Raw genomic sequence first — 57,671 nt, 5'->3', positions numbered from 1 at the left:
AGTTATCGAAAGGTGGCATTTTCTGTGAGCTCAGGGATATCTGGCCGGTATGAATTCAGTGAAGTGAAAGCTTTAAAAAACTAATATTTTTAATTTTCATTGGAAAACCCTCTGCCCGATTAGTTACAGAAGAAGTATTGGCCGTTGTTTTCTAGGTTTTTTCTGTTTCTATTTTGTCGTGGGTGCACCGTGTTTTTTTGCCGGTAAGCGATAGGTGGAGTTAGTTAGGGTTTCATATTGAGTTTCGGGAGGGCTTAAGTGTGAAATTCATAGTTCTTCCATATTTTGTTTTTATATTTTTATAAGCGGTATATTCGGATTTACACCTGACTGCCCTTGCTGGAATAAAATACCACTAAATGTCGCTTTTATTGACGTTATGTTGCATTAATTACCCGAAATTATGGTCTTATTTTTTGTTTTAGGTTGTCATTTTTCTATTTTGTAAGAAATTATTTTGTCATTATTTATGTTTTTATTTTTGTGTTTGTATGGAACTTTTAATGGGATGGTATTTATTAAAAATTAGACTTATCTTTCGGTGACACGCTGAAAGTTGTTTGTTTAAATTATAAAAATAATAGGAACCGTGCCAATTAGTGGTGGTCCATAACTCTGTCGCTAGCGTTGCAGGATTTACATCCTCTAAAAGTAAAAATTTGTGTTTAGCTGGGGAAGGAAGTTGAGCGCAAAGTAATAAATGGGCAGAGATATGATTCTACGTAAGAAAAAATTAGCATCCGTATTTAAACAACCGATAGTCAATCGCACATTAATGGCAGTGGTATTAGCCGGTGCCAGTTCTAATGCTTTCAGTCATGGTTATGTTGAGGCCGCTGACGGTGGTGTAGCTTCTGCGCGTGGTACCCTGTGTAAATACGCATTAGATACCGGTGAAATGAATTTGAATTGCGGCGCAGTTCAGTGGGAGCCACAGAGTATTGAAGGTCCTGAAGGCTTTCCCGATAGCGGCCCTGCCGATGGGCAAATTGCCAGTGGAGGAAGCAGTGCCTGGTCTGAGCTTAATGAACAGACATCTGATCGCTGGGTAAAAAATTATATTAGCTCCGGTTGGCAAACCTTCAAATGGTACTTCACCGCCAACCATGTAACTCGTGATTGGAAATACTATATTACTAAAGAAGATTGGAATCCGAATTCAGTCTTGACTCGCGATCAATTTGATCTCGACCCATTCTGTGAGATAGATGGCAATTATGAACAGCCAGATGTAAATACAACTCACGAGTGTCAGGTGCCAGATCGCGAGGGCTATCATGTAATTCTGGCTGTTTGGGATGTGGGTGATACGGTTAACGCTTTCTACAATGTTATCGATGTAGAATTCGATGGCGATAATGTCACTAATACCGAATGGAGCGCTGCAGGTACCATCAATCCGACGCAGGACTTGAACGTTGGCGATAAAGTATATACCCGCGTATTTGATGGCTCAGGTGAAAACTCGTCTTACAGCACTGTTTTGGAAATTGCCTCCGAAGAGCAGGGCATCGCTGAAAACTGGTCACACGATTTGGCTGAGTTGATTAATGCAGAGCAGACCGATATCCGCGCCGGTGATTTCGATGGTGATAACAGCTTTGAGCCTCTGTACGGTATCAACCGCATTTATCTAAAAGATGGCAGTGGCCTGGAAAATGTCGAGATCGGTTACGAGTTGAGCGAAGAAGAGCCCAACTATGAAGTAACGGTAAGTGGCCTTGAAAGTGAATACACAATTACAGGCGGTGCTATTTCTCTAGACTTGGCTCTCAGTGCTACGGGAGATGTCAGCGTTGAGGTTACAGTGGTAAATCATGGCGGTGATACTCTAGCAAGCTATAGCAATAACATTGATGATGGTGATACTGCCAGTACTAGCTTGACTCTCTCAGAGACTGTAGCAGGGCACCATATGGTTGTAGTGGTGGTAAAAGACCGCGATGGCAACATGGTTGATCAAAACACTCTGAACTTCTACCTGGTTGAAGAAACCTCTGGTGATGATGACTCCTCGAATGGGGATGACGATACTTCCAATGGTGATGATGACTCCTCGAGCGGCGACGACGATAGCTCCAACGGCGATGACGACAACTCTAATGGAGACGATGATACTTCGAACGGAGATGATGATAGCTCCAATGACGATGACCAATCCTCAAGTGATCAGGATTATGATTATGTCTTCCCTAGAGGCCATAGAAACTATGCTGCGGGCACCAAAGTCCTGGGCCGTGACGGTAATGTCTACGAGTGTAAGGACTCTGCTTACTCCCACTACTGTAAGGAAGTAAAAAGAGGTGCAATACAGTTCGAGCCAGGTGTTGGTGGGAACTGGGAGATACTCTGGGAAAGACTGTAATTTATTCCCGATAAGATAAAAAAAGGCCCCTTTTGGGGCCTTTTTTTATCTTGAACTGAAAATATCGATTAACTATATAGGAATAGAACTATGCATTTTTATGACTCATAGTTATATTGCGGGGTTTTTGGGGCGCTATGTATCAAATCATTTGATGAGTATCAGGCAGTGATTTTTTAGCTGCTAGTAGCTTTCTGCCTACTCGTTGGTTTATTGCCATAAATGGCAACTTTGATACTTTAAATGTTAACTTTCATTAAAGGTATACAGGCCTTCGACAACTTCTACATTGGGAGGGCGCCTATATTTGTTGAAGTAATCGTATCCTTCTTTTAGGTTCAGCCAAAAAGAATGCCATTGATTATCTTTGTATTGAGATAAGATCTCATCCTCAAGTGGAAATGGGAAGGAGTGAACCCTGACAATTCTTTGTCCTGATTCTATTGCTGAAGCAGTAAGTGCATATATTTCATTGATAAATGGATTTGTCATTGCAAAGCAGCCAATAGATACACAGTCTCCATGTATCATAAGAGCACTACCTGATCTGCCATGGTGCCGATCATATTGATTGGGATACCCTAGATTAAATGAAAGATGATATTGGCTCCAAGGGTTTAACCGGCTAGCACTTACAAAGTAAAAACCTTCCGGGCTTTGTAGATCACCTTCTCTCAATTTTGGCCCCAGATCTCCTGAGAAAGTGCAAATATCGTAGCTTTTAAACTTAGAATATAAATTATTATCTGACTCTATCCAGACCTCTAAGATACCGGGGTTTTTAAATATGCGAATAAAAATAGGGGCGCCATACTTAAGCCCTTTTTCAGAAAGCTCCTGTTTAAGCTCCTCTTCAACACTAGATATAGATGTTTTTGCTCTAACACTTGTGGGGATGACTTCCGCTTGTAAACAAGAGCTTACTACACAGAGTAAGAATATAAATGTAGAGGCTACTTTAGGATTTCTCATGCTGATATTTTTTTGGGTTGGCCTTCTCTTAAAGCAGTCGAGGATATTTAGGCATATAGGATGTTGGCGGTTTTCTCTTGTTAACAATTGTTATGGGTATTAATTTATATTAATAATTAAATTTTGAAAAGCTGGTTGCGTTTGTTTTCTGGATGTTAATTTAGTGGTGATAAAAGCCAGTAGCCAGATGGGACTATGGCTTCAATTTCTGAGAGGTGTTTTTCTCGTTGGGATTTAGTAGGTCATTTGTCGGAAGCCATGAATGTAGATAGAGTGGCCAAGAAGGATTCGGCCACTATAGTAGGTCTAGGCTTGGTAATAACTTAAAAACATCGCAGCGGTGCGCTCGGCCAGTGCCTCTTGCTCGGCGGAGCTCGGTGGGCCAGAGAGTTGAAGTAACTGAGGCCAGTAGCAACCGCCCTTAATCAGGTTGTGAATCTGCCCACTGGCGACCTCTATGTCGAGAGACTTTAGTCGCCCATCAGCTACGGCAGATTTGATCCAGCGCTGCACCCCGGTTTCATGGGCCTTATATTTTTCCATTTCCTTCTGTAGTGCTTCCGGCTGGTGGAAGAAGTAGTCGAAGGCCATGCGGTTAAGCTCAATATACTGCGGGTTGCAGATTGTTTTTATTTCCTGCTCTAACAGTGTGCGGAGTTGTGATTGCATATCACTATCCGGGTTGTAGTCACAACCGGAGGGCTGGGTGGCCTGCTGCCAGAGTTCACCGATCAAATACATCACCAGGGCTTCTTTACTGGAGAAGTGGTTGTACACGGTGCGTTTTGATACCTGTGCTCGGGCTGCCAGCTCGTCCATACTTGTGCCCTGCACTCCCTGCTCCTGAAAAGCCTGCTTGGCGGCATCAATAATAGCTTGGCGTTTCAGCTCACTTCTGGTTGGTTTCTTTTCAGTCATGGGTATCTCTGTGAAATCTGGGCCGGGGGATTCCATTGCCGGCGAGTTACTTCTTACGCAAATTTTACACTATATAGTTTACTTTTATATAGCTAGTTTGTACACTGCACTGTATAGTTTACATGGTAAGTGAAATGAAGAAGCGCTGGTGGATTCTGGCAGGAGTGATTGTTATGTCGGTAGGTCTCTTTGGTAGCTGTACAAATCAACCCGAGAAGTTCCGCAACAGTGATACTGACTACAAAGTCAGTAGTGCTGGTATAGTTGAAATGATCGGCGCCTACATTAAGGCGGATCGTGCAGCCCCCGCACCGGTGAAGCCTATTCCATTGCGACAGATTCCCGCTGCAGAGCTGGCAGCCCCAGTTGCTGAGGGTGCCGTATATCGCCTTGGGCACTCCACAGTACTGATTCGAATGGATGATCAGTATGTTTTGACAGATCCGGTATTTAGCAAGCGGGCATCCCCGGTTCAGTGGATGGGCCCAAAGCGCTTTCATCCATTGCCCATAGAGATTCGTGACCTCCCCTCGATTAAGGCAGTAGTAATCAGCCATGATCATTACGATCACCTGGACAAAAATAGTATTCGTGCACTCAGGGATAAAGTAGAGCAATTTGTCGTTCCTACCGGAGTGGGAAGTCGCTTGCGTAACTGGGGTATTCCAGCAGAAAAAATTGAGGAACTAGCTTGGTGGGAATCCTTTGCCCTGGGGAGTTTGCACTTTACCGCGACGCCGGCTCAGCATTTTTCCGGGCGTGGACTTACGGATAAAGACTCAACACTGTGGGCCAGCTGGGTAATTGAAGGGCGCGAGGGTCGTATATTCTTTAGCGGTGACAGTGGCTATTTTAGTGGCTTTCGTGAAATTGGTGAGCGATTTGGTCCGTTCGACCTGACACTGATGGAAACGGGTGCTTACAACAAGCTTTGGAGTTCAGTTCATATGATGCCCGAAGAGAGTGTACAGGCACATCTCGATCTCGGAGGGCGAGCAATGCTGCCTATCCACAATAGTACTTTTGATCTTGCTCTGCATGACTGGTTTGAACCATTCGAGCGTGTAGAAATTGCTGCGGAAAATCGGGCTGTAAAGCTGTTAATACCGGTGATAGGTGCACCGGTAAAGTTGAGAGATCCATTGCCAACCAAACCCTGGTGGCGGGAACTTATAGTTGAAAAAACTAAATAGGTTATCGCTTAAGTCGTGGCTAGGTAAATATAAGTTATACATCTTTTGTTCGTTTAAATTTTTCCAATATCTAAATATTTAAGTGGCTGTACTATGAAGTCAAAAACTGTATTAATCACAGGTGCCTCTTCAGGGATTGGGGAGGCGTTTGCTTATGAGTGTGCGAATAAGGGAGCTCATTTGGTTCTCGTTGCTAGATCTCAAGCGGGCTTGGCAGAAGTCAGCAAGAAAATTAAAGAGAAATATCAGGTCCAAGTGTCCTTAATTACTATGGATTTAAGCGTAGAGGGGGCTGCACAGGAATTATTTCAGAAAACGAAAGATAAAGGACTTGATGTAGATGTTCTTATAAATAATGCTGGATTTGGGAAATGGGGCAATTTTGAGGATTTTGACCTTCGAACCTATAAAAGGATGCTGCAACTCAATATTAGTACATTGACAGAGCTTTGTTACCTATACCTTGATGGTATGAAAAGTAAAAGATCTGGAGGAATTATAAATGTCGCCTCAGGTGCAGCCTTAATGCCAGTGCCCTATGCAGGCGTATATTCTGCATCCAAAAGTTATGTCTTGAATTTTTCAGAGGCTTTATATAACGAATTGGAAGGTACAGGTATCACAGTAACTTGTTTGTGTCCTAGTGGAACTAAGACGAACTTTGCGGCAGTGGCAAATAATGATGTAAGTGTTGATGAAAAACAGTACGAAACTGCGGAGCATGTAGCCAAAGTAGGGTTACATGGATTTCTTGCCAACAGAAGCTATGTGCTTTCAGGGAAGCAAAAGGTATTACTTAGTATCTTGCCTCGAATCTTAAGTCGCGCTAAGTTATTAAAATTATCTGGGAATGTATTTAAAAAGATAGTGGATAATAAAAAAACAGAGATAGTTAAAGGCCATTAAGTGATTTCCTGGAAGTACTTTGAGGGTAGCCTAGATTATTTATACCAGGGCTGCCTTTTGAGAGATTTATATTAGAATAGATTTTTATAGGTTTTGGGAATTATCTTGATTTCCTTATTTTTTTTAAAATAAGTAGGCTGCCAACCCCAGTTGTCACACTATTAAACCCAGATTCTCTTTCTTTTAGATCAGTCTTCGTTGGAAGTAGTGGTTGATGTCCATCTCTCAGGCTCAATTATATGCAGAAAACGGGTAAAAGTATTTTTTGGCCTTTTCAGGCCTTTCGAAGATAGTGTTCGCGATGCCATTCCACGATGATTGCTGCCATGGGTCAATAAATGCACAAAAATTTCATGGATTGACAGTTGCCCAGAATCCCCGTCCGTAAACTGAAAGTTAATTATTCTCTCAAGATCAGATAAAGTTGCTGTTTGAGAGAAGTTGATGAGCCAGGAATCATTGTTATTCATTCTCTCCCTTAGTTCAGTAATGGTAGGTGTCTCAATTGTGTTATCTGAAGAAAACAGCTCCTGTGTTTCGGTAATGCGGCTGATAAACAGGCTGTCGACTACCGCAGTAGGATTGAGTATACGGATAAAGAAGCTCGCATCTTCCTTGGGTAGAAGATGAAGTTGCTTTTCTCCAGCTGATAATAGCTCTAAGTTGGCCCATTTTTTTATTGAAAAGCATTGGTGAAATCCATATATATTTGTCTCCTTTTATTTTTAGTAAATACAATTTTTAATCGTATGCTAATTGAGCTTGAGTTCAGCTATTTGCCGATTTATCGCCGCCGTTTTACTTTTATCCTGATTGCGAGAAATTTCTAGAGCTTTCTTCAAAACATCAGAAGCCTCTGAAATTTCATCATTCTGTTGTAACGCCTGGGCCAAACTTTGGTGGGCGTCAATAGAATTTGGCCGATATTCCACCCATCGCCTTGCGACATTGATGGCTTCATGGATACGACCATCCTTTAGTAACAAATTGGTGATATGGCTTAATTTGTTAACATTTCTCCAACGTGTAGCCCTGGGTAAAATAGGAAAGCCATATTTCTGTGAGAGTGATTGATAGAAATGATCGATATTTTGCAAGGCGTCACCAGGTTGGGATATCAATTCTCGATAATTTGCGGACCATTCTTCGTGGGGAAAATTAAGCTCAATAGCCGTTAGCGCGGCTTTTATAAAGGCACCGTAGTGGTTTTCATTGTTAAGAATTTCTATTTTTAATTTGAGATTCTCTTTTACGTAAGGCGATAGTTTGGTATTAATTTGACTTAAGATTTTATCATAGCGCTTATCTTTACGCATATCACTGTCGGCCATGGCGAAATAAAAAGCACTGATCTTGTTTGATGAGGTCTGCATACTTGTAGTTATTTCATCAATAAAAGTACTCTCTGAAGTGGGCCCCATACCAAATATATCGGCCGCAGATAAAAAGAAGTAAGACTGAAACAATCCAGGTTTGTTAGTTAGGGCGTAGAGAGGAAAGATACTGCTAGTTGAAACACCAATAATCATTCGATTGTTGAGTGCGCGGTAATTACTTTCTAAATATGGGAATAGTTCTTCAGTTAGAAATTTACTATAGGCCTCAGGGTCTCCCTGGGCGCTAAATTTCTCCTCTGCGGTATGTGTCCACATTCCATGTAGGTAGGTTTCCGGTTCATCACCACCATCATTAAGGCTGATTACAATACTTTCCGGCATACGTTCTACGCTACTTAGATGCTTTACTACCCCGGTTAAGGCGTGGAAAAATTCTTTGCCGTGAGTGCCATTAATAAAGATAACCGGGTATCTATGCTGCTTTGATGCTTGATGGAACGTTTGCGGTAAATATATGTTGATTGATATTTCACGACTCAAGATTCTGGATGAGAAAAGAATTTCATTGCCATAACTCAGGTGTTTGGTCGTGCTAACAGAAGAGTGGCTCTGTGGGCTTTCAGGTTCTGCTGATAGTCCCACACACAGTAAAGAAACTGCGATTAACAGTATTCGGGGAAAAATCATATCACCGGCATCCTTACTGAATTTAAATTTTTTTAAAAAGGCGATTAAGATCTATTAGATGCTATGACAGATTGAGGGGATGGTAAAGTTGGTTACAGCTGATGCGAAGTGTTACAACTTGTATAGATATAAAAAGTTGGATTTTTTCAAAACCAAGCTCTAAACCCCAGTACCCATACGGTTGAGTCCACATCCTCACCTTCTTCACGGGCGAAATCAGCGGCATTGCCCACTTCACGTTCATAGTGGACGCCAATATAGGGTGAGAATTTCCTGGTGACTTCATACATGAGCCGAAAGCCGACTTCCGCTTCCGATAAGCCAGAGCCGCTACCTCGGGCCTCATCGTTCTGTCCAAAAAAGTTCAGCTCGATACGTGGGACCAGATTCCAGTCCTGTGCCAACTTTATTTCATACTCGCCTTCCAGGCGAAATGCAGTACTGCCATGGTCTCCATAGAAAAATACTGCATCCATTTCGAATTTGTAGGGAGACTCTCCAGTAATACCCACAGCAGCCCAATTCCGGCTGGTAGTCTCCAGATTAAAATCGTGGCGAATTCCAATTAGGAAATTCCAGTTTGCTGAAATTGCCCGATTATAGAGCGCCCAGAGTTCATTCTTTTCAATTTCCCCACTGCTACGCTCATAGTCGACTTCGGCAACAAACTTATTTTGCTCTCCGCCATAACTGAAGTCTCCCTCGATTTCCCCGCCGTTATCACCTCGCAGTTCCACATAGTCGAGGCTGACTTCAGCCATGGGTTCTTCTTCGTTATCCTCGCCAGAGGACTGGTAGCTGTGGTGTTGATGCTGGGGTTCTGCCTGCCCATAGCTGGCCTGGGCAGCAAGTATCCATAGTGTTGCTGCTATCCCTGCAACATTTTTAAACAATGCGCACCTCCCGATACATACCGGGCCTCTGGTAAAGCATTTGACTGTGTAGAGCCCAGCGGCCATTGGTGTCGGCGCTGATTAAGTAACTGATGCTTGATCCGGGTTGCGCGATTACCGTGTGCTTGCGAGGTAAATACTCTCCGTCACCGGTTTCCAGCTCACTCCAAAAACCGTGTAAGTGCATGGGCTGTGGAAGCGTGGTGTCATTGACCAGGGTAATACGCAGGCGCTCCTGGTGCCGAAATAATAATGGGCTGGCATCGCGAAATTTTTCACCATTTATTGACCAGAGATAGCGCTCATAATTGCCGGTCAGGTGTAACTGTAATTCCCGCTGTGGCTCCCGTTCATCCTGGGTGGGTTCACTGCTGCGCAAGTCGCTGTAAGTTAGTACACGGCGGTTATAGCGATGTTTATGGTTTCTGAGTCCTACACCGGGGTCAGAGATGCCGTTTGCTGGCGTCAGCGCGCGGTGATCCACCCTGAATCCGGATTCACTTGGCTGGTGAATAATAGGGCTATTACTACCGAGCCCCGCTGCAGCGAGGTTTCCGTAAAACCATCCCCCCTCAGTTGCATCGGGCAAATCGGAATGTTTTTCGGTGTGAGCAGTCTGGGTTGTTTTAAAGTGTGTGTCTGTCTCTTCGGTTTTTCTCGCCAGTCCCAGATCTTGCAGAGTGAGCACTGGGCGGTGATCCATCGCGGGAACCTCTGCGCTCAGACGTATATCACTTGTCAGTGTGCCTCGCGCATAGCCACTGCGGTCCATGGACTGCGCAAATATACTGTAGGCTTGTTCACTCTCTGGCTCGACAATTACGTCATAGGTTTCGCCGCTGCCAATACGAATTTCATCGACGCTAATGGGCTCGACATTTTGTCCATCGGCCGCCATCACCTTCATTTTCAGGCCGGGGATACGCAGGTCGAAGAAGGTCATCGAAGCTGCGTTAATTAATCGCAGGCGAACCCTCTCACCAGGTTTAAATAATGCAGTCCAATTGGTATCGGGTGTATGCCCGTTAATCAGGTAGGTGTAAGTCTCGCCTGTGACCTGGGAGATATTGCGGTCGGAAAGCTGTTTCCAGTTCCATTGATGCCGGTCCCGCCAGGTTTGTGCGACACCTTTTGTGCGCACCTCACGCCATAAATCTGTAGCCGTGCGCTGTTGCCGGTTGTAGTAGTCCGGGTCTTTTTTTAGATGGGTATAAATAGTTTGGGGAGATTCATCGCTCCAATCGGATAGGACAACAACATAATCCCGCTCGTAAGAAAATGGTTCTGGAGATATCGGATCAATGACTATTGCCCCAATTAGCCCCCGCTGTTGTTGAAACCCGGATTGGCTGTGATACCAATAAGTACCACTTTGGCGCACAGGGAATCGGTAGCGAAATGTTTGCCCAGGTTGAATGCCGCTAAAGCTCAACCCCGGTTCGCCGTCCATATCGCTGGGTACCCTAACACCGTGCCAGTGTAGGGAGGATTTGTCGGGTAATTGGTTATGGACATTCAGGGTGACAGTTTTCCCTTCCCGCCAGCGCAAAATGGGGCCCGGTAGACTGCCATTAATGGTCAGGGCTTGTCGTTCGCGCCCGGTAAGATTTATCTGGCGGTAACCGATGGATAAATCAAAGTGGTTACCGCGCAGGGTTGTTGTCGAAGCTGTTGGCGAGTTTGGGCGCGAACTGTGGGGTAACCCCAGCAGCAGGGCTCCCGCTCCGAGACCTGTGACGAAAGTACGCCTTGATACGGCGTCGGTGCGGAAGCTCTCTGCCATCGATGTCCCTTTTAAAACTGCTCCTGTGCCGTATTGATTTCGGCGTAAATTTCGCTGCTGCCATCTTTGTTAAGCAGCATTACCTGATAGGGCGTAAAACGGTCGCCCACTTCCATACCGGGGCTGCCCAGGGGCATACCTGGCACTGCGAGACCAATGGCATTTTGCGGTGGATTCTGCAAGAAACGCTGTATCAGCTTTGCCGGTACATGCCCTTCAAAAACATAGCCCTGTTCTGACACTGTGGTGTGGCAGGATTGATAGCGCGGAGAGATATGGTGCTGCTTTTTCACGCCGTTAAGGTCTTTGACATCCTTTGCTACGACGTCAAAGCCACTTTGTTGGGCATGCTCAACCCAAATTTTGCAGCAGCCGCAGGTGGCGGATTTGTAAGTGGTCAGGCTCACAGATTCCTTTTGGGGGTCTGGAGATTCGGCACAGGCACTTAATGCCAGGGTTGTGAGTAGCGCAGCAATAGCGATCAAAATTGAACGGTTCATATGAACTCCGATGATGAGATTTAGAGCGCACACAGGCGTGCGAGTATTTATAAAAAATATTTGGAGTAAAGCTGGGGAGTGTACGTATGCCTAGGCATACGGGGCCCGTTAAGTGCGGAATATGGGTGGGCGCAGTGCCATTTCCGGATCTGGAGAGGAATTAAATTCCCGGTAGGCAGTTACAAGTAGATTGCGGTTGTATACAAGGATTTTATATTGAGTGTTTACCGCAGAACTGGTGCCTGGCCCTGCACAGCAGCTGCATTCAGCAGTGCAACTGGAAGGATGGCTGTCGCTGCAGTTCTCAAGGGTTGCCTCGTCGCAGTGGGTTTTTTCTTCTGCAGCGATGGATGCCGCTGGGGATTCGTGTGTTTCCGCACAGGATGACGCAACTGCCTGGCCGCCGAAGGCCAGTAGTAGTATGAGCAAAAATAGGCGGAAGATCCCGGAGTGCATGGCGGTATTCAGAAAACAAGCCAGCCCGCAGTGTATGGGCTGGCCTCTGCCGGTGCAACTTTCCCGCTTGCGGGATGGCGGGTTAAGAGCGGCCCAGGGGGAGGCGGAAGTCCTGGTGTCGCAACAGGTCCGGCCCACATTCGAGGCGCTCGAGCCAGCCCAGGAAGCGCTCTTTGACATCGCCTGAGGCAAAGTAACCGCCGTGCTGGGGCACAATCATTGCGGGGTTGAGTTCCCGAATCATCTTGGCCCAGAGACGACAGGTCCAGTTCCCGCCCATATAGCGGCGGTGGAACCCTTCCATCGACGGCAGATGCTCGTCGAAATCTTTGACTTCGCCCTCCTCACCACCGAGTGAGGCACCGATATCGCCGGAAAATAATATGCGGCTTACCGGATCATAAAAACTGAAGTTGCCACAGGAGTGCATAAAGTGCGCTGGCAGCGCCCAAATCTCGCTGTCGCTGAAGGGGATAATTTCTCCCTTATCGTCCAGAGGCATGATGCGTTCCTGCCAGCGTTCAGCACCGGCACGCGAGGCGACAAAGCCGGAAACCAGGTGTGGCAAAAACCGCGACCACAGCTTCGACACCGCCACCTTACAGCGCGAATGCAGCATCCAGCGTGGCAGCGAGGCGATAATATCCGGGTCCTGGTGAGAGGCCAGGATCAGATCCAGTTCACTCAGGTTCAAATGGCGGCTGAGCTCAATGGTGAGGTGTGTGTAGGTCAGATCGCCGCCGGGATCGATAAGCGCCCCTTTGGTGCCGCGGCGAATAACAAATTGATTGGCCTGTACCCCATCGCTGCCATTCTGCTCTTTAACCAAATCGCCGAACCGCGCAACCAGGTGGTGACCTTTTTCAAATAGGATGTCCACGCCGCGACTCCTCTTATTGGACTTGGCCGAGGTATTGAGTGAGCCTCTCCTTATTCATAGCAATACCGGCATTCATGCCTTCGGCATGCTTCTTGGCTTCTTCCAAGTTGGTTGCCTTACCTACCTGAATTACCCCAACCATACCCAGCGGCAGATGCGGGTCGCACTGGTATACGTAGACACCTTCCTGGTTCAAAGTGACAGTCACCTTTTCTCCCATACTGCCATTCCAGGTAGCGCCCTCGGCAGGGGACAAAACTGAGTGAGTGTTGTGGGCCGCATCAGTGGGCAGGAAGGTGACAGAATCGCCCGGTGCTACTGCGAGAAATGCCGGTTCAAAAGTCATCATGCCGTCCTTGCCCTGGTTCAGCATCTTAACTTCGTGATCCGCAGCCAGGGCGGAGGTCGAGGCCATGGCGAGCGCCAGAATCGCGCCGCGAAGAGTAATAGACGACATACTTACTTCCTGTTCGATGGTTAGTCAGTGTTGTTCAGCGCCTCCCCATTAGTGGGTAGAGGCAGCGGCGGATGTTATCTCGGAGGGGGCTGGGTGAATTGATCTAGATCAATCGCGTAGATAGACCAATTAGAAGGAGAAGATGCCAATAGAAGGGATCCGTGTAGGAGAGTCATTTTAGACCGCTGAGCACCACCCGCCTCGGCCGGATAAGGGGTAAACTGTGCGCCGATCAATTCTGTGACTTTTCGGGAGAGTGCTTTGGCCACAAAACGTAAAACTGCCTACGTGTGTAATGAATGCGGCGCTGACTACACCAAATGGGCAGGGCAGTGTAGTGCTTGTGGCACTTGGAATAGCCTATCGGAAGTACGCCTGGGACCGGATCACAAGGACAGCCGCGCCGCGAATTTTACCGATGCACAAAGTGGCTACGCCGGCTCCGCTGGTGCTGGCAAAGTGCAAAAACTATCGGAAATCGATCTCAGTGAATTGCCGCGTATTCCCACTACGGCCTCGGAACTGGATCGAGTGCTGGGCGGCGGGCTGGTGCCGGGCTCCGTTGTATTGATCGGCGGCCATCCCGGTGCCGGGAAATCTACTGTTTTACTCCAGACCCTGTGCCATCTCGCGACTTCAATGCCGGCGCTTTATATCACCGGTGAGGAATCTCTCCAGCAGGTTGCTATGCGCGCTAAGCGCTTGGGGCTGCCCACGGATTCTCTGCAATTGCTCAGTGAAACCGATGTGGAGCGTATTTGCATGGCGGCCAAGGAAGTGAATCCACGGGTTATGGTAGTGGACTCGATCCAGGTGATGCATATGAGCGATGTGCAATCGGCACCGGGCTCTGTGGCACAGGTGCGCGAGAGTGCGGCCTACCTGACCCGCTTTGCCAAACAGACCGGCACGGCGCTGATCCTGGTGGGGCATGTCACCAAAGATGGCAGTCTCGCGGGCCCCAAGGTGCTGGAACATATTATCGACTGCTCCATTCTCCTCGAAGGCACCCACGACTCCCGCTTCCGCACACTGCGGGCCCATAAAAATCGCTTTGGAGCCGTCAATGAACTCGGCGTGTTTGCGATGACAGAGCTGGGCCTGAAAGAGGTATCCAATCCCTCAGCCATTTTCCTGCAAAGGGCTGCGGAGATTGCAGCCGGTTCTGTGGTGACCTCGGTGTGGGAGGGCACCCGGCCGCTGTTAGTGGAGTTGCAGGCCCTGGTGGACGATAGCAGTCTCGGCAACCCCCGCCGGGTAGCGGTGGGCCTCGACCAGAACCGCTTGAATATGCTGCTCGCTGTGTTGCATCGCCACGGTGGTGTCTTGGTGGGGGACCAGGATGTCTTTATCAATGTGGTCGGCGGGGTAAAGGTGATGGAAACCAGCGCCGACCTGACACTGTTATTGGCGGTGGTGTCCAGTTTCCGCAACCGTGTCCTGCCCCGGGATCTGGTGGTATTCGGGGAAGTGGGGCTGTCAGGCGAGATTCGCCCGGTGCCCTCGGGCCAGGAGCGTTTGCGCGAGGCGGCCAAACACGGTTTTCGCAAAGCCATTGTGCCTGCAGCTAACCGCCTGAAGAACGATATCGAGGGAATGGAAATGCACTCGGTCAAGACCCTGGCAGAAGCGCTGGCGGTAATTGATATGAGCTGACACTCCAGCCGGGAACGGCTGTTTTGGCAGAGGAATACCTGGCGGTATTCCTCTGGGGAAGTGAGCTTTCAGAGTCTCCTTCGCTAGGGGCGCCTAGTTGCTCCCTTGCGCTGGTTGTTACCGGGGCCCCGACGAAAATCTTCTGACGGAGTACCCTTGTAACAGCGCGGAATAATGGGCCAGTCTTCTGTCAGAAAATAGGCATAGGTGCCCTTGGGGAATTCTGGTGTGCGAACCATTCTGCCGTTGCACTCATCCAATGTGCCGGAGCCAGCCACATAGTGGTAATCATCCACAAAGGTACCATCGTAGTAGCCACCGGGTTCTTTACCGCCCTTGGGGCGTTTCCCGGGTTTCACCTGATAACTTGAAGTCATTGCCGCAATCCCGGATTTCGGTTCCCAACCATCGGCATAGGCGTACAGGGCATAAATGGGGAATCCATCGGCAGCCCAGCCAATCAGTGGCGAATGCCTTTCCTTAGATACTCCCAGGCGCTGTAATAAACCGGTGGGAATGCCGTGATAGTGATAGGCACCATTGGGCTGAACATGGGCGTAGTTATCGTCTACACCCAGCTGAATCGCACCGGATAAGGCTTCGTAGCGCCAGCGTCCGCGATTGCCCAGGTACCATTCTGCAGCGCTGGGGTCGAAAGGCACTCCGTTCAGTCCGATACCAAAATTCTGCAACGGAACCGGTGTAGATTGAGCGGCAATTTGGGGGATAGCCGGAACTCGGAAACGGTAGCGCTGCACCTCGATTTCATGGGGATTGCCGCGATTGGGGAAGGTACCAGTCTTGTGCTCGGAAATACCGTTGGCCTCAATAACGCGCCAGGGTCCCTGGATACTGATACTTACTTCACTAAAGGTAATGGGCGCTTCGGTAGCAGGGACAGTGTGCTGCAGACCATCGGATTGCACCACTGTGTGTTTGCGAGCGGTGTGGCGTCCACCAGTGGCGCCCCCTCCTGTAGAGCGCGCAGTCAGTTTGCGCTCGGGAACACAAGCTAGGCCATGTGATTGGGGGTGGTTGCGGCAGCGACCACTGACTCGGCCATTGGGCAGTTCCATTGAGCAGCTGGCGCCACTGGACAGGTTTCGACAAGCCTCCAGGGCGCTATCGGGTACGTGAGCCAGCGAGAGAGGCGCAATACTGCAAAGCCCCACAAATAACCACTTCTTCATAATGACATCTCAAGATTTACAGTACCGCTGGCCGGTTGCGATTAATTGGGAGTTACTGTTCTTCATCTTCCATGGGGCGAGGGCCACCTTTGCCCTTGCCGCCGGCAGGTACACAGACCAGCTGCTCAATCTGCGGGGGCATACGGCAGGTGCCCTCCAATGTGCCTCTGGGTGTCTCGACAGTACAGGCGTCTCCCTCTGCCAAGCTGCTGCAGGCATCAATCGCTTCCTGCGGAGGCTGGCGCGGCTGTGCAGATACATTTGTGGCCAGTAAGAGGGCTGCTACTGGGATAAATATTTTTTTCATCGTGTTCTCCTGTCGTAGGCACTTTGAGGGGAGTCCCTGGAGCCTCAACTTTGCTCATTGGGTTTTGACAGAGGTTATTGCTGTCGCCCGAAACTATAGACTCGGGAAATGGCGATTACCGCTCAGCGAAGGGCTGGCTTCTCGAATTGGCCTGGGACTGCCATCGAAAATAGTCGAGGAATGAGTAAGTAATGTGGATAACTTGTAAAGAAGTGTGGGGCTGGAGAGCTCACTTTACGACTAATGATCCAGAGATCTGACAGGCTCTAATTGATCAGTGGTGGAGGTGGGAATTAGGGGATGAGTAAGTAGGAAAGGCTGGGTATTTAATCAGTCGTGGCACAAGCTAAAATCTGGCTTGTGTCACGACTGATTCCGTATTTTTCTGAAGGGGCTTTAACTTTCAGTTTCCAGTGCAGCTTTCGCCGCAGCTTCACTCAACAACCTGCGGCGAACTTTCATTGGAGTGGTACCAAACCAGCGGTCGCAGGCCCGGTTAAATGAGCTCTGCTCCCGATACCCCAGCATATTGGAAATCTGGGCCATAGGTGGCAACTTTCTACTGAGGTAATGTTCTGCGCGTTCGCGGCGAATACGGTCGAGAATATCCTCAAACACCAATTCCCGATCTCGCAACCTGCGCTGCAGTGTGCGCTTGTGCATCCCCAGCTGATTGGCGACTTCCTGCAAACTGCAGCGCTTTAGCGGCATCAGGCAATAGATCAGCTGTTCTACTTGGTGAATCAGGTTTGACTCACCTTGTTCCAGTACTTTGTCGATATAAGACTTTAATAGAGGCCTTAAAACCGGGTTGCACTTCTCGGTCGGTTGGGCCAACTGGCCGCTACTTAGAATCAAGGTGTCGCTATTTTGTGAAAACTGTACATTTGTACCAAAAAAGTTTTCATATTGGTCGTGGAGCGGCTGTTTGGACTTTAAATGAACCGCCTCCAGATTGAACTTTTCACCACATAATATTTGTAGTGCGACAACAGAAACCCCAAGGAGAAATTCCCGGAATAGCTCGAGAGGTAATGGAGAGTCCGAAGGTATATAACTTTCTAAATCATTTAAACAATGAAAAGTTATAAACGTTTGGAGCCCTTTTACTTCCAATTCAACTCGCAGGTTATAAGGAGGGGCGGCGAATTGCTTTACGGCAGCATTGAGGAATTCCCCGAGGGTCAACGACTGCAATACTGCTGCTCCAAGAGAACTGAGGGCGGCAGCCCCCTGGCTTTTTGCCAGTCTCAGTCCGAAATCCGCGCAATTGAGTTGTCGTGCGGCCTTTTCAACAAGGTCAGTCACTTTACTCAACGGGAGATACCCCTCGAGTTTTTCAACCTGCTCGGGGTTAATACCGGCGCTATTAAGCAGTGTTTCCGGGCAGCCGTTTAGCTGGGATACTTGGTCATAAAAGCCGGTTAACAGCTTAGCTCTTATTTGTTGGGTCAATTTCTTCCAAATCCTTCCAAGAACCCAGCCTGATTTAATTATTAGGCGTGCCGGGTCGCAACTTCTATTTGAGCGGAAATATTCAACTGATAGGCGTGCCCGATAATTTTAGGAATCTACAAATAAATGCAAATTCCAGGATTACACATTCCTGGGCATTGTCTGACGGATTTGCAAAACCGTCATATTGGCGAATGCCTGTTTTATTTCGAATTCCTGATATGTATTGTGCGCTATGGATAACTGTTACTGCACCAACTACCACAAAGTGCACACGACTCATCCTGAGAAAATAATATATGAGATTAAAACAAGGCAGCCGAAACTGGCGCAATCCGCCTATCAGTCTCCGCTAAGTATTATTTCAAGGCCTATATTACTTGTTTTTTTTTGTGGATTCGAAGGGCTTTTGGCTTTTGCTCATAAACAAAATGTCACCTAATGAAAAAAAATACCAATTAAAGTTAATACATTGAAACTTTATTCCCTTATGACAGCAAAAAAATTTTTTTGTTTTATGGTGACTCCATATCTGGGAATAATAATTTTTTCTTAATTTATCCACTTTTTTACCCCTGCCTAAAGCTATCTTGAATGACTGGTGATTTCAGGAACGCTTTAACACTTTTTGGGTAGTTACCAGCGGATATAAATGACCAGTTCAAATGTACGGTCATTTTGGGGAGACAAAAAAGCCCGCATAAGCGGGCTCTAGGATTAATGATTAATCAGTGGATTAGCCACCATAGTAAGTAGCTGCACCGGGGCCGACGGGCAGTCCCAGGGCAAAAACCCAGATGAAGAACAGGGCTGTCCATCCGATAAAGAAGAAGATGGAATAGGGAATCATAGTGGCGATCAATGTACCCATGCCCAAGTCTTTCTTATAGCGCGCAGCAAAAGTAATGATCAGGCCAAAGTAGCTCATCATCGGCGTGATAACGTTGGTCACAGAGTCACCGATACGGTAGGCCGCTTGGATTACTTCCGGGGCGTAGCCCAGCAGCATCAGCATGGGTACAAAGATGGGAGCTGTCACCGCCCACTGAGCAGAGGCACTGCCCAACATCAAGTTCACAAAGCCACACATCATGATGAAGAACAGGAACAGTAGTGGCCCAGTGAGGCCGATGCTTTGTAGCGCATCAGCACCTAAAACGGCAAAAATGGTGCCCAGGTTGGTGATCTTAAAGAAGGCGACAAACTGTGCAGCAAAGAACACCAGGACAATGTACATCCCCATACTGTTCATGCTCTTGGCCATGGCATCAATGACATCTCGGTCATTCTTCATGGTGCCGACAACCTTACCGTAAACAAATCCCGGGATAGCGAAGAACACCAGGATCAGTGAGACGATACCCTTAAGGAACGGAGAGCCCGCGACCAAGCCTGTCTCGGGATTACGTAAAACACCCCACTCAGGCACCACCGTCAAAGCGAGTACTGCAGATACGCCCAAAACAGCCAAACCTGCGTACTTAAGGCCGCGCTTCTCGTCGTCGGTCAGGGTGCCAACTTTGTCTTGAGTCAGGTCGACAGACGCTTCACTGGGATCATATTTGCCCAGCTTGGGCTCTACGATCTTCATGGTCACCCAGCTACCAACTCCGGTGATCAGGAAGGTACTGACAATCATAAAGAACCAGTTCACCTCCGGGCCTACGGAGTAGGTCGGGTCGATCATATGGGCTGCAGATTCCGTGATTCCCGATAGCAGCGGGTCCACCGTTCCCAGCAGCAAGTTAGCACTGTAGCCGCCAGAGACACCGGCAAACGCGGCGGCCAGGCCAGCGATAGGGTGTCGACCGAGAGAGTGGAAAATCATTGCGGCTAATGGGATCAGTACCACGTAGCCCAATTCAGAGGCGGTATTAGAGATGATGCCGGCAAAAACCACTATGACAGTGACTGTGCGTTTGGAGGCCTGGAGTACCAGACCGCGAACAGCGGCACTTAACAGGCCGGAGTGCTCGGCAATCGCAACCCCCAATAGGGCCACCAAAACTGTCCCCAGCGGAGCAAATCCGGTGAAATTCTTAACCAGACTAGTAACGATCATCCTGAGTCCATCGCCACTCATAAGGTTGAAGACCTCAATGACGCCATCTGGCGCTCGGCCAGCAGCGCCAACCGGGCGGGGGTCGGGGACAGACAGGCCAAAGTAAGAAGCGATACCACTAATGACTATCACGCTAACGGCGAATAGTGCGAACAGTGTGATTGGGTGGGGGAGAAGGTTGCCGAGCCATTCCACTGCATCTAAGAAGCGGATAAAGGCTGTCTTGCGCCCTGGGGAACTGTCCTGCCGATCACTCGGGGAGGTTGTTGTGGTCATTGTTGGTCCTCAGTCGTTACTGCAAGCGACCCTAATTGCCTCTGGGCCGCCTTGTAGCCGAAGGGTTGGCTGAAAAATGTGCTAAAGCCGAGATCATACACAAAACTACTTCAGCTAAGAATGCCCAGAGAGAAATGTTGCTCCTAGGCGGTAGGCCAAAGAGCTATCAGGCGACCCGGATAGGTAAAAGATCTATGATGAAAGATGTGCTGTTATGGCGCTTGTTACAGTGGGGTAAATCTTACTGATAGCGGTCTCTGGTGACTGGATATGCCATAATCCCAATACTATGTAGTCAATTCAGCGGTGAAAATAATGAAGATTGGAATTTTAAAAACCGATGATGTGCGCAAAGAGCTTGTCAGCGAATTTGGGGAGTACCCGGAGATGTTTGCCGACTTGTTGCGCGACCAGGACTCCAATTTGGAGTTTAACACCTACGAAGTCCAGCACGGCCAGTATCCCGCTCATATAGATGAAGTAGATGCTTACCTGATTACCGGTAGCAAGACAGGCGTTTATGACGACAAACCCTGGATTGCGCCCTTAATGGATTTTGTACGCAAGTTACATGGTGAGAAAAAGCCGACCATTGGTATTTGCTTTGGTCACCAGTTAATTGCCCAGGCACTGGGAGGCCGGGCCCGTAAGTCGGATAAGGGCTGGGGGCTGGGGGTGCACACCTACGAAATGCAGGAGACGCCTAGTTGGATGTCTGAACCCGCGCCCAACTTTAGTCTCTTAGTAACGCATCAGGATCAGGTGGATCAGCTGCCGCTTGGTGGGCGAGTACTGGCTTCCAGTGAGTTCTGCCCAATGGCAATGGTGCAGGTGGATGATCATATGCTTAGCTTCCAGGCGCATCCGGAATTCACTAAGCCCTACTCAAATAGCTTAATGGAGCTTCGACGGCAGGCTTTTGGTGAAGCTGTGGTTGATAAAGGGCAGGAGTCTCTTAAGAACGATATCCATGAAAATGCAGTTGCCAGATGGATGTTGGAGTTTTTGAGGCATTAAATTTCACCTATTAAATTAAATAAGAAGCCTCCATATAGCTATTTTCTATTTCTCATCCCAATAGTATCTGACCTTTTGAAACCCCACTTATAAGTGGGGTTTATGCTTATGCACACATTAAACTTTATCTTTGTTCACCTTTGTTCTATATGCTTTAAAGAACATATAGGTTTTTTTGTGGGATTGTGTTTATTTTAATTTTATTTAAATAAAGCGATTTAATTACCAGGATATAATTTTCTCTGGCCAATGGCAGTTTTTTGCACCCATTTTTATTTTTTTCATTACCTCCAGATTTATATGTAGGTAATATAAACTTTTAAGGTTGTTTTAAAAAAAGTAGTGGGTATTTAATGGTGGGTTATTTATTTAAAGATTTTTGTTTAGGGAGGGGTAATTGAATAACATGCTTGTATCAGTTTTATTTTTTTGGGTGTGTATGTATTCTAGTTGATTTAGATAGAGGTCTTGGGTGTTGGCAACTCGCTCAGGGAGGATGGATTAACAATTAACACGTTTTTTTAATCTAAAAAAATCTATAAATATTTCTATAAGCAAAAGGATAGGTTTATGAATTTATTTAAAAGGGCAGTATTGGCCAGTGCCATTAGCTTGTCAGTAGCTAGCACTAATGTGCTTGCGGCTGGAAATGTAAACGGGGGAATTGATGGAAGGCTTATTGGAGCAGATGGTAGTGAGATTCCTAACGTAACCATTCTTATTAAAAATGAAGAAAATGGCTTCAAAAGGACTATCTCAACTGGTGACGATGGGGATTTCAAGGTCAAGTTACCCAGTGGAGTTTATAAAATAACCGCGCAGAAGTCAGGGTACCAACCGGCAGTAATCGAATCAGTACTAGTGTCTATCGGTAGCACAGGTAAATTAAGTATCCCTTTGAGCCAAGGCGATATGGAAGAGGTTTTGGTTGTAGCTGAGGCCTTACCACAAATACGTACAGGAACAGCTGAATCTGCTCTCAATATCAGTTTAGAGGATATTGAGATGTTGCCTGTAGGGAGAAATATAGAATCTGTTGCCTTGCTTGCTCCGGGAACTGTATTGGGGGATAACGCATTCGGAGAGGATAAAGATCTTATATCATTTGGCGGAGCCTCTGTCGGTGAAAATGCTTACTATATTGATGGCTTGAATGTTACCAATTTTCGCAATGGCTTAGGTGGTTCTTCTGTACCCTTTGAATTTTATGATCAGTTTCAAATCAAAACTGGTGGATATAGTGCAGAGTTTGGACGGTCTTTAGGTGGCGTTTTAAATGCTGTTACAAAGCGTGGAACCAATGATTTTAAATATGGTGTAGTTACTTACTTTGAGCCTGGATCATTAAGGGAAACAAGCCCGGATACATTGTCCACAGATGGAACGCTCTATGATCTTAACTCGGAGAATGAACAGTCTAGATATACTACAGACTACTATATAAGCGGTCCGATTGTACCGGACAAATTATTTTTCTATGCGCTCTATGAACAACAGGAAACTGTTGAAGAGTATAACACTCTCCAAGCCCCAGATACCTTTAATAATAGGGAAGTGGCTGATGACTTTTGGGGGGTTAACTTAACTTGGAATGTGACCGATGACCATATCTTAAGTTATGTTCATTTTTCCGATGAGCGGACTCGAGAAAATAAACAGTCAAACTATGACTACTACAACATGGACAAGCTTGATTATAAAGGCACGATCAGTGATTATCGAGGGGGAGAGAACTGGTTGTTACGCTACGATGGTCAACTAACTGATAATTTCAGTATGTCCTTGTTATATGGACAAAACGAATATGAGTTAACAACAATTGGAACCACCGATGTTGAATGCCCTTTTATTATTGATGCTAGTGATGGGGCGCTACCAGGAAATTCTTCTTATTATCCAGGCTGTAATACAAACTCCAGAATTCAAACCGGTGGTGATGAGCGCGAAGCAAGTCGAATAGATTTTGAGTGGGTGCTTGGAGATCATACTGTCCGCTTCGGATATGATCGTGAAGATAATTCTTCCTCTTCTGCTGAGACCTATGCGGGCACCGGATTAAGGGATGGGAAAGGGGTCTATTACCGCTATATATCTGCCCTTCCTGACTCCAAGCTTTCTAATGGAGGTATTGTTCCCGATGTGAATGGCGATGGTAGCACGGTTCACTTGGTGCGGTATCGAGTAAGCGATGTTTCAGGATCCTTTAAAGTTGAGTCTGAGGCTTTTTATATCGAGGATACGTGGGATATCACTGATAACTTAACCGTCAGTGCTGGGCTTAGGAGTGAGATTTTCTCCAATTACAATGGTGAGGGTGATGTATTTATAGAAATTGATGATCAATGGGCTCCTCGTCTCAGTTTTTCTTGGGATCCTAGTGGCGATGGAGAGACGCGCGTTTTTGGTAACTGGGGTAGGTACCATATGCCTGTTGCTGCTAATACTAACGTGCGTTTATCTGGAGGAGAATTGGGCTTGGAGCGTTACTTCATCTTTAATGGGAGCTATGATCCAGTAACTTATGTCCCCACAAATATTGATGCAGAAGGGATACCTACAACTGAAGAAATAGGTCCTGTTCAGATTAACTCTAGCGGAGAAGTTCCCGATAGCCGACAATTATCTGATCGGGATTTGAAGGCTATGTATCAGGATGAATATATTCTGGGCTATGAAAAGGTTCTTAATGAAAGTTGGAGTGTGGGTGTTAAAGCTACCTATCGTGATCTAAAGTCACATATTGACGATATCAGTATTAACCATGCGGTTGACGCATTAGGCTATGCTCATACTGGGGATGCTCATGGTTATGTTCTCGCTAACCCTGGAAGTGATGTAACAATTCCTTATGATAGGTATGGTACCGGTGAGTTGGAGATGACAACTTTCTCTGCTGAATTGCTTGGGTATCCAGAAGCTAAACGAACCTACAAAGAGCTAGAGTTTTCCGTTGATAAAGCCTTTGACGGCGTTTGGGGTCTAACAGCCAGTTACGTATGGTCTGAGAGTAAAGGTAATACAGAGGGGTACGTTAAATCTGATAATGGTCAGGATGATGCGGGGATTACTCAAGACTTTGATTTCCCTGAAATTATGGATGGTGCCAATGGCTTTCTCCCTAATGATCGCACCCATAAGTTTAAGATATATGGAAGCTATCAGGTAATGGAAAACTTACTATTAGGCGCCAATTTCCTTTTGCAATCAGGAAGACCGATAAACTCCTTTGGCAAAGGACACCCATATGGCACTCCCTACTATGGCGATACCTACTATTTGACTGATCCAGATGGTAATTTAGTGCGAACTGAGCGCGGTAGTCGTGGCCGGACGAGCTGGGTGAATCAGATTGACTTATCGTTAATTTATAACACTGAAATTGGTTTGGCAGATGTCGAGTTAAGGGCTGATGTCTTTAATTTATTAAATGCAGACGCTGAAACAGAAGTTGACGAATTTGCAGAGATTAGCCCCGGACTATCTGATCCTGACTGGGGGTTGAACCAATACTACCAAACGCCCAGATATTTTAGATTCGGTATCAGTGCACGGTTCTAATATAAACTATAAGGGGCCGGCCGGTATGGCGGCCTTAGTATTAGTTAGTTCAAATCTAACATTCTCTTGATAAATAGGGGCTTCGATGAAGGCCCCTGGTAAAAAAACAATGATCCTCTTATCAAACATATTACTGGACTGCAATATTTTTGTAGAGTAGATCGGAAATAAACCCAAGCTTACAAGATATTTGGTATTTCGAGAGGGGCTTTTACCGGTATATGCAAGCCGTTTCAAGTAACGGAATGCACCGCTTTTTTTGAAGAATTGACCTGTATCGCATTATAGGCTCCGTGTTGACTTCGTAATTGAAGAGACGGGGTTAATAGGTATCCTTTAAGGGGCTGTCTATAGGTCGGTACGCTCCTCAATTGAGCAGCGTAAATGCATTCCTCTTACGCCCATCAATGGTGTTCTGAGTATTCGGTTACTGCATGATTTGCTCAGCTTTAGTAGTCGTTGAAGCCAAAGAGGGGGCTTAGCTGAGCCACGTGTTCGAATTTTAAAAAAAGTAGAACGTCGGCGTAGCCTGCTATGGAAATTATACAATACTACTAGATTATCGAATCTCTCCGAACACTTCCTATGTGGGAATATATAAGGGAAGGCGTATATCAATGAACTTATATTTTTATCTGCACAAAAGCGTTCCGCTGAAAGTGGTCTACTAGCAAATCTCCAATCAGTACGGCCAATCTCCAAAGAGACTGTTTCTTGACTGTTTACGCCATGTATTACCTACTAATTCTACGTACCCTAGTTGATTGAGGTCCTGGAAGTTATGTTGAGCTAAAGCAACTTTATTATTAATTCTATTTGGCTATCAATGAAATAGAATACGCTAAGACAAAAGCTAGGCACTCGCAAACGAATGGTAGCTGTGATCGCTTTAATTAAACGAAGCTACAAGGGTTCTATCGGTCGATAAGGCTATAGCGATTATACAAAGTATGTCTGAGTGAATGGCTTGTATAGTACAATAGTAATTGAACCTGTAAGGGGAAGGGTTGTGACGACATGCCGATAGTGCCTATTGTGGAGAATAAAAATAGTTTGACGGGATGTTTGTGAACTGAACTTGATCTCATAGATACCTTTCTAAAAAGTTATCTATGAGATCAAATATGAATTCCCGGCATTATAAGTATTATTTTAGCTACATCCAGTATTAAATCTGCTTGATGAGCGATAAATATGTTTAGTTAGAGTAGGTAGCTCTTACTATATATTTTATCTATATTTATGTTGTTGTTATTTTCTCTAATCAATTGACCCCAAAGATAAACTCTTCTTCTAGTAAAAAAATTCTTATTTTAATAGGTTTCTCAATAGTAAAGAGTTCTCTAGCACTTTCATCAACCTTAATAGCAAGGTATTTGTAATACTGAGTGCGTTCTGCTTGGTCCTTTTTTACAGGTGATTTCAATATAACAACTTGTGGGTGCCATGTTATTAGTCGCGAGAATAGTGACAATTATATCTTCATTTGATCCAAGTTCTTTGGATATAAGAACAGACAAAAAATTTGAAGTTGAATCTGGTGGGAGTATAGATTCCTTCAAAAATATTTTGCAGCAGGCCATAGTTTGATGATCCAATTTCAGTTGATGGAAGTCAAATTCAGCGTGTGAATCTGGTACAAAGCACTCAAGCTAATATTCTTTCTTACAGATTACGTTATGACAGTCTAGTTCGAGACTGAAGGGACGATCTTATAGATTTTATGATATAGAATTAACTTTAATATAAAAACATCAGTATAATTACAATAGCATTTATGTAAATATTTCTTTGTAAGGCTTAAAAACAACCAGAAATAACTCCAGAATAGCGTGATTAACATTAACTTTTTGAGGATCTTTGGATCTTTCAGTTCAAAGTACCATTATGACCACCTATTTCAAATTCGAATAGCAAGTCATTTTTTAGTGATCTAATCTATCCAGGCAATTCGTTAAGTTGATAAAGCTACCAAGAAAGGCAATGTATGATAACAAGAGATACATGTGGGCCTTTTAAGTCGTAATTTACGAATGGCGTCGTAGCTCTAGCTGCTGAGTAAAGATATTCAGTTCCTTAGGCTGCAGAGGTTGAAGAAGCTACCGTCAACAGCCTAGGATGCTGGACGACAAGATTGAAGCAAGAAGAGCGGGGGCGAGCGAACTCTAAGATCAGGATCGATTTCAAGGCTAAAACAAGCGATTACAGATGGAGAAAGAAGCCGAAAAAGGCCGACGCCTTCTTTGTGAATGAAATGAAGTAGAGCTTTTTAAAGAGGCTGCAAGGAAGCTTTCCAACTAGAGCCTCTACAGAGTAATGCAAGTAAATGAAAGTAGTTATTGCTATTAGTATAGATGAATAGGTAATCAAATATGCTGCAGAGCCATGGCTTGATAGCTTTTTCTGAATCAGATAGAGCCTTGAAAACCATTGATTAGTGAAACCGTTATACAAAGGAGGTTTTGAAGTTGGGACTTTTTGAGTCCACAGGCTTATGAAAAAGCTAGGCTTGGCAGCAAAGAGTAAAAATTGATTTTAAGTGATAACGGGCTGTAAATATCAACTTTCGCTAACAGAGAGGCTCCTGGTTAGGTAAATACACCAAACGCTATAAATTGACCTTTGATTACTGAGGTTACTCATATTTTGGAATTGCAAAGTTACTTATCCTTGGTACTAGTTATTGATCTCTATTCGTGCAGGGCCTTTAGTTGGCATCTACTCCATTAGATAGAAATGGCCTTGGTAAGCTGATGATGTTTTTCAATTTACCTACGCCTTAACAGAGTTCCTACATTATTCTAATCTAAATAATCAATGTGCCAGCCATACATACCAAGCACTATTGCCGTTGCATGGAAAGGGAATTGTAGGACAATGCATTGACTGAAAGCTCTTCTAGCAGATTGTGGCGGGAGTAGATAAAGAGAAGTCTGAATTTGACAAGAGGGGGTGCTACAACGTATCTGAGATTCTATATTGATTATTACGGTTCATATTTAATACATTCAATTTTAGAGGGCATAATTTCACTCGAAATTGAGAAATATGCTTAATGAGGTGTTCGGTTAGAGTTGATCACAGCAATCTTTTAAATAGATTTATTTATGATAATTAATGCGTTTGCACTAAATGGTATAAGCTAATTTTAAGTCTATTTAAAATAAAAGGCTAAAAATATTATTGGTTACTTTAATGTGATTGTCATGCATTAATTAGGGTGATGTAGCTGACAACTCTTCTCCTTTATTGTGCACTCTATAGATTCTCTGATAAATATGGTTTTTCGTTATGGCAATTAGATTTTGTTTGAGTTTAATTATATGGTAGGAGTGATATCTCTTTAACCTCTAAAGCTTAATTTTTGTTTGAATTGGTTAAAAAGCAATCATAATAATTGGTACTAATTGAGTAAATAACATTGCCGACATCCTTTTCCCACACAACCCGAGCTATAAAAGCAGATAACACTTACTTCCTTGCAATTTTAACAGGGATAGGCAGTCTTGTAATGGCTGCTTGGGTCACTTGGTTTTTTACCCAGAAGGTAACAACGTACAGCGTCAGCGAGCAAGCGAAACTAGAGCAGGAGCACAATACGGTCCATGTCACTACACAGAGAGCGGGTAGAGTCATTGCTATTCATGCTGAATTAGGGGATGAACTCAACGCGGGAGACCTATTAGTACAACTGGATACATCAATTTTTGATCTTACTTTGATGGGGGATAGTAAAGTTTCTGATAGTTTAGCTTCACAGCTTGAATCTATAAAGCAAGAGCAAAATTTGATGAGTAGAAAGTATCAGGAAGATGATGCGGCATTAAGAGATCAACTGCAAATAGCTAAACAAAAGCACCAATTGCAACTAAGTAACCAAAAAATTCAAGCTGATGTTGCAAGCCGATATGAAATGCTTTTAGAAAAACAACAGAGTTCAGAATTAGACTATCTTTCGGCCAAGCGTATCTATCAGCAAATGGTAATGGACACTTTAGGAGCTGAGTCAGAGATAAAGTCTTTGGAAGATCGGCTAGAGCAGGCCTCCAGTGAATATCAGCTAGAATTAAGTGATCTACAACAACGGCGTGCAGAGACGGAAAAAGAGCTTGCCGAAGTTGAAACGCGTATTAAACAAAGTAGTTTGGCTGTAAATGAGCAACAACTTCGAGCCCCCATTTCTGGGACACTAGCGTCGTTATCTGAAATACGTGAAGGCGAAGTTATCGCTTTAGGACAGCATTTGGCTACGATTCAGGCGAGTGGGCGAATATCTGTACAAGCTTTTTTCCCCCCTGCTCTTGCGCTTGGGCACATACAAGTTGGTCAGTCTGCTCGAGTAAAATTAGACGGTTTTTCATGGGCGAGATATGGACAGTTGTATGCCAGAGTAGAGCGTGTAGCAAGTGCTGTTCAGCAGGATAGAATTCTTGTCCAACTTGCTTTGGTAGGGGACACGCCCCCAAGATTACCTCTTCTCCATGACCTTCCGGTTCGTGTGGAAATAGCCACGGGTACAAAAACCCCATATCAATTATTACTCCAGAGAGCAGGAGAAATTCTAACTGGAGAAAGTGGCGATAATTTCACGGCAGGAGGGGCCTTGTGATGAAAAATATGCGCTGGTTAGTCCCTGAAGTTGTTCAGACATCCAATATGGACTGTGGGCCTGCATCTTTGAAGTGCCTTCTTGAGGGGTTTGGAATTAAAGCCCATTACGGCCACCTACGAGATGCATGTCAAACAGATGTAGATGGGACATCTATTAATACGCTGGAGAAAATTGCAGTCGAGCTTGGTTTGGATGCTGTCCAGATGGTAGTCCCAGTGGATCATCTTTTACTGGATACTCCCGATTACCTACCTGGGTTAGTCGTGGTGCGTTTGCCGAATGGCAATACGCATTTTGTAGTTGCCTGGCGAAAACATGGGGGTTTAGTTCAGGTAATGGATCCTGCCAGTGGTAGACGCTGGCCTAGCGTGCGCCAGTTTTTAGACGAGCTACATATCCATACTATGCGAGTTCCCCCCGCGGCGTGGCGAAACTGGGCTGGCAGCGATGATTTCATCAATCCCTTACGTGAACGTATTAAGAAACTAGGTATAGCAGACAAGCTTTCATTTGAGCTTTGTGAAAGTACTATCCAGAAGGGTGATTGGCACTCTCTTGCATTTTTCGATGCGACAGTACGTATGCTTTCCAATTTGGTTTATTCAAAAGCAATACGTCGAGGGCAAGAAGCTGCTGATTTACTAAGCAGTTTCATTACGAAATATGACCGGAATCCATCCCTGGCCGATGATTTAGTACCGGAAAATTACTGGTGTGTGAGGCCGTATGCCCCGCCTGGTTCGACTGAAGAGCTACAGTTTAATAGTGCCCCTGCTGAACTGGCTTTTCAGGGAGCTGTAATTGTTAGTGTTAGGGGTGTCAAGGAGGCCAGGGAAGAAAAATTAAAATATGAAGTGCTTGATAAGGCCTTAAAGGAGCCATCTATAAATCCGTTAACCCAGCTGTGGAGTTTTATTAAAGAAGATGGAATTCTAGCTCCTATTACAGTTGTTTTAGCAATGTTAGTTGCGGTATTTGGCCTTATGTCTGAGGCCTTACTTTTTCGTGGGTTAATAGATATTCACAGTGAGCTGGGCACCGAAATTCAGCGTGCAGGAGCAATGGGGTTGGCATTATTTTTTATGTTAACTATCGTGTTAGTTCAATTTCCAGCAGCAAAAATACAATTGATTTTAGGGCGGCATCTAGAAAATCGTTTCCGTATGCGCTTCCTAAAGGCTCTTCCAAATCTTCCTGATCATTTTTTTCAAAGTCGGCCAATATCAGATACTGCGGAGCGAAGTCATCGTATTTCAGCCTTGCGGGATTTGCCTGTTTTAGGTGGAAGTATACTGTTTACTGTTATGTCTTTAGCTGCAACCGGTATAGGGATTATTTGGCTGGCGCCCCAGTTGGCTCCCTTAATTATTCTTATGACTGTTTTGCAGGTTTTTATTCCTCTGTGTTTTCAGCCGATACTTAGTGATCATAGTATGCGAGTACAGACTCACTCAGGAGCGCTTGCGCGATTTTATATGGATGCTTTATTAGGTGTAGTGCCAATTCGAACACATGGTGCTATAGAGTCTGTTAGACGAGAACATGAGAGCCTTTTAACAGAGTGGATGAATGCAGGCTATTTAAACTTGCGTATTCAATTAAGCAGCCAGGCTGTCCAGCTTATTGTGAATTCTATCTTAGCCTGTTTGTTGGTGGTCCTTTGTATTAAAACTAAAGGTTCTAGCCCAGACCTTTTATTACTTATTTATTGGGTTCTTGCTCTTCCCCCATTGGGGCAAGAGGTTGCTGTGTTAATGCGAGAGTATCCACGCCAGAGAAATGTTTTGCTTCGGGCTTTAGAGCCTTTGCAGGCTTCTTATAAGAAAAAAAATAGTAGTACTGAAGATGAGGGGCCTGTAAAAATTGATAATGCCGTACGCTTAAAGATTTCAGATGTAAGTGTCAAATTAAATAGTAAGGATGTGTTGCAGGGAATAAATCTGGAGGTTAATCCTGGGGAGCATGTTGCTATTGTAGGAGCTTCAGGTGCGGGAAAATCTAGTTTGGTTGGGCTTTTACTTGGTTGGTTAAAGCCGTCTTCAGGTAGGATTCTAATCAATGGTGTAGAGTTAACAGATGATCTCCAAGAGCAATTTCGTCTAAATTGTGCCTGGGTGGACCCTTCAGTTCATTTGTGGAATAGCAGTTTGTTGGATAATCTTTCGTACGGAAATGAAAATAGTAAACCTTTATATCCAATTTTAAATCAAGCGGACTTACTTAAATTGGTAGCTACTTTACCTGATGGGCTACAGAGTTCCCTGGGAGAAGGTGGGGCGCTTGTGAGTGGGGGAGAAGGGCAAAGGGTTCGTTTGGCTAGGGCGCTTGGTAGGGAGAATGTCTGTTGCGTAATTCTTGATGAGCCATTTAGAGGTTTAGATAGGGAGCAGCGGCAAAATATGCTAGTTCGCATTAGGCAATTTTGGTCTGAGACTACGCTTCTCTGTATTACACATGATATCTCGGAAACAAAAAAATTTTCTCGTGTATTGGTTGTTAATGATGGTCGTATCGTTGAGGATGGATCACCTGATGAATTGATTTCTAAAGTCGATTCCCGTTATGGTCAACTTTTGGGTGCAGAGAAATCTTTGTGGCGCGATTGTTGGGAAAGCAATGAGTGGCGCCATTTAAGTATTCAAGGTGGGGAGGTACATGAAAAACAGTTCCTTGAGCGGAAAAGGGTGTTAAATAGTGGTGGGCAGTCTCGCGAGGTAGAAAATGAATTCTGATCTGCTCAATGAAAAATTTCAGTCCCTTTGTTGGCCTGGTTCTCAGCTAGAGTCTGCCGTACAGAGTTTAAGTATTAGATGCCACTTGATATCTAAAATAGGTTCGGATGTTAAACCTAGTTATTCTAAATCCTCAGGTGAAAGTGCTGACAATAGAATGCTAATTTTGGCTGAAGATATGGATCTTGATGTGGAACGGGTGAGTTGCAGGTACGATGGCCTACAGTCAATGCTCAATAAAGTTTTTCCAGCTATTATTAGGGTTGAGCGGGATAAGGAAGAGCATTTTCTTGCTATATATGGTGCTAGTAGAAATTATCTTAAAGTACTCTCACCATCACTTAAAATTGTAAAGATACGGACGCAAGATGTTATTGCAGAGCTAGTGTGCAAAAAAGCAGAACCAATTAAGCAGGAAATATGCTCATTGCTTGAAGGTACTGGGGTTGCGTCGAAGAGACGTGAGAAAGCAATTGCTGCACTCTTAGATGAAAGACTGGCTAAGTATATCCTGGAGGAATGTTGGTTGCTTCGACAGCCAATTCACCGATCTTTCTGGTTGCAAATTAAGTATAGGCATCTGCACCTGCGCTTCATAGCGATGTTAACAAGCCATGGCATACAGCTTTTTTTCTTTATGGCTAGTTGGTGGCTGATAGGTCAAGCCATTCTAGGCGGTCACATTGATGCTGGCTGGCTAGTTGCATGGGTATTACTGCTAATAACACAAATCCCGCTATCGTTATTTACGGCTAAATTACAAGGAAGTATTTCTATTCAAGTAGGTATGTTGTTAAAGCGAAGGCTCATGGGTAGTGCTTTACATATTGCTCCAGAAAATATTCGGCATATGGGGGTTGGACAGATATTAAGTCGTGTTTACGATTCTGAGAATATTGAAGCAGGAGCACTAAATGGCGGATTTCGGGTTATTTTGGGTTGTTTTGAGTTAGTTGTGGCTTCAAGCGTATTGTTGTTGGGAACGAGTGGAACTTTTTTTCTCTGTTTGATAGGGCTCTTTATATCCACAGCACTGTATTTAGGGCGTAGATTATATTTGAGTCGTAAAGATTGGACAGCGCAACGGTTATCTATGACCCATAGCCTCATTGAAAAAATGGTTGGGCATCGCACAAGGCTCATCCAACAAAAATCTAAATATTGGCATCAGGGAGAGGATAGTGAACTGGCTAACTATTTGATTGGGTCAGTAGGTATGGATCAACGGGCAGTTTATTTAGTAGCTTTGCTACCTCGACTTTGGTTGCTGTTGGGTATTGCCGGTTTAGCTCCCGTATTTATTTTTGGCAATATAAGTACTGCTGGGCTTGCCGTAGCTTTAGGTGGAGTGCTCCTGGGGTATAGGGCAGTAATTAGCGCAATGTATGGCTTCACTGCTGGCTTAAATGCTCTTGTTGCCTGGGAGAGGGTGAGGGATGTCTTTAAGTTGGAATCTGTTGATAACAAATTGCCAGTTGATGTAAGAAAAAGTGGCGATGAGATTAGCAGTTTATCTCAAAGTCAACCGCTATGTTTTTTGCAAAATCTATATTTCTCATACCAAAATTCTGAAAGAGCAATATTAAAAGAGTGCAATTTAAGTATATTCTCAGGTGAGAGGGTGTTATTGCAGGGAAGTTCCGGTTCTGGAAAGTCGACTCTTGCTAATGTTATATCAGGTATTCAAAGACCTACAGAGGGATTGCTATTAATTAATGGGTACGATAGTTCCAGTATAAGTGAGAAAGAGTGGCGCCGACTGGTAGCTTCTGCGCCGCAGTTCCATGAAAATTATGTTATGGGGGATTCCTTTCTTTTTAATTTGCTTATGGGGGGGGAGTGGCCACCGAACCAGAAAAGTATTGCTAAGGCCTACCAAATTTGTGATGAATTGGGCTTATCGCCACTGTTGCAAAGAATGCCTGCAGGTATGCTACAAACAGTGGGAGAGATGGGGTGGAGATTATCTCATGGTGAAAAAAGTAGGCTTTTTATTGCTAGAGCGCTTTTACAGAATGCAGAGCTGGTAATTTTAGATGAAAGCTTTGCCGCACTTGATCCAGAAAATTTGAATATTTCTGTAAGGTGCGTTCGCAAGCATGCAAGAACTTTAGTTGTGATCGCTCACCCATAATTTTCGTTTAATATTGGCGTAACAGGGTGTAATCGAGTTAAGCTTATTATATCTGGCTGCCTTAGTGGGTGGCTGGGTGTTTCCTTCAACTAATATGTGCAATAGGAGATTAACATGCATGTAGAAACTGATATTCAAGTTGGCCCTCATGCTGAAGTTGGCTTGTCGCCAAACTAATTTGGACTAGCTCCAAATTGTTAACTTGGTGCAGAAGTACCAACAAGTTGTTTTCTCTGTAGTCCCAAGTTAAATGTGGTACCTGTTAGTAATGTAAAGACCGCAAATTTTACGGTATTAGCAAATCCTAAAAGGAGATTTATTATGTTTACTGAGACTGATATTCAAGCTGGCCCACATGCAGAAGTTGGTTTGCCTGATGAAAAGTAAGAAGAGTTAATGACGAAAATGAGAGAAAGGTTCTAACCTTACCGCTTTTATTAAAGGAACAACTTGAAGTGGAGTGAATGTTTCCCCTTTTTGGAGCTGAAATGAGTTCGCTTTTCTTGTTGAGTTGTTTTGTATAAATGTGAGTCGATGGCTAGTTATCTTGAGGTTCTCCCATAAAAAAGCCCGCTTACGCGGGCTTTTTTATTATCAAAATCAAGTCTTAAGCTTCTTATAATGCATGCGATGGGGTGTTGCATCCTCACCTTTGCGCTGCACAAAGTCCTCGTGGTACTCGGTGTAGTTACCCTCGAAGAATACCGCTTCACTCTCACCCTCATAGGCGAGGATATGGGTGGCAACGCGGTCCAGGAACCAGCGATCGTGCGAGATTACCAGGGCACAGCCGGGGAAGTTGAGCAGGGCTTCTTCCAGGGCGCGCAGGGTTTCGATATCCAGATCGTTGGAGGGTTCGTCCAGCAGCAGTACGTTGGCGCCCTGCTTGAGGGTATAGGCCAGGTGCAGGCGCCCGCGTTCACCGCCGGAGAGTTCGCCTACGCGCTTCTGCTGGTCACTGCCCTTGAAGTTAAAGCGGCCAACATAGTTGCGCGAGCCCACTTCGTAGTTGTTGATCTTGAGCATATCGTGGCCGTCTGAGATGGCTTCCCATACGGTCTTGCTGTCATCCAGATTTTCACGGCCCTGTTCAACGTAGGCGACCTTAACGGTTTCACCCATCTTGATCTCGCCGGAGTCCGGCTGCTCGGTGCCGCTGATCATACGGAACAGGGTGGACTTACCGGCACCGTTACCGCCGACGATACCTACAATTGCGCCCTTGGGCACGCGGAAAGACAGGCTGTCGATCAGCAGGCGCTCGCCGAAGCCTTTGCTCACATCTTTAAACTCAATCACATTGTCGCCGAGACGCTCGCCGGGCGGAATGTAGATTTCGTTGGTCTCGTTGCGGGCCTGGAAGTCCTGGGACTGCATTTCTTCCAGGCGGGACAGACGGGCCTTGTTTTTGGACTGGCGGCCCTTGGGATTTTGGCGGGCCCACTCAAGTTCCTTCTGCATGGCTTTGGCGCGGGCCTGTTCGCCGCGCTGTTCTTGCTCCAGGCGCTTTTCTTTCTGTTCCAGCCAAGTGGTGTAGTTGCCTTCCCAGGGGATGCCGTGGCCGCGGTCCAGTTCCAGAATCCAGCCGGCAACATTGTCGAGGAAGTAGCGATCGTGGGTGATGGCAACCACAGTGCCGGTGAAATCGTGCAGGAAGCGCTCCAGCCAGAATACGGATTCCGCATCCAGGTGGTTGGTGGGTTCGTCGAGAAGCAGCATATCCGGGCGGGACAGCAGCAGGCGGCAAAGGGCCACACGGCGTTTTTCACCGCCGGACAGATTGTTTACGTCCGCATCCCAGGGGGGCAGGCGCAGTGCGTCTGCGGCAACTTCCAGGCGGTGCTCCAGGTTGTGGGCGTCCCAGGCCTGGATAATGTCCTCGAACTGTTGCTGTTTCTTGGCCAGGGCATCGAAGTCTGCGTCGGGCTCGGCGTAATCGGCGTAGACCTGTTCCAGGCCGGCAAGGGCGTCGATGGCTTCGCGTACACCGTCCTCTACGTTGCCGCGCACGGTCTTGCTGGCATCGAGTTGCGGTTCCTGGGGCAGGTAGCCGACCTTGATGCCGGGCATTGCGCGGGCTTCGCCGTTAAAGTCCTGGTCGACCCCGGCCATGATGCGCAGCAGGGTGGATTTACCTGCGCCGTTTAGACCGAGTACGCCGATCTTGGCGCCGGGGAAGAAGGAGAGGGAGATGTCCTTGAGGATCTCGCGCTTGGGGGGCACTACTTTGCCCACCCGGTTCATGGTGTATACGTATTCGGCCATTTGGGGTTCCGTAATGGGTGTTGGAATCGGTCAGATTTTGCGCGCAACTTATCAGTTTGCGTAAAAAGTGCAACCGGGCATCTCTTAGGTAGCCCGCTGTACTCGCGTGTGGCTGACGTCAAATGTGATCTGTGTTTAACTGCGACACTATCTAGTACAAGAGCTATAAGACGAATAAAAATGGATCAGGATTCCCCGGTGTTGTTTTCCCGGCGCGGCGCCCTGGCGATCGCGACACTAAACCTCCCCAAGGCTCTCAATGCCTTAAATTCATCCATGATCGATCTGTTGTCGGCCCAGTTGGACCGCTGGGCTGAAGACACTGAAGTCGCAGCAGTCTGGATCGATGGCAGTGGCGACAAGGCGCTGTGCGCCGGCGGCGATGTGGTGGCGCTGTATCGGGAGTCCGCCGCCTATGGTGAGACACCGGACTACGGCTTCACCACCGATTTCTTCTCCCGCGAATATCGCCTGGACTACCAGATTCACACTTACGCCAAGCCCGTCGTGGTGTGGGGTGGTGGTTTCGTGATGGGAGGCGGTATCGGCATTATGGCGGGAGCCAGCCACCGGATTGTGACCGAAACCACTCGCATGGCAATGCCGGAGATTACGATTGGTTTGTTTCCCGATGTGGGGGGCAGCTGGTTCCTGAATCGTATGCCCGGGCGCCTTGGACTTTTCCTGGGGCTGACCGGTGCGCAGTTTAATGGCGCCGATGCCCTGTTTGCCGGTATGGCGGACCGCATGATAGGCCAGGACCAGCGGGAATCAGTCTTGTCTGCGTTAGCGGGGCTCAGTTTTGGTGAAAACCTGGAAGCCAATCACCAGTTAATTAGCAATTGCCTTAAATCCCAGGAGCTGCCTCTTCTGGAGCGGCCTGAGTCTGCTCTGCGAGAGCATTATGACCAAATCCAGCAGCTTACCGATTTTGCCACCTTGCCAGAGGTTTGTGCCGCCATCAGTGCATACCAGGGTGTGGATAAGTGGTTGCAGCGGGCAGCTGCCACTTTGGCAGGTGGCTCTCCGCTGACCCCCTGGATTGTGTGGGAGCAATTACAGCGGGCTCGACACCTGTCCCTGGCGGATATCTACCGCATGGAGTTGGCACTCGCGGTAAACCTCTGTGCCAGTGGCCACTTCAAGGAAGGGGTGCGCGCGCTGTTGATTGATAAAGACCGCGAACCCCAGTGGCAACCTGACAGCTTGGAACAGATTACACCTGCGCAGGTGGAAAGCTGCTTTGAGGGACCCTGGGGCGGTGAGCACCCGCTGGCCGACCTGTAGATATCGTATTTACCGAGCGTCCCGGGCTGTTAATCGCCAGGGATACCAACAACAAAATAGGGAGTGGCTTTTATGGAAAAGATAGCCTTTTTTGGTTTGGGTAATATGGGTGGCCCCATGGCTGCCAACTTGGCGAAGGCCGGCTATACCGTAGCGGCATTTGATTTGAGCCCTGTTGCTCTGGAGCAGGCACAGCGAGACGGCTGCCTGCCCTGTGAAAGTGCCCAACAGGCTGTTGAGGGCGCGGATATCGTAATTTCCATGCTGCCCAGTGGCGACGCGGTGAAAGGGCTCTACCTGGGAGAGGCTGGGTTGTTGCAGCACCTCCCGGCCGATACCCTGATTATCGACTGTTCGACTATCTCCGCAGAGGATGCCTGCCTGGTCAACCAGGCTGCCGGGGAGCATGGGTTGAGAGCGATAGATGCCCCGGTATCCGGAGGTACAGCTGCGGCACAGGCGGGGACGCTTTGCTTTATGTGCGGCGGGGATGAAGCGGCATTCGATGCTGCGCGGACCCCGCTGCAGGTGATGGGCAGCAAGATATTTCTCGCCGGTGCTGCCGGTGCCGGGCAGGTGGCAAAGATTTGCAACAATCTGTTGCTCGCGATCCATATGACCGGTACCGCAGAAGCTTTACAGCTGGGGGTGGATAAGGGGCTGGATGCCAAGGTACTGAGCGATATTATGCGGGAAAGTTCGGGTAATAATTGGTCCCTGGCTAACTACAATCCCTACCCGGGCACTATGGAGAGCGTGCCTTCGGCAAAGGGCTATGCCGGCGGTTTCAGTGTGGCATTGATGCTCAAGGACCTGGGACTGGCTATGGATGCCGCCTCAACCAGTGCATCCTCTACTCCGATGGGAGCCCTGGCGAAAAATCTTTTCCAACTGCATGGCGCTAGTGAGGAAAACCAGCAACTGGATTTCTCCAGTATTCAGAATATGTTCCGGCGCCCGGCGGGCAGCCTTACTTAGCGCCTGTTTAAAGGCCTTGCACCACAGTCTGGCAATGTCGGCAGTGGTGCAGTTTTGGCCTGGTTTGCTTGCCCTCAACCCTGTCATCTAAAGAAAAAATTTGCGGTAGTTCTCAATTTGGCAAGATCGTATCAAATACCATTGAGTACTCGGTTCCCTCGGACTTTCTGAGCCGCTATCTTCCCCGCCCCTTCCCGGAAACGGGTCTCCCTTAAACAGCGCAATTATCTTGCTGCTGCACATTCCAATGGATTTTTTTCCAGGTAATTCGGCAGCTTGATTTGGATCAAGCAGCCTCAGGCAGCCAGCGAGTAACCTGTCCGCGACTTGTGATTGTGCCTGGAGGGGGGCCCTTCCTGAGTCGGGAAAAATGCCTAATCGCTTTATGGAGAAGTTAATGAATCGTATAACTGCTTGTGCGACAGCCGCTTTGACCGCCGTACTTTCTGCACCCGCACTGGCCTATGAACAAGGCAGTTTAATTCTGCGCGGTGGCATGGCCACTGTAGCACCCGATGCTAATTCCAGCGTACTTTCCTTGAATGGAACCGGCATCGACCAAACCGGTGTTGATGTGGATAACGGTTCCGCACTGGGCCTGACCGGCGTCTACATGTTCCGCGATCATTGGGGTTTGGAACTGGTTGCCGCAACGCCGTTCAGCCACGATATCGAAGTTGTTGGCGAGGGCCTGGGCAGTTTCAACCTGGGGGAAACCAAGCACTTGCCGCCGACTCTGTTGGTTCAATGGTATCCGATGGAGCCACAGTCCAACATTCAGCCGTATGTTGGCCTGGGTGTGAACTACACCGCTTTCTTTGATGAAGAAATCAGCAGCACCGCCGATAGCGCTTTCGAAGGCCTTGGCGCCACCGGTGATGCAGAACTGTCCTTGGACAATTCATTTGGCCTGGCAGCAGAAGCCGGTATCGATTTTACCTTCGGTGCCGATCAACGCTGGCTGTTCAATATGTCTGTGTTCTGGATGGACATCGAGACCGACGCCAAAGTCAAAGTACCTGGCCTGGGTGAAGTGACTGCCAATGTGGATATTGATCCGCTGGTTTACATGGCTGGTCTGGGCTACCGCTTCTAAAAGGTAGCAATAAATAGGTCTGGGGTAGAGCAGTCACTGTGGTTTTCTGGTCGAAGACCCGGTGGCTGCTTTTTTGTTTGTGTCGGATTTCCAAGCAAACTACCGAACGAGGTGTGAATGAATATGAAGCAAGAGATTAAAAGCCCCGTGGGAGGGTTGTCTGAAGAACTCTTATCCCGTTATAGCGGACCCTGCCCGCGCTACACCTCGTATCCTACCGCCGATCGTTTTCACACATTAAATGGAATTGAGCCCTGGGCAGCACTGCAGGATATTCGTAGCTTGTCCCTTTATGTTCATATTCCTTTTTGCCGTTCTCTCTGTTACTTCTGCGCTTGTAATAAAGTAATCACTCACCAGTATGGACTGGCTTCCAGTTATCTGGATCACTTGCTGCAGGAAGCCCAGTGGTACCGGGATAAGGTGGCTGATGTCCCCGTTACCCAATTGCACTTGGGCGGTGGTACGCCGACATTCTTGAGTGATAGTGATATGCGTCGCTTAATGGGAGGGCTGGCTGAAGTTTTTGATTTGCGCCCAGGCGACGGGGTTGAATACAGTATTGAGGCCGATCCACGTACCCTTGAGTTAGAGACCCTGGATACCCTGCGAGAACTGGGTTTTAACCGCTTGAGCCTGGGGGTGCAGGATTTCGATATCGAAGTTCAGCGTTCAATCAATCGTATCTGCAGTGCCGACCAAGTCACGGAGTTGACCGTAGCGGCGCGTGAGCGCGGGTTTGAGTCCATTTCCTACGACCTGATTTACGGACTACCCAAGCAGGGGCTGAGCAGCCTGCACCGCACTTTGGATAAAGTGCTGGAGCTGCAACCGGACCGCATCGCTCTCTATCACTATGCACACCTGCCACACCGATTTAAGGCCCAGCGCCTGATTGATACGGATTTAATCCCTTCTGCCGCAGAAAAAGTGGCGATGCAGCTGGCGGCTGTAGAGCACCTGGGTAAGGCGGGGTATGAATTTTTGGGGATGGATCACTTTGCCCGTCCTGGGGATGAACTGGCTAAGGCAGCCCATGCCGGTATGCTGCAGCGCAATTTCCAGGGTTACACCCTAATGCCGGCAGATGCTTTGGTTGGTCTGGGGGCATCGGCGATCAGCTACAGTCGCGATGGCTACTGGCAAAATTTACATCGCTTAAAAGAATATACTCAGGCGATTGGAGAAGGGAAATCTGCAGCCTGCCGCGGCTGGTTAATGGATGATGAAGATCGTTTGCGCCAGTGGATTATTAGTGAATTAATGTGTCGTTTGCGCCTGGATAAAAACCTTGTTGAACAGCGTATAGGTGCTTCCTTTGAGGAGTATTTCTCTGAGGAATTAGCGCGCTTACAGCCTATGTTTGACGATGGTCTAATTTATCAGGATAACGAAAATATTATTGTTACCGAGGAAGGCCGCTGGTTCGTGAGAAATGTTGCCGCTGCATTTGATATGTATTTGCACAGTCAAGAAACAGATGCGAAATATTCACGTGTTCTATAGCTACCGGTAGGAGACTAACGGCTCGACAGCCGTTACAATTGCGGCAAATTAGTTTACCGACCGGTTTAGTATGATGGATTCCTCTACAGCTGTTAGTTGCGGCAACTGTTCAGTCAGGCGTTTGTGCTTGCCAGCTGGTTTGTGTCAGTCTGATATTGATCGGCTAGAGCAGATCACGCGTCGAAAGAAAATAATTAAAGCGGGGGAGACCCTTTACCGAGCTGGCGATCCATTTGCCAATCTCTATGCAATTCGCTCAGGCAGTTTTAAAACTGTGGTGATTGCCGCAGATGGTGACACCCAGGTCACCCACTTCGCTTTACCTGGGGAACTGCTCGGTCTGGATGCCTACAGTACTCGGGTACATCCGAGTTATGCGGAAGCATTGGAAGACAGCAGTGTTTGCCTGCTGCCTTTTACTCAACTGGAAATTTTGGCCCAGCAGGTGACAGCCCTGCAGCAGCAGATTTACAGCATTTTTTCTGAAGAGTTGCGCCAGGAAAACGATATTTTAATGTTGTTGGGCAAGCGCTCTGCCGATACTCGTTTGGCGGCACTTCTGATTAATATTTCCAGCCGTTACGCTCGCCGTGGATACTCTCACAGTGCGTTTGTTTTATCGATGCCGCGCACTGATATCGCTAATTATTTGGGTTTGACAGCGGAAACTGTCAGCCGGCTTTTCTCGCGTTTTCAGCGAGAAAAATTAATTAAGGTGAGTGGCCGATCAGTTGAGATTATTAATTTAATTGAACTCAGTGAGCTAGCGGGTACTCACTGCGGATATGATGAAGACTGAATTTTGAAATAGTGTCCTGGCTTTATGGTCAGTCAGGACACTACCCAATCCACTAAACTTCAGCAACCTTTTCGATTGCTGATATTGCCTCCGCCCACTTTTCTTTATCTGCCTCTGAAATGTAGCTCGCTTTAAAACTATTCAGGGCCAGTTTTTTCGCCTGCTCTTTGGTCATGCCCAGACTTTCGCTAAGGGCCAGATAATTTTTATTAACGTAACCGCCAAAGTAAGCGGGATCATCTGCATTAACAGTGACACACAGGCCGCGCTCGAGGAGTGACAAAATGGGGTGTTGGTTCATATTGTCGTACACACAGAGTGCGGTATTGGAGAGCGGGCAAACGGTCAGGGGGATATTTTCCGCTTTCAGGCGCTCAATTAGTGCTTCGTCCTCAACGCAGCGAACCCCATGGTCGATTCGGCTTACGTCCAGAAGATCGAGAGCCTCTACGATATAATCGGCAGGCCCCTCTTCACCAGCGTGGGCAACTCTCTCAAGCTCTAGCTCTTTGGCCATAGCAAAAACTTTCTCAAATTTGCTGGGTGGATGACCCAGCTCAGAAGAGTCCAGCCCTACACCTTTTATTAAGTTCAGATATGGTTTTGCCGCTTCCAAGGTGGCAATTGCTTCCTCTTCACTCAGGTGGCGTAAGAAGCACAAAATAAGGTGACTACTTATTCCCCACTCATTTCTTGCATCATCAAGAGCGCTGTTAATACCCTTGATAACCACACCGATATCAATGCCCCTCTCTGTATGGGTTTGGGGGTCAAAGAAGATCTCTGTGTGGACAACATTGTCTTCACGACAGCGCTTGAGATAAGCCATGGTCAGATCATAAAAATCCCGCTCATGGATCAGGACCGAAGCGCCTTGATAATAAATATCGAGGAAGGACTGTAAATTATGAAATTTATAGGCTGCTTTAATTTCCTCAATACTGGAAAAGGGAATTTCAATATTGTTGCGCTTGCTCAACTCGAACATTAGCTCCGGTTCCAGTGAACCCTCGATATGGAGATGAAGCTCGGCTTTTGGCAGTGCTTTCAAAAAGTTCAAATCGGCAATGGACATAGAAATACCTTGTTGCGGGACTATCTGTGAACGTGAATGCGCCGGAGGCTATCCAACATTCCGACTCACAGAAACTGTCTGGGCTATAGAAGGGCGCTAATGGTATCAGGTTACGCCCTCTGAGAATAAAGCGGCGGAGCTTATTTTACGGCTTATTCTGACTCGCCAGCCCTATTGTTTAGCTGCAGCCAGATTAATTGCCAAAAATACACCGATCGGTTTACTTAATGCCATTCATGTATATACTGCACTGAGTAGTTTACATTTTGAGATTGATTAACGGATACTGAGGATAGAGCAATGAGTAAGGTTGCCTTGATTACCGGGACCTCCACAGGGCTGGGGCAGAGTCTGGCGCTGCAAATGGCTAAGCAGGGGTTTAGGGTCTTTGCCACCATGCGAGATCTCTCCAAGGCCGACCAGCTGATAAATGCGGTTCCTCAGGGGGCGGCTCTCGAAGTGATGGAATTGGATGTAACAGATTCTGACAGTATTCAGAACTGCGTAGATACCATTATCCGGGATGCTGGGCGTATGGATTTATTGATCAACAATGCTGGTGCTGGTTTTGTAAAGACCACTGAACACGCCAGCGAAGAAGAGATACGTTGGGTGACGGATGTGAACTACCTCGGTGTAGTTCGTTGCACTAAAGCAGTTTTACCCTATATGCGCGAAGCTCGCAGTGGACACGTTATCAATATTTCGTCAGTGGGTGGGCTAGTTGGGCAGCCGTTCAATGAGCTGTATTGTGCGGCAAAGTTTGCTGTTGAGGGTTATACAGAGGCCCTGGCAAGTTATATAACCCCTGCCTTTAATATTAATTTTACCGCTGTCGAGCCCGGTGGAATCCACTCAGAGTTTGCCAATAATGTGCTTTCGCAGTTGGAGCGGAGCCAGGGGTATCCCGAAGATGAATACCAGGGGGTCTTCAATCAGTATATTGGTGGTATGAGGTCGCGAAGCCCAGAGCAGACAGCTGAGATATACCAGACATCTGACCAAGTAGCCGAAGTGGTTTTACAAGTGATACAGGCTGAGGAGCCACCTATTCGGGTCAGAACATCCAATTGGGCCAATGAACTTTGCAATTTTAAGAGCGGCTTGGATCAGGATGGCAAAAAACAGCAACGAATGGTAATCGAAAACTTTTTACCTGAGTTTTAATCTTTTAACTTTTAAAGAAATATAAAAGTTGTTTTTAATATGAAACTATCTTTTAACTTTACGAATTAAGCACATAGGGCAAGTTACTAACTACCATGTGTGTCGCTTAGTATTATGGAGTGTGTTTACCAGGACAAGCCGGTTACGAAAAAGTCAAAAAGCTGATTCATGGCCGGTAATAGTATTACTGTCAGTAAAAGAATTTGGTTGCCTAGCTATGACCAAGTCAGCGCAGGCCGTAAGTTGTAGTAACTGTTCAGTCAGGCGTTTGTGCTTGCCTGCAGGGCTGGTGCAGGCAGATATTGACCGGCTTGAACGTGTTACCCGCAAGAAAAAGGTAATTAAAGCGGGTGAATCCTTGTATCGAGCAGGTGACCCTTTCCAAAATCTCTATGCGATTCGCTCTGGAAGTGTCAAAACGGTAGTCATTGGTGCAGATGGGAATATCCAGGTAACACATTTCGCCCTTCCTGGTGAGCTGTTGGGGCTCGATGCTTATAGTAGTCGGGTTCACCCCAGTTATGCGGAGGCACTGGAAGATAGCAGTGTGTGCTTGTTGCCATTTGACCAACTGGAAACCTTAGCTCAGGAAGTTCCAGCACTGCAGCAGCAAATCTATAGTATTTTTTCCGAAGAGTTGCGGCAGGAAAATGAAATCTTAATGTTGTTGGGAAAGCGTGCTGCTGATGCTCGCTTAGCGGCATTGTTGATTAATATTTCCAGTCGCTATGCATGTCGTGGTTACTCCCCCCGTGAATTTGTACTCTCTATGCCGAGAACGGACATCGCCAATTACTTGGGGTTAACAGCGGAGACGGTGAGCCGTTTATTTTCGCGTTTTCAGCGAGATGGACTGGTGAATGTTAGTGGTCGAATGGTTGAAATCCTTGACTTGTTGGCGTTGAGTGAACTGGCCGGAACCCATTGCGGCTACGACTGATATCGGTAAAGGTTTTTCACTTTTCCAATTGATTTTCTGGAACCTATCGCTTCTTTTTTATATCGGCTATTGAGCACGTTGGCGCATAAAGCCTCCTAATTTTAATTTTTATTCCTTGTCTATTTCGGCAGTATCTGGGTCATTTTGGCCAGAATAGCTGCGAATACTGCCGCCTCAAAAGGGTACGATGGTTCTAATTGAGTGCCGCTATTTTGGAAGTGTTTTCTTTTCTCCTTTGTTTAAGAGGGTTTGGCTGTATAGCCTGGATATTTGTAGTTCTCTTGCCTGGTATTTTTTGTATTTCACACCTCTAGCAAATATCCAATAAGCCATAGTAGCCTTTGTCACAGAGCGCTAGTCAGTAAGCCTCAAAAAAATAAGAAGTGAGAGGAAGGGAAGTATGCCTGTCAGAGAATTTGATCTAGTTAAGATTTTTGCAGCGGAAGGAACACAAGTGGGAGATGCTCCCAACCTGGTAATTTCTGCTCACGGTGCAACAACCAAGCAAATTTTTTATCCCAAAGGGCACGGAGGGGATAACCTCTTTTTCTTTTCTCCCCATGGTTATTCTCTAAATGATCCAGGTATTGGTAGCGTCTTGAGTGGCAATGCCAAATATCATGAGTGGGTTGGTAAGGGAAAGGTTTGTCATAACTATACCCTGAGCAAATATCAGGGGTATCACGGGTCAACAACCGGTCAGATTCTAGGCCGCGTTACTCGCCATTTTATTAAAGGTGAGAGCTATGCTGATGTGCAAAAGGCTGTAGATAATGCCCATGAGCACAATGAGAGGGTGCGAAATCTGGATCCCAATAATCCCATGCATCAACCTTATATTAAGAAAGGGGTTAAGCCGGTAATGTCGGCGGACTTATTGACTATTCGCAATAGAGTAAAAATGGATAACCCCACCTTAGTGGATGTTCTAAACATTCTGCATAGAAATAATCTTCACTATGAAAATATCTATTGTTCTTTTTGTCGAAGCGAAGTGAGTTTTAGCAATATCCTTATTGGAACTCCATCCTGGGACAGCAAAATGCAGCGACCAACCACTTAATCGGTGTTTTTTAACTTCGTATTCAATTCTTAAGTAGAGAGAAGATGGTGCCCGTTAAGCTAGAAATGTGAATGCATTTTTATTATGGGTCACCATCTACTAATTTGTTACGGCTCACTTTTCTTGGCTTTGAGCTTTCCAGGCCTGTACTGCTTTCCTCAATTCCTCCTTATTTTTGTCATATTTATTTCGCACCCCACTTACTTGACTAATACTTAGTCCAAAAAATTTTCCTCTTCGTGACTAATGTCAAAAATCATGCAATAAAACTTGAGTGTGGATGGTTGGTCATAGTAGGTTGTTAGTACGGTTGTTTTGTTTGGAGGGGTGACCCTCTTATTTCTGTACTCGACGTTAGATAGGTGTCATATGCCTGTTCGTGAATTGGATTTAGTCAAAATTTTTGCACCGGAAGGTACCAATGTTGGGGATGCGCCGTCCCTGGTGATTTCTGCCCACGGTGCCGCAACCAAGCAGGTTTTTTATAATAAAGGTCACGGTGGCGATAACCTGCTTTTCTTTGCTCCTCACGGTTACACGTTGGAAGATCCTGGCCTACAAGATGTTGTAGATGGGAAAGCAAAAGTTCATGAGCATATTGGTAAGGGTAAGATATGCCGTAACTATATGTTGAAAAAATTCCAGGGGTACCACGGCAGTACAGCCGGACAGATTTTTGGTCGTCTATCGCGCCGATTTATTAATGATGGCGAGAGTTACGCTCAGATTCAGAATGTTGTGGATGAAGCCCATAAACACAATGTGAAAGCTATTCGGAATCAGGCAAGACTGCAGCAATATGACTTAAATGATCCCTTTCAAAAGTCTCTGTATGACGCAAAAGTTGGTGCTTCTTTGTACACCACAAAGATGGAAGCTAACTTCTTGACGATTCGAAATAGGCATAATCAAAAGAGTCCAACTCTGGCTGATGTGCTCAATATTCTGCATCGGAACAACTTACACTATGAGAATATTTACTGTTCTTTTTGCCGTAACGAGTTGAGCGTAGGTAATCTTATATTGGGAACGCCTTCCTGGGACAGTAAAAAGAGGAAGGTGAATACTTAGAAATAAGTAACTGAGTAATTTTCGGGCAAAAAAAGGGGGGCGTAAACGCCCCCTTAATCCACTACTTATCAGGAGTGTGTGGAGAAAGCTAATTCCTTTTCAGATTCCTTGTGACCAATACCCGTCTTCCTTGTTTCCTGTAGCCAATCCATGGCCTCTTGTTGCTGTTTGAAATAGCGGACTTCACCGCTAACAAACCAGCTCCCGACTTTTGTGGCTATTTGCTGCCACTCCTCATCCCCAAGTACAGCGACATGCGAGAATTCATTGCCGTGCTTTAAGGCCAGCTTGAACTCATCCCAGATCGCGTGCATCCCCCAGCCCTCGAAATCCCGGAGATCAATCAGTAATTGAACCTGAGGTTTCTTTACCCCTTCCAGAGCATATTCTAATAGTGGTGTTATATGCTCATAATCCTCATGGGTTAACTCACCAATTGCCTTTATATAAAGGAAAAACTCATCATTTATGCGTTCCATGCCAATGGATATGCCGTGGCGTTTAAACTGCATTAACATTTCCTCCCTGCTGTTTTGGTGACCTAAGCTAATGCCTGTGCGGGCATTTGATGTTGTGTCAGATCTTCGTGCAGGGACTCGTAAATTTTTCTGGTTGCCCTGTCGAAATATCTGCAGCTTAATTCACTGACCTGTTTTTGAATATAAATCCAGTCGGTAGTCCCCAGGTACTGTTCGATCTGTGGGAAAATAGATTTATTCTCCAAGTCCATATGCTTGCGTTGCAGCTTCAGGTAGGTGTTGCAAGCTCCTTGCAGCACTCTCCGTTCAACGGTCGCATCATTGGCAATAGCGTAAAATAAAGCGCACATGTGTTTTGTCGCTGCGGCTATATTTTCATGCTGCATTTGCGCTTCGTAAATTGATTCCCTGTCATGTACTGGCTTAGTCAACAGCCGGGAAAATATTAAGTCCTCAACTGGGTGGTGATACCTATCCGGGTATGCCGATAAATAATCCAAAGCATCAAGGATCAGTGACAAGGTGTTTGGATCGCGGTCGCCGCAGCCAAAAAGATCCAGGAGTAATTGCTCAAAGGCGTTGAGCAACTCTTGCATATGTTTATGGTCACAGCACAGTTGTCGGTAGATGGCATTCATCCCAGACCTCCGCGATTTGTCGATGGGTCTATTGTTGCCATATGTACCAATCCAAAGTTGATTTGGATCAAGTGAGGGGGACTTAGTGGGACTCAAGGTGGAATTTACCGCTACCTACTCAGGGTAGGGCTGGGGTTATCAATAGGTATGAGGCTGACCATGCCGCTGAATTCCTTGGGCCAACTCTAATCTGTACTTCGTTGTATTTGACCACAAGATAAATTAAACCTATTTTCGAGTAGCCCTTTCTTCAGTTTTTTCCACAAGTACGCTCTTCTGTCGGACCTAGATAAGGGTGTGTCTGATCCTTCATATTTTAATAATTTCTAATGACGTGTTGTTGCACATTTAAGCATGCTGCGATGTTTCCCGTTGTTCAATAAATTTATTGGTGCTGAAGTCGTAGGTTGTCATCGAATTATTCCGCAGCGCTCTATTTATGTGTCACGACAAAGTTAATGCAACAGGATGGGAGTGTTAATGAAAATAGTTAAGGCTGGTATAGGTGTGCTGGCACTCGTTGTTTCAACGGGCGCAATTGCCGAGGGCGCCTACTGGGGGGGCGTGGCCGGAATAGCTGATTTTGATTTCAAGGGGGTCGACAATCCACTGAATTTGGGACTGCGAGCAGGCTATGTGCGGGCCTCGGGTTTTGGGGTGGAAGGTGAATATACCAGTTCACTATTAAGTGGTGAGACTGAGGCTTATGGTCGGAATGTGGATGTAGATATACGCACTCTTGCTACTTATGCGACTTACAGAACAGAGGGGGACTGGTACCTGAAAGGACGCCTGGGCCTTCTCTATGAAGACGTTTCTGTTGGCAGCGCAAGTAGTGATGACTTGGGTGTCAGCTTAGGGGCTGGAATTGGTTATAGCCTGAATGAAATTTATCATCTGGAGCTTGAGTACACCGTACTAGAGAAGGATGTCAGTTATTGGTCAGGCGGGTTTAGCCTGAGATTTTAATTGCCCCTTTCTTAAGTTTGACTAATGATGACATCTCTTTTCAAAAGCTCCTAGGTTACATACTGACCTGTCTAAGTGAACGCTTGTGCCAATTGATTGTGCCCCTATAATCCCTGCCTTTTGATCAGACTTCGAGATTTAAGGGGAAGATGGTGGGCTTTAATCTCAAGGCAATAGCTGCAGTTACCGCTCTGTTGTGTTCCGCTACCGCTTATGGGCAGGGTGCGTATATCGGTGGCGTTTTCGGTGTTTTGGATGTTGATGCCAAGGGGGAGAGTCCTTTAAATGGGGGGATTCGAGCCGGTTATACCTGGGGTTCTGGCTGGGGATTCGAGGCAGAAGTCACCGACTCTGTGATTGATGGTGAGTTCGACTACTACTGGTACGATTACAACTACTCCCTGGCAACACAAGCTGTTTATGCCACCTATCGCAGCCCGGGCAATATTTATCTGAAAGGTCGTATCGGCTACCTCCATGAGGAATTGGAGATAGATAATTGGGAGAAAGAGTACTCGGATAACGGGGCATCTGCCGGGCTCGGGGCTGGTTTCAAACTGACCGACGAGGCGACCCTGGAACTGGATTACACCATTATTGAGTCAGATGTGAATTACTGGTCTGGCTCTGTGGTGTACAAATTCTGACCGTCTTTTTTGGGTGGACGGGCTGGTCCCGCCACGTCTCTGCATTTGCGCATTCATGCTGCCCTTGGTGTACAATGCGCGCCTTTCTAAAATGCCCAGAATGCATTGAGCAGTAGGGCCATCCCACGCTGGGAGCCTTTGGTCCTACTCATAAGTCTGGGCGCTGTGGTATCGAGTTTTACAAGCCTCTACTCAAGCCCGCTTTACCGAGGGAACACCATGTTTGATTCATCTGTCACTTTAGCTTCTTACGACCCGGAAATTTGGGAAGCCATCCAGGAGGAAGACTCTCGTCAGGAAGACCATATCGAGTTAATTGCCTCTGAGAACTACACCAGCCCAATGGTAATGGAAGCTCAGGGCAGCAGCCTGACTAACAAGTATGCCGAGGGCTACCCAGGCAAGCGTTATTACGGCGGTTGTGAGTACGTGGACAAAGTGGAAACCCTGGCCATTGAGCGCGCCAAGGAGCTGTTTGGTGCTGACTACGCGAATGTGCAGCCGCACTCTGGATCACAGGCTAATGCGGCTGTTTACCAGGCGCTCTGTGCCCCAGGTGACACTGTACTGGGCATGAGTCTGGCCCACGGTGGCCACCTTACCCACGGTGCCCGCGTTAACTTTTCCGGCAAGATCTACAATGCAGTACAGTACGGTCTGAACCCGGAAACTGGCGAAGTGGATTACGAGGAAGTTGAGCGCCTGGCGCTTGAGCACAAGCCGAAAATGATCGTGGCTGGTTTCTCTGCCTATAGCCGAGTGATGGATTGGGCGCGTTTCCGCGAGATCGCTGACAAAGTGGGTGCTTACCTGTTTGTGGATATGGCTCACATTGCGGGCCTGGTTGCCGCTGGTGAGTATCCCTCCCCAATCTCCCACGCCGATGTTGTGACATCTACTACTCACAAAACCCTGCGCGGCCCCCGCGGCGGTATCATCCTGGCGCGCGCCAACGAAGAAATTGAGAAGAAGCTCAACTCCGCCGTATTCCCCGGTGGCCAGGGTGGCCCGCTGATGCATGTGATCGCGGCGAAAGCGGTTTCTTTCAAAGAGGCCATGACCCCCGAATACAAGGCCTACCAGAAGAAGGTTGTGGAAAATGCCCGCGCAATGGCGGAGACCTTCCTCGATCGCGGTATCAACATTGTATCCGGTGGGACCGATGATCACCTGATGCTGGTTGACCTGATTGGTAAAGAGTACACCGGTAAAGATGCGGATGAAGCCCTGGGTAATGCCAACATCACCGTTAATAAGAACGCGGTACCTAACGACCCGCGCTCTCCTTTCATTACCAGCGGCCTGCGTGTTGGTACCCCGGCAATTACCACTCGCGGCTTTGGTGTAAAGGAAACCCAGCAGCTTACTCACTGGATCTGCGACGTGCTGGACGCACTGGAGAAAGGTGATGTTGAAGCCACTATCGCCGATGTGAAGCAGAAGGTTCTGGGTATTTGCGCAGAGTTTCCTGTGTATAAAAAAGGCTGATCAGCATTGCTGACAAAAAAGCGGCTCATAGAGCCGCTTTTTTTATGTGTCCCTGTTGAATTTGCGATGCACTGTGTCTGTGCGTGCCGCGGTCACACAGTGCAACGGCTGTGGTAAACTGCGGCCCATTTTCCATTCCGGGGATAATCCCACATGCACTGTCCGTTCTGCAGCGCAGAAGAAACAAAAGTAGTCGATTCCCGATTGGTGGCTGAGGGCGACCAAGTACGCCGCCGGCGCGAGTGCCTGGAGTGCCACGAGAGGTTTACCACATTTGAAACTGCGGAGCTGCTGCTGCCGCGAGTGATCAAGCAAAACGGCCAGCGCGAGCCGTTTAATGAAGACAAGTTGCGCGCGGGTATTCAGCGCGCTGTGGAAAAGCGCCCGGTGAGTATCGAGCGGGTGGAGTCGGCGGTATCTCAAATAAAACACGCCCTGCAGGCGACCGGAGAACGGGAGTTGCCGGCGCGTGCTATTGGTGAATTGGTGATGGAGCAGCTGCGTGAGCTGGACCAGGTGGCCTATGTGCGCTTTGCTTCTGTCTATCGCCGTTTTGAGGATGTTAGCGAGTTTAGAGAAGAGATTGAGCGACTGACTAGTAAGGGATCGAAGACAGAATGAGTCAAACGGTTGTACACAGTGCGGAAGCGCTGATGGCCCGCGCTATTCAGTTGGCAGAGCGCGGTCTCTACACCACTATGCCAAATCCGCGAGTGGGCTGTGTGATTACTGACGGGGATGGCAATGTTGTCGGCGAAGGCTGGCACAAGCGGGCCGGCGAACCCCACGCTGAGATCGAAGCCTTGAGTGATGCCGGCGACCTGGCTCAGGGGGCTACGGTTTATGTCACTCTTGAGCCCTGCAGCCATACCGGCCGAACAGGTCCCTGTGCCGAGGCGTTGGTAAAGGCCGGCGTGGCCCGGGTTATTTACGGAATGCAGGATCCGAATCCGAATGTCAGCAGTGCCGGATTGCAAATATTGCGCGATGCTGGGATCGAAGTGGAAGGCCCCATCCTGGAAGAGAGGTGTCGCGCTCTAAACCCCGGCTTTATCAAGCGTATGACCCTGGGACTGCCCCTGGTGCGAAGCAAATCCGCCATGAGCCTGGATGGGCGCACCGCTATGGCCAGTGGGGAGTCAAAGTGGGTATCGGGCCCTGCGGCTCGCGCCGATGTACAGCGCCTGCGCGCTCGCAGTTGTGCAGTGATCACAGGGGTTGAGACGGTGCGTTTCGACAATCCCAATCTCAATGTGCGCGCCGATGAAATGGCACTGGAAATGCTGGCCGCAGAGCGAGCCGCCGAAGTGCAGCCGCTGCGGGTAATTGTTGACAGCCAGCTGCGCACCCCAGCGAGAGCCTTTATTTTGCAGGGGGATGCCCCCACATTGGTGTGCACGACAGAGCGCGCGGAGGCCGAGCGCCGCGAGCGTATTGAGAAAACGGGTGCGGAAGTCGTGGTTTTACCCCACGACAAAGAGGGCCGCGTAGACCTGCTCGCCCTGCTCAAGGAGTTGGCGCGACGCCAGTGCAATGAAGTTTTGGTAGAGAGCGGTGCGACCCTCTCTGGTGAGTTTCTCTACCGGGGCCATGTCGACGAAATAATTGTTTATATGGCGCCAAAACTGCTGGGTAGCACCGGGCGGCCGCTGTTTGAACTGCCTATCGAGCGTATGGGCTCGATGCTGCCGATTACGATTACCGATATGCGCGCAGTTGGTCACGACTGGCGCATTACTGCAACAACCGATATCGAGCGCTGATGTTTACCGGAATTATTGAAGCCTTAGGCGAGATTGCAGAGTTAAAACCCCAGGGCGGCGACCTGCGTGTGCGTGTGCGCAGCGGTAAGCTGGATCTGGGTGATGTGCAACTGGGGGACAGTATCGCCACCAATGGTGTTTGCCTCACGGTTGTTGACCTGCCCGGTGATGGTTACTGGGCGGATGTCTCTGCGGAAACCCTGGATGTGACAACGGTGGGCCGCTGGAAAAAAGGCGACCGGGTCAATCTGGAAAAAGCACTGACACCCCAGACCCGCCTGGGTGGACACATTGTCAGCGGCCATGTGGATGGTATTGGCGAGGTGGTATGGCGCAAGTCCGAGGCTCGCGCCGAGCGGTTCCGCCTGCGCGCACCGGAAAATCTGGCTCGCTATATTGCCCATAAAGGGTCTATCACCGTCGACGGCACCAGCCTCACGGTCAATGCCGTGGATGGGGCTGAGTTTGAACTCACCATAGTGCCACACACGTTGCAGGAAACGATTATGGCCGGCTATACCGCCGGTACTCGGGTCAACCTGGAAGTGGACCTGATTGCGCGCTACTTGGAGCGGCTACTCCTCGGTGATGAGGCAGCCAAGCCTAGTGGTGGGGGCATGACCCTCGAATTTTTGGCCCAGAACGGGTTTTACAAGCGCTAAAGATGGGCCGTGCACCACGGCGAAAACAGCAGCGATAGCCGCTCTATTTGCAATTGATAAATTTATCCAGAGTTAACCATGGAACTAAATACGGTTGAAGAACTGATCGACGATATCCGCCAGGGCAAAATGGTAATCCTGATGGATGATGAAGATCGCGAGAACGAGGGCGACCTGGTGATGGCTGCGGAGCAGATTCGCGCTGAAGACATCAACTTTATGGCCACTCATGCCCGTGGCCTGATTTGTATGCCCATGTCCAAAGAGCGCTGTGAGCAGTTGGACCTGCCGCTGATGTCGCGGGACAACGGAGCCCAGTTCAGCACCAACTTCACCGTATCCATTGAGGCGGCAGAGGGTGTCACCACCGGTATTTCCGCCGCCGATCGCGCGCGCACGGTTCGCGCCGCTGTGGCCAGAAATGCCAAGCCCAGCGATATTGTACAGCCCGGCCATATCTTCCCCATTATGGCCCAGCCCGGAGGTGTATTAAGCCGCGCAGGCCACACCGAAGCCGGTTGCGACCTGGCCCGCCTGGCGGGTTTTGAGGCGGCTGCGGTGATTGTTGAGATCATGAATGAAGACGGCACCATGTCCCGCCGCCCGGACCTGGAAAAGTTCGCGAAAGAGCACAACCTGAAGATCGGCACAATCGCCGACCTGATTACCTATCGCGCCCTGAATGAGAAAACCGTTGAGTGCGTTAATGAGCGCAAGGTGCGCACCGAGTTCGGTGAGTTCAAACTGCGCACTTATCTCGATAAGGCCCGCCGCGAACGCCACTTTGCCTTTGTTAAAGGCGACCCCACCCCAGAAGAACCGACCCTGGTTCGTGTGCATGTGGGAAATACTCTGCGCGATGTGCTTACGATTCAGCGCGGCGATGAAAAATTCACCCCGTGGACCTTCCGCCGCGCGATGCAGCGTATTGAAGAAGAGGGCAAGGGTGTTGTGGTACTGATCTGCCACAACGAAACCACCGAAGAAATCGAAGAGAGTATTGATTGGCTGATCAGCGGCAAGCAACAGCGCCCCAGCCAGGACCTGGTGTACAAACAGGTAGGTACCGGTTCGCAAATTCTGCGGGATCTCAAGGTGCGCAAAATGCGCCTGATGAGCGCACCGTTCAAATTCAGTGCTATTTCCGGGTTTGATCTCGAAGTAGAGGAATACCTGAACGTGGAAGCGCCGCAACCCTAGTAAAAGAGTAACAATACTGAAGCGCCGCTACTGTCCTGATAGCGGCGGCGATGGACAAGAAATACGGATTGAAAATTATGAGCAATATTCAAGTGATCGAAGGGGACTTTGTCGGCAGTACGGGCAAATACGCACTGTTGGTGAGCCGCTGGAACAGCTTTGTGGTTGAAAGCCTAAAGGATGGTGCACTGGACACCCTGCGCCGCAAGGGTATCAAGGATGAAGATATCACTATCTACTACGCCCCGGGCGCATTCGAATTTCCCCTGGCGGCACAGAAGCTGGCTGAGACTAAAAAGTTTGACGCCATTATTGCCCTGGGCGCGGTTATCCGTGGTGGCACCCCCCACTTTGAGTATGTGGCTGGCGAGTGCACCAAAGGCCTGGCTCAGGTATCCATGAATACTGGTATTCCCGTCACCTTTGGCGTGCTGACTGTGGACTCCATTGAGCAGGCTATCGAGCGCTCAGGCACCAAGGCTGGCAACAAAGGTTGTGAAGCTGCCGAAACCGCCCTGGAAATGGTTTCCCTACTCGGCAAGATTTAATTGCCGGCGCGCCGGCACAAAAGGTGTGTCGGTGCAGCCCATTCTGTGAAGTATCTACCGGAAAAGACAATGACCGTAACTGCATCCGCCCGCCGTAAGGCACGTCACTACGCCATGCAGGCGCTCTATCAGTGGCAGATGGCCGGCGCCAGCCTTAATTCCATTGAGGCCGAGTTTCACGCCGATAATGATATGAGCAAAACCGACGTGGAATATTTTCGTGATATTTTCCACGGTGTAGCGAAAAACCTCGATGAGGTAGAGGGCGCTTACACGTCGCACCTGGATCGCAAAGTGGAAGACCTGGACCCTGTATCCCGCGCGCTGTTGCGCATGGCCACTTACGAGCTGAAAAACCGTATCGATGTACCTTACAAGGTTGTCATTAATGAGGCGGTGGCCCTGGCGAAAAAATTTGGTCCCACCGATGCCTTCAAGTTTATCAACGGCATTTTGGATAAGACCGCTGCGGACCTGCGCTCGGCAGAGGTAGCCGCAGACAAGAAGGGCTGAGCCAGCAATTATGTCTAAAGCGCCGGGGGAGTTTGAGATCATCCGCGATTACTTCGCCCGCGCTCCCCAGGGCGAAGGTGTAGCCCTGGGGATTGGCGATGACTGCGCGCTATTGCAAGCACCTGTCAGCGGGCAGTTGGCCACTTCTATGGACACCCTGGTAGCAGGCCGTCACTTCCCCGCAGGTGCTGACCCATTCATGCTTGCGTGCCGTGCACTGCGTGTGAATATCAGTGATCTGGCGGCAATGAATGCCCGCCCCCTCTGGTTTACCCTTGCCCTGACCTTACCCGATAGCGACTCCGTTTGGCTGGAGAAATTCGCCAGTGGCCTGCTGGAAACTGCCGGCAAGTTTGGGGTTTCCCTTGTGGGTGGCGACACTACCGCTGGCCCCTTGTCCATTACGATTCAGGTGATCGGCCATACCGAAAAGCCCCTCCGGCGGGACGGCGCTTCTGTCGGCGACAATATTTATGTGAGCGGCCCACTGGGCGCTGCCGCAGCAGCCCTGCCCGTTATTTTGGCAGAGCGGAATGTGACTGAGTCAGTGCGGCGGGAGGCGGAGCAGGCTTTCTATTTTCCCGAGCCGCAATTAGAAACCGCCAGCGCGATTGCAGGCATTGCTACCAGTGCGTTGGATATTTCCGACGGATTATTGGGGGATCTGGGACATATCTGCAAAGCGAGCGGTGTGGCAGCAGAAATAAACCTGGAATCTCTGCCCATAGCACCCCTGGCCAATCGATTGGCAGCTGATACTGCCGTAGAGCTGGCGGCCTGTGGAGGGGATGACTATCAGCTCTGTTTTACTGCACCGGCAGCCGCTGTTGATCAAGTTCGTCAGCTGGGTTTCACACCCATAGGGAAACTCGTTGAGGGGGGGGCGCAGGTACGCTGCTCCTATCACGGGAACCCCTGGGTTGCTCAATCGCCAGGCTATAGGCACTTTTAAGTCATTGTGTAGACCATAGTGCCTTTGTGAGAATTCAATAACATGAGCATTAACAACCCGACATTTTCTCAGCTGTTGCGCGATCCCACTCTTCTGTTGGCATTTGGGTTCGGCTCCGGGCTGGCACCCAAAGCGCCGGGTACGTTTGGTACCCTGGCAGCGATTCCTTTTTGGTGGTTGATGAAGGATTTGCCTCCATTCTGGTATCTGGCCATTGTG

At 47.7% G+C, this 57,671-nt stretch carries 48 protein-coding genes (1 of these 48 running past the window's edge); 29 read left to right on the top strand and 19 right to left on the bottom strand.

Going from position 1 to position 57,671, the window contains the following annotated elements; genetic code table 11:
* The first annotated feature begins 712 nt into the window (after positions 1–712).
* Entirely contained in the window at positions 713–2,365 is a 1,653-nt protein-coding gene (gene gbpA, locus ACJJI4_RS17860; protein ID WP_444925990.1) for an N-acetylglucosamine-binding protein GbpA, read from the top strand.
* Positions 2,366–2,611: 246 nt separating this feature from the next.
* On the opposite strand, the gene ACJJI4_RS17855 is transcribed toward gbpA, so the two are convergent.
* Both ACJJI4_RS17855 and ACJJI4_RS17850 read right to left on the bottom strand, forming a co-directional pair.
* Positions 2,612–3,337, bottom strand: coding sequence for a L,D-transpeptidase family protein (locus ACJJI4_RS17855; protein WP_444925989.1), 726 nt, complete (start codon positions 3,335–3,337; stop codon positions 2,612–2,614).
* A gap of 306 nt (positions 3,338–3,643) precedes the next feature.
* Positions 3,644–4,255 (bottom strand): TetR/AcrR family transcriptional regulator, encoded by a 612-nt coding sequence (locus tag ACJJI4_RS17850; RefSeq protein ID WP_444925988.1) that lies wholly within the window; start codon positions 4,253–4,255, stop codon positions 3,644–3,646.
* A 134-nt stretch (positions 4,256–4,389) separates the two neighbouring features.
* Here ACJJI4_RS17850 and ACJJI4_RS17845 point away from each other — a divergent pair, with 134 nt between their 5' ends.
* Positions 4,390–5,448, top strand: a complete 1,059-nt coding sequence (locus ACJJI4_RS17845) for an MBL fold metallo-hydrolase (RefSeq protein WP_444925987.1) — start codon at positions 4,390–4,392, stop codon at positions 5,446–5,448.
* 93 nt (positions 5,449–5,541) lie between these two features.
* Entirely contained in the window at positions 5,542–6,354 is an 813-nt protein-coding gene (locus ACJJI4_RS17840) for an SDR family NAD(P)-dependent oxidoreductase (RefSeq protein WP_444925986.1), read from the top strand.
* A gap of 188 nt (positions 6,355–6,542) precedes the next feature.
* On the opposite strand, the gene ACJJI4_RS17835 is transcribed toward ACJJI4_RS17840, so the two are convergent.
* The 8 genes from ACJJI4_RS17835 to ACJJI4_RS17800 all read right to left on the bottom strand — a co-directional run bounded on the left by ACJJI4_RS17835 (position 6,543) and on the right by ACJJI4_RS17800 (position 13,347).
* Positions 6,543–6,944 (bottom strand): DinB family protein, encoded by a 402-nt coding sequence (locus tag ACJJI4_RS17835; protein ID WP_444928244.1) that lies wholly within the window; start codon positions 6,942–6,944, stop codon positions 6,543–6,545.
* Between the two features lie 162 nt (positions 6,945–7,106).
* Positions 7,107–8,231, bottom strand: coding sequence for an alpha/beta hydrolase (locus tag ACJJI4_RS17830; protein WP_444925985.1), 1,125 nt, complete (start codon positions 8,229–8,231; stop codon positions 7,107–7,109).
* A 293-nt stretch (positions 8,232–8,524) separates the two neighbouring features.
* Entirely contained in the window at positions 8,525–9,271 is a 747-nt protein-coding gene (locus ACJJI4_RS17825) for a copper resistance protein B (protein ID WP_444925984.1), read from the bottom strand.
* Entirely contained in the window at positions 9,264–11,054 is a 1,791-nt protein-coding gene (locus ACJJI4_RS17820) for a copper resistance system multicopper oxidase (protein WP_444925983.1), read from the bottom strand. The genes ACJJI4_RS17825 and ACJJI4_RS17820 overlap by 8 nt, the downstream gene beginning before the upstream one ends.
* An 11-nt stretch (positions 11,055–11,065) precedes the next feature.
* On the bottom strand, positions 11,066–11,554 hold the full coding sequence (locus tag ACJJI4_RS17815) for a DUF411 domain-containing protein (RefSeq protein ID WP_444925982.1): 489 nt from the start codon (positions 11,552–11,554) through the stop codon (positions 11,066–11,068).
* A gap of 108 nt (positions 11,555–11,662) precedes the next feature.
* Positions 11,663–12,010, bottom strand: coding sequence for a hypothetical protein (locus ACJJI4_RS17810; RefSeq protein ID WP_444925981.1), 348 nt, complete (start codon positions 12,008–12,010; stop codon positions 11,663–11,665).
* An 82-nt stretch (positions 12,011–12,092) separates the two neighbouring features.
* Positions 12,093–12,890, bottom strand: a complete 798-nt coding sequence (locus tag ACJJI4_RS17805; protein ID WP_108734605.1) for an oxygen-binding di-iron domain-containing protein — start codon at positions 12,888–12,890, stop codon at positions 12,093–12,095.
* A gap of 13 nt (positions 12,891–12,903) precedes the next feature.
* Positions 12,904–13,347 (bottom strand): pseudoazurin, encoded by a 444-nt coding sequence (locus ACJJI4_RS17800; protein ID WP_413663411.1) that lies wholly within the window; start codon positions 13,345–13,347, stop codon positions 12,904–12,906.
* A 261-nt stretch (positions 13,348–13,608) separates the two neighbouring features.
* On the opposite strand from ACJJI4_RS17800, the gene radA reads away from it, so the two are divergent.
* The gene (radA, locus tag ACJJI4_RS17795; protein ID WP_444925980.1) at positions 13,609–15,003 is read left to right on the top strand and encodes a DNA repair protein RadA; all 1,395 of its coding nucleotides are present in this window, start codon (positions 13,609–13,611) and stop codon (positions 15,001–15,003) included.
* Between the two features lie 83 nt (positions 15,004–15,086).
* Here the strand turns inward: radA and ACJJI4_RS17790 are convergent, their stop codons facing one another.
* The 4 genes from ACJJI4_RS17790 to ACJJI4_RS17775 all read right to left on the bottom strand — a co-directional run bounded on the left by ACJJI4_RS17790 (position 15,087) and on the right by ACJJI4_RS17775 (position 20,293).
* The gene (locus ACJJI4_RS17790) at positions 15,087–16,193 is read right to left on the bottom strand and encodes a YHYH protein (protein ID WP_444925979.1); all 1,107 of its coding nucleotides are present in this window, start codon (positions 16,191–16,193) and stop codon (positions 15,087–15,089) included.
* Between the two features lie 52 nt (positions 16,194–16,245).
* On the bottom strand, positions 16,246–16,500 hold the full coding sequence (locus ACJJI4_RS17785) for a hypothetical protein (RefSeq protein WP_413663408.1): 255 nt from the start codon (positions 16,498–16,500) through the stop codon (positions 16,246–16,248).
* A gap of 396 nt (positions 16,501–16,896) precedes the next feature.
* A complete protein-coding gene (locus ACJJI4_RS17780; protein WP_413663407.1) occupies positions 16,897–17,955 on the bottom strand; it encodes an AraC family transcriptional regulator in 1,059 nt (352 codons plus the stop codon).
* 736 nt (positions 17,956–18,691) lie between these two features.
* The gene (locus ACJJI4_RS17775; RefSeq protein WP_444925978.1) at positions 18,692–20,293 is read right to left on the bottom strand and encodes an AbgT family transporter; all 1,602 of its coding nucleotides are present in this window, start codon (positions 20,291–20,293) and stop codon (positions 18,692–18,694) included.
* A gap of 315 nt (positions 20,294–20,608) precedes the next feature.
* Here ACJJI4_RS17775 and ACJJI4_RS17770 point away from each other — a divergent pair, with 315 nt between their 5' ends.
* Positions 20,609–21,310, top strand: a complete 702-nt coding sequence (locus tag ACJJI4_RS17770) for a glutamine amidotransferase-related protein (RefSeq protein WP_444925977.1) — start codon at positions 20,609–20,611, stop codon at positions 21,308–21,310.
* A gap of 570 nt (positions 21,311–21,880) precedes the next feature.
* On the top strand, positions 21,881–24,868 hold the full coding sequence (locus ACJJI4_RS17765; protein WP_444925976.1) for a TonB-dependent receptor: 2,988 nt from the start codon (positions 21,881–21,883) through the stop codon (positions 24,866–24,868).
* A gap of 1,264 nt (positions 24,869–26,132) precedes the next feature.
* Here the strand turns inward: ACJJI4_RS17765 and ACJJI4_RS17760 are convergent.
* Positions 26,133–26,294, bottom strand: a complete 162-nt coding sequence (locus ACJJI4_RS17760) for a hypothetical protein (RefSeq protein ID WP_444925975.1) — start codon at positions 26,292–26,294, stop codon at positions 26,133–26,135.
* Positions 26,295–28,379: 2,085 nt separating this feature from the next.
* Between ACJJI4_RS17760 and ACJJI4_RS17755 the strand changes: the two genes are divergently transcribed.
* Genes ACJJI4_RS17755 through ACJJI4_RS17745 form a run of 3 tightly spaced genes read left to right on the top strand, consistent with a single transcriptional unit; the run spans position 28,380 to position 34,346 of the window.
* Positions 28,380–29,477, top strand: coding sequence for an HlyD family secretion protein (locus tag ACJJI4_RS17755; RefSeq protein WP_444925974.1), 1,098 nt, complete (start codon positions 28,380–28,382; stop codon positions 29,475–29,477).
* Positions 29,477–32,212 carry an ATP-binding cassette domain-containing protein gene (locus tag ACJJI4_RS17750; RefSeq protein WP_444925973.1) on the top strand — a complete coding sequence of 912 codons (2,736 nt, stop codon included), beginning with the start codon at positions 29,477–29,479 and terminating at the stop codon, positions 32,210–32,212. Before ACJJI4_RS17755 ends, ACJJI4_RS17750 begins: the two co-directional genes overlap by 1 nt.
* Positions 32,202–34,346, top strand: coding sequence for an ATP-binding cassette domain-containing protein (locus ACJJI4_RS17745; protein ID WP_444925972.1), 2,145 nt, complete (start codon positions 32,202–32,204; stop codon positions 34,344–34,346). Before ACJJI4_RS17750 ends, ACJJI4_RS17745 begins: the two co-directional genes overlap by 11 nt.
* A gap of 600 nt (positions 34,347–34,946) precedes the next feature.
* Here ACJJI4_RS17745 and ettA read toward each other — a convergent pair.
* The gene (ettA, locus tag ACJJI4_RS17740) at positions 34,947–36,611 is read right to left on the bottom strand and encodes an energy-dependent translational throttle protein EttA (protein ID WP_444925971.1); all 1,665 of its coding nucleotides are present in this window, start codon (positions 36,609–36,611) and stop codon (positions 34,947–34,949) included.
* A 180-nt stretch (positions 36,612–36,791) separates the two neighbouring features.
* On the opposite strand from ettA, the gene ACJJI4_RS17735 reads away from it, so the two are divergent.
* The 5 genes from ACJJI4_RS17735 to fnr (ACJJI4_RS17715) all read left to right on the top strand — a co-directional run bounded on the left by ACJJI4_RS17735 (position 36,792) and on the right by fnr (ACJJI4_RS17715) (position 42,277).
* Complete coding sequence (locus ACJJI4_RS17735) at positions 36,792–37,898, top strand: enoyl-CoA hydratase/isomerase family protein (protein ID WP_444907209.1); 1,107 nt, start codon at positions 36,792–36,794, stop codon at positions 37,896–37,898.
* A 72-nt stretch (positions 37,899–37,970) separates the two neighbouring features.
* Positions 37,971–38,876 (top strand): 3-hydroxyisobutyrate dehydrogenase, encoded by a 906-nt coding sequence (gene mmsB / locus ACJJI4_RS17730; protein ID WP_444925970.1) that lies wholly within the window; start codon positions 37,971–37,973, stop codon positions 38,874–38,876.
* Between the two features lie 397 nt (positions 38,877–39,273).
* Positions 39,274–39,972 (top strand): OmpW/AlkL family protein, encoded by a 699-nt coding sequence (locus ACJJI4_RS17725; protein WP_444896042.1) that lies wholly within the window; start codon positions 39,274–39,276, stop codon positions 39,970–39,972.
* 123 nt (positions 39,973–40,095) lie between these two features.
* The gene (hemN, locus tag ACJJI4_RS17720) at positions 40,096–41,478 is read left to right on the top strand and encodes an oxygen-independent coproporphyrinogen III oxidase (protein ID WP_444907212.1); all 1,383 of its coding nucleotides are present in this window, start codon (positions 40,096–40,098) and stop codon (positions 41,476–41,478) included.
* Positions 41,479–41,548: 70 nt separating this feature from the next.
* Complete coding sequence (fnr, locus tag ACJJI4_RS17715) at positions 41,549–42,277, top strand: fumarate/nitrate reduction transcriptional regulator Fnr (protein ID WP_108734587.1); 729 nt, start codon at positions 41,549–41,551, stop codon at positions 42,275–42,277.
* Between the two features lie 52 nt (positions 42,278–42,329).
* Here fnr (ACJJI4_RS17715) and ACJJI4_RS17710 read toward each other — a convergent pair whose 3' ends face one another.
* Complete coding sequence (locus tag ACJJI4_RS17710; RefSeq protein WP_444925969.1) at positions 42,330–43,352, bottom strand: adenosine deaminase; 1,023 nt, start codon at positions 43,350–43,352, stop codon at positions 42,330–42,332.
* A 300-nt stretch (positions 43,353–43,652) separates the two neighbouring features.
* On the opposite strand from ACJJI4_RS17710, the gene ACJJI4_RS17705 reads away from it, so the two are divergent.
* From ACJJI4_RS17705 to ACJJI4_RS17690, 4 genes are all read left to right on the top strand, one after another.
* Positions 43,653–44,519 carry an SDR family oxidoreductase gene (locus ACJJI4_RS17705; protein ID WP_444925968.1) on the top strand — a complete coding sequence of 289 codons (867 nt, stop codon included), beginning with the start codon at positions 43,653–43,655 and terminating at the stop codon, positions 44,517–44,519.
* Positions 44,520–44,736: 217 nt separating this feature from the next.
* Positions 44,737–45,459 carry a fumarate/nitrate reduction transcriptional regulator Fnr gene (fnr, locus tag ACJJI4_RS17700; RefSeq protein WP_444925967.1) on the top strand — a complete coding sequence of 241 codons (723 nt, stop codon included), beginning with the start codon at positions 44,737–44,739 and terminating at the stop codon, positions 45,457–45,459.
* Positions 45,460–45,859: 400 nt separating this feature from the next.
* Positions 45,860–46,522: a putative adhesin gene (locus ACJJI4_RS17695; protein ID WP_444907215.1), complete on the top strand. Its 663-nt coding sequence runs from the start codon at positions 45,860–45,862 to the stop codon at positions 46,520–46,522.
* Between the two features lie 369 nt (positions 46,523–46,891).
* Positions 46,892–47,593: a putative adhesin gene (locus ACJJI4_RS17690; protein ID WP_444915480.1), complete on the top strand. Its 702-nt coding sequence runs from the start codon at positions 46,892–46,894 to the stop codon at positions 47,591–47,593.
* Positions 47,594–47,661: 68 nt separating this feature from the next.
* On the opposite strand, the gene ACJJI4_RS17685 is transcribed toward ACJJI4_RS17690, so the two are convergent.
* A complete protein-coding gene (locus tag ACJJI4_RS17685; protein WP_282931190.1) occupies positions 47,662–48,105 on the bottom strand; it encodes a SpoIIAA family protein in 444 nt (147 codons plus the stop codon).
* Positions 48,106–48,134: 29 nt separating this feature from the next.
* Positions 48,135–48,710, bottom strand: coding sequence for a hemerythrin domain-containing protein (locus ACJJI4_RS17680; RefSeq protein ID WP_444896049.1), 576 nt, complete (start codon positions 48,708–48,710; stop codon positions 48,135–48,137).
* 480 nt (positions 48,711–49,190) lie between these two features.
* Between ACJJI4_RS17680 and ACJJI4_RS17675 the strand changes: the two genes are divergently transcribed.
* From ACJJI4_RS17675 to ACJJI4_RS17625, 11 genes are all read left to right on the top strand, one after another.
* A complete protein-coding gene (locus ACJJI4_RS17675) occupies positions 49,191–49,679 on the top strand; it encodes an outer membrane beta-barrel protein (protein ID WP_444915482.1) in 489 nt (162 codons plus the stop codon).
* A gap of 149 nt (positions 49,680–49,828) precedes the next feature.
* Positions 49,829–50,326 (top strand): porin family protein, encoded by a 498-nt coding sequence (locus ACJJI4_RS17670; RefSeq protein WP_444925966.1) that lies wholly within the window; start codon positions 49,829–49,831, stop codon positions 50,324–50,326.
* 219 nt (positions 50,327–50,545) lie between these two features.
* Positions 50,546–51,814 (top strand): serine hydroxymethyltransferase, encoded by a 1,269-nt coding sequence (gene glyA, locus ACJJI4_RS17665; RefSeq protein WP_108734578.1) that lies wholly within the window; start codon positions 50,546–50,548, stop codon positions 51,812–51,814.
* A gap of 153 nt (positions 51,815–51,967) precedes the next feature.
* Complete coding sequence (gene nrdR, locus ACJJI4_RS17660) at positions 51,968–52,435, top strand: transcriptional regulator NrdR (RefSeq protein WP_108734577.1); 468 nt, start codon at positions 51,968–51,970, stop codon at positions 52,433–52,435.
* On the top strand, positions 52,432–53,577 hold the full coding sequence (ribD, locus tag ACJJI4_RS17655) for a bifunctional diaminohydroxyphosphoribosylaminopyrimidine deaminase/5-amino-6-(5-phosphoribosylamino)uracil reductase RibD (RefSeq protein ID WP_444925965.1): 1,146 nt from the start codon (positions 52,432–52,434) through the stop codon (positions 53,575–53,577). The genes nrdR and ribD overlap by 4 nt, the downstream gene beginning before the upstream one ends.
* On the top strand, positions 53,577–54,239 hold the full coding sequence (locus ACJJI4_RS17650) for a riboflavin synthase (RefSeq protein ID WP_108734575.1): 663 nt from the start codon (positions 53,577–53,579) through the stop codon (positions 54,237–54,239). The genes ribD and ACJJI4_RS17650 overlap by 1 nt, the downstream gene beginning before the upstream one ends.
* A gap of 78 nt (positions 54,240–54,317) precedes the next feature.
* Entirely contained in the window at positions 54,318–55,439 is a 1,122-nt protein-coding gene (gene ribBA, locus ACJJI4_RS17645; protein WP_413663385.1) for a bifunctional 3,4-dihydroxy-2-butanone-4-phosphate synthase/GTP cyclohydrolase II, read from the top strand.
* A gap of 77 nt (positions 55,440–55,516) precedes the next feature.
* On the top strand, positions 55,517–55,987 hold the full coding sequence (ribH, locus tag ACJJI4_RS17640; RefSeq protein ID WP_108735355.1) for a 6,7-dimethyl-8-ribityllumazine synthase: 471 nt from the start codon (positions 55,517–55,519) through the stop codon (positions 55,985–55,987).
* Between the two features lie 69 nt (positions 55,988–56,056).
* On the top strand, positions 56,057–56,500 hold the full coding sequence (gene nusB, locus ACJJI4_RS17635) for a transcription antitermination factor NusB (protein WP_282931196.1): 444 nt from the start codon (positions 56,057–56,059) through the stop codon (positions 56,498–56,500).
* Positions 56,501–56,510: 10 nt separating this feature from the next.
* A complete protein-coding gene (gene thiL, locus ACJJI4_RS17630; RefSeq protein WP_444925964.1) occupies positions 56,511–57,452 on the top strand; it encodes a thiamine-phosphate kinase in 942 nt (313 codons plus the stop codon).
* Between the two features lie 42 nt (positions 57,453–57,494).
* On the top strand, positions 57,495–57,671 hold the beginning of the coding sequence (locus ACJJI4_RS17625) for a phosphatidylglycerophosphatase A family protein (RefSeq protein ID WP_413663383.1). The gene runs 312 nt beyond the window's last position; 177 of the gene's 489 nt are visible here — the first part of the coding sequence; its start codon is at positions 57,495–57,497; its stop codon lies off the right edge, out of view.

It is taken from the genome of Microbulbifer maximicatervae (SeqCode) (assembly GCF_052467305.1).
This window is presented reverse-complemented; position numbering and strand designations above follow the sequence as displayed.

Bases quoted from the DNA above. Each gene is read 5' to 3' on its own strand.
- ACJJI4_RS17790 (WP_444925979.1), bottom strand. From the start codon at position 16,193: ATGAAGAAGTGGTTATTTGTGGGGCTTTGCAGTATTGCGCCTCTCTCG.
- hemN (WP_444907212.1), top strand. From the start codon at position 40,096: ATGAAGCAAGAGATTAAAAGCCCCGTGGGAGGGTTGTCTGAAGAACTC.
- ribD (WP_444925965.1), top strand. From the start codon at position 52,432: ATGAGTCAAACGGTTGTACACAGTGCGGAAGCGCTGATGGCCCGCGCT.
- nrdR (WP_108734577.1), top strand. From the start codon at position 51,968: ATGCACTGTCCGTTCTGCAGCGCAGAAGAAACAAAAGTAGTCGATTCC.
- ACJJI4_RS17735 (WP_444907209.1), top strand. From the start codon at position 36,792: ATGGATCAGGATTCCCCGGTGTTGTTTTCCCGGCGCGGCGCCCTGGCG.
- ACJJI4_RS17670 (WP_444925966.1), top strand. From the start codon at position 49,829: ATGGTGGGCTTTAATCTCAAGGCAATAGCTGCAGTTACCGCTCTGTTG.
- glyA (WP_108734578.1), top strand. From the start codon at position 50,546: ATGTTTGATTCATCTGTCACTTTAGCTTCTTACGACCCGGAAATTTGG.
- fnr (WP_108734587.1), top strand. From the start codon at position 41,549: ATGATGGATTCCTCTACAGCTGTTAGTTGCGGCAACTGTTCAGTCAGG.
- ACJJI4_RS17785 (WP_413663408.1), bottom strand. From the start codon at position 16,500: ATGAAAAAAATATTTATCCCAGTAGCAGCCCTCTTACTGGCCACAAAT.
- ACJJI4_RS17840 (WP_444925986.1), top strand. From the start codon at position 5,542: ATGAAGTCAAAAACTGTATTAATCACAGGTGCCTCTTCAGGGATTGGG.
- ACJJI4_RS17745 (WP_444925972.1), top strand. From the start codon at position 32,202: ATGAATTCTGATCTGCTCAATGAAAAATTTCAGTCCCTTTGTTGGCCT.
- ACJJI4_RS17750 (WP_444925973.1), top strand. From the start codon at position 29,477: ATGAAAAATATGCGCTGGTTAGTCCCTGAAGTTGTTCAGACATCCAAT.
- ribBA (WP_413663385.1), top strand. From the start codon at position 54,318: ATGGAACTAAATACGGTTGAAGAACTGATCGACGATATCCGCCAGGGC.
- ACJJI4_RS17765 (WP_444925976.1), top strand. From the start codon at position 21,881: ATGAATTTATTTAAAAGGGCAGTATTGGCCAGTGCCATTAGCTTGTCA.
- ACJJI4_RS17695 (WP_444907215.1), top strand. From the start codon at position 45,860: ATGCCTGTCAGAGAATTTGATCTAGTTAAGATTTTTGCAGCGGAAGGA.
- thiL (WP_444925964.1), top strand. From the start codon at position 56,511: ATGTCTAAAGCGCCGGGGGAGTTTGAGATCATCCGCGATTACTTCGCC.
- ACJJI4_RS17705 (WP_444925968.1), top strand. From the start codon at position 43,653: ATGAGTAAGGTTGCCTTGATTACCGGGACCTCCACAGGGCTGGGGCAG.
- nusB (WP_282931196.1), top strand. From the start codon at position 56,057: ATGACCGTAACTGCATCCGCCCGCCGTAAGGCACGTCACTACGCCATG.
- ACJJI4_RS17855 (WP_444925989.1), bottom strand. From the start codon at position 3,337: ATGAGAAATCCTAAAGTAGCCTCTACATTTATATTCTTACTCTGTGTA.
- ACJJI4_RS17755 (WP_444925974.1), top strand. From the start codon at position 28,380: ATGGCTGCTTGGGTCACTTGGTTTTTTACCCAGAAGGTAACAACGTAC.
- ACJJI4_RS17725 (WP_444896042.1), top strand. From the start codon at position 39,274: ATGAATCGTATAACTGCTTGTGCGACAGCCGCTTTGACCGCCGTACTT.
- fnr (WP_444925967.1), top strand. From the start codon at position 44,737: ATGACCAAGTCAGCGCAGGCCGTAAGTTGTAGTAACTGTTCAGTCAGG.
- ACJJI4_RS17815 (WP_444925982.1), bottom strand. From the start codon at position 11,554: ATGAACCGTTCAATTTTGATCGCTATTGCTGCGCTACTCACAACCCTG.
- ACJJI4_RS17770 (WP_444925977.1), top strand. From the start codon at position 20,609: ATGAAGATTGGAATTTTAAAAACCGATGATGTGCGCAAAGAGCTTGTC.
- ACJJI4_RS17675 (WP_444915482.1), top strand. From the start codon at position 49,191: ATGAAAATAGTTAAGGCTGGTATAGGTGTGCTGGCACTCGTTGTTTCA.
- ACJJI4_RS17810 (WP_444925981.1), bottom strand. From the start codon at position 12,010: ATGCACTCCGGGATCTTCCGCCTATTTTTGCTCATACTACTACTGGCC.
- ACJJI4_RS17800 (WP_413663411.1), bottom strand. From the start codon at position 13,347: ATGTCGTCTATTACTCTTCGCGGCGCGATTCTGGCGCTCGCCATGGCC.
- ribH (WP_108735355.1), top strand. From the start codon at position 55,517: ATGAGCAATATTCAAGTGATCGAAGGGGACTTTGTCGGCAGTACGGGC.
- ACJJI4_RS17820 (WP_444925983.1), bottom strand. From the start codon at position 11,054: ATGGCAGAGAGCTTCCGCACCGACGCCGTATCAAGGCGTACTTTCGTC.
- ACJJI4_RS17685 (WP_282931190.1), bottom strand. From the start codon at position 48,105: ATGCAGTTTAAACGCCACGGCATATCCATTGGCATGGAACGCATAAAT.
- ACJJI4_RS17650 (WP_108734575.1), top strand. From the start codon at position 53,577: ATGTTTACCGGAATTATTGAAGCCTTAGGCGAGATTGCAGAGTTAAAA.
- gbpA (WP_444925990.1), top strand. From the start codon at position 713: ATGATTCTACGTAAGAAAAAATTAGCATCCGTATTTAAACAACCGATA.
- ACJJI4_RS17850 (WP_444925988.1), bottom strand. From the start codon at position 4,255: ATGACTGAAAAGAAACCAACCAGAAGTGAGCTGAAACGCCAAGCTATT.
- ACJJI4_RS17680 (WP_444896049.1), bottom strand. From the start codon at position 48,710: ATGAATGCCATCTACCGACAACTGTGCTGTGACCATAAACATATGCAA.
- ettA (WP_444925971.1), bottom strand. From the start codon at position 36,611: ATGGCCGAATACGTATACACCATGAACCGGGTGGGCAAAGTAGTGCCC.
- ACJJI4_RS17710 (WP_444925969.1), bottom strand. From the start codon at position 43,352: ATGTCCATTGCCGATTTGAACTTTTTGAAAGCACTGCCAAAAGCCGAG.
- ACJJI4_RS17690 (WP_444915480.1), top strand. From the start codon at position 46,892: ATGCCTGTTCGTGAATTGGATTTAGTCAAAATTTTTGCACCGGAAGGT.
- ACJJI4_RS17845 (WP_444925987.1), top strand. From the start codon at position 4,390: ATGAAGAAGCGCTGGTGGATTCTGGCAGGAGTGATTGTTATGTCGGTA.
- ACJJI4_RS17775 (WP_444925978.1), bottom strand. From the start codon at position 20,293: ATGACCACAACAACCTCCCCGAGTGATCGGCAGGACAGTTCCCCAGGG.
- mmsB (WP_444925970.1), top strand. From the start codon at position 37,971: ATGGAAAAGATAGCCTTTTTTGGTTTGGGTAATATGGGTGGCCCCATG.